This window comes from Coleofasciculus sp. C1-SOL-03, assembly GCF_040220555.1.
GTDB lineage: Bacteria > Cyanobacteriota > Cyanobacteriia > Cyanobacteriales > Coleofasciculaceae > Coleofasciculus.
This window is the reverse complement of record NZ_JAVJUO010000033.1, coordinates 1-56,367: the sequence shown is the minus strand read 5'-3', so window position 1 is coordinate 56,367 and position 56,367 is coordinate 1. Positions and strand designations below refer to the sequence as shown.

50 protein-coding genes and 5 pseudogenes are annotated in these 56,367 nt (G+C 45.4%); 33 read left to right on the top strand and 22 right to left on the bottom strand.

All coding sequences use genetic code 11. The features are described 5' to 3' along the window. Positions 1-181: 181 nt before the first annotated feature. The 5 genes from leuD to leuC form a co-directional block, all read right to left on the bottom strand. The gene (leuD, locus tag RIE73_RS05445) at positions 182-784 is read right to left on the bottom strand and encodes a 3-isopropylmalate dehydratase small subunit (RefSeq protein WP_446400222.1); all 603 of its coding nucleotides are present in this window, start codon (positions 782-784) and stop codon (positions 182-184) included. A 199-nt stretch (positions 785-983) separates the two neighbouring features. Then, positions 984-1,574: a hypothetical protein gene (locus RIE73_RS05440; RefSeq protein ID WP_446400221.1), complete on the bottom strand. Its 591-nt coding sequence runs from the start codon at positions 1,572-1,574 to the stop codon at positions 984-986. Beyond that, positions 1,564-2,697: an AAA family ATPase gene (locus RIE73_RS05435; protein ID WP_446400220.1), complete on the bottom strand. Its 1,134-nt coding sequence runs from the start codon at positions 2,695-2,697 to the stop codon at positions 1,564-1,566. Before RIE73_RS05435 ends, RIE73_RS05440 begins: the two co-directional genes overlap by 11 nt. A gap of 127 nt (positions 2,698-2,824) precedes the next feature. Next, positions 2,825-3,202 (bottom strand): hypothetical protein, encoded by a 378-nt coding sequence (locus RIE73_RS05430; RefSeq protein ID WP_446396296.1) that lies wholly within the window; start codon positions 3,200-3,202, stop codon positions 2,825-2,827. Between the two features lie 661 nt (positions 3,203-3,863). Continuing rightward, a complete protein-coding gene (leuC, locus tag RIE73_RS05425; protein WP_446400219.1) occupies positions 3,864-5,267 on the bottom strand; it encodes a 3-isopropylmalate dehydratase large subunit in 1,404 nt (467 codons plus the stop codon). Positions 5,268-5,356: 89 nt separating this feature from the next. Here leuC and RIE73_RS05420 point away from each other — a divergent pair, with 89 nt between their 5' ends. The 3 genes from RIE73_RS05420 (at position 5,357) to RIE73_RS05410 (ending at position 7,231) form a co-directional block, all read left to right on the top strand. Further along, complete coding sequence (locus tag RIE73_RS05420) at positions 5,357-5,518, top strand: hypothetical protein (protein WP_446400218.1); 162 nt, start codon at positions 5,357-5,359, stop codon at positions 5,516-5,518. A 226-nt stretch (positions 5,519-5,744) separates the two neighbouring features. Then, positions 5,745-6,779 (top strand): AAA family ATPase, encoded by a 1,035-nt coding sequence (locus RIE73_RS05415; RefSeq protein WP_446400217.1) that lies wholly within the window; start codon positions 5,745-5,747, stop codon positions 6,777-6,779. A 2-nt stretch (positions 6,780-6,781) separates the two neighbouring features. Beyond that, positions 6,782-7,231, top strand: a complete 450-nt coding sequence (locus tag RIE73_RS05410) for a hypothetical protein (RefSeq protein WP_446400216.1) — start codon at positions 6,782-6,784, stop codon at positions 7,229-7,231. 307 nt (positions 7,232-7,538) lie between these two features. Here the strand turns inward: RIE73_RS05410 and RIE73_RS05405 are convergent, their stop codons facing one another. From RIE73_RS05405 to ppsA, 5 genes are all read right to left on the bottom strand, one after another. Continuing rightward, the gene (locus RIE73_RS05405) at positions 7,539-7,802 is read right to left on the bottom strand and encodes a type II toxin-antitoxin system Phd/YefM family antitoxin (RefSeq protein ID WP_446400215.1); all 264 of its coding nucleotides are present in this window, start codon (positions 7,800-7,802) and stop codon (positions 7,539-7,541) included. A gap of 52 nt (positions 7,803-7,854) precedes the next feature. Continuing rightward, a complete protein-coding gene (locus RIE73_RS05400; RefSeq protein WP_446400225.1) occupies positions 7,855-8,868 on the bottom strand; it encodes a ComEC/Rec2 family competence protein in 1,014 nt (337 codons plus the stop codon). Beyond that, positions 8,855-9,553, bottom strand: a complete 699-nt coding sequence (locus RIE73_RS05395) for a hypothetical protein (protein WP_446400214.1) — start codon at positions 9,551-9,553, stop codon at positions 8,855-8,857. The genes RIE73_RS05400 and RIE73_RS05395 overlap by 14 nt, the downstream gene beginning before the upstream one ends. A 5-nt stretch (positions 9,554-9,558) precedes the next feature. After that, on the bottom strand, positions 9,559-11,697 hold the full coding sequence (locus RIE73_RS05390) for a sensor histidine kinase (protein WP_446400213.1): 2,139 nt from the start codon (positions 11,695-11,697) through the stop codon (positions 9,559-9,561). 167 nt (positions 11,698-11,864) lie between these two features. Continuing rightward, on the bottom strand, positions 11,865-14,366 hold the full coding sequence (gene ppsA / locus RIE73_RS05385) for a phosphoenolpyruvate synthase (protein ID WP_446400212.1): 2,502 nt from the start codon (positions 14,364-14,366) through the stop codon (positions 11,865-11,867). 843 nt (positions 14,367-15,209) lie between these two features. On the opposite strand from ppsA, the gene RIE73_RS05380 reads away from it, so the two are divergent. Both RIE73_RS05380 and RIE73_RS05375 read left to right on the top strand, forming a co-directional pair. Then, positions 15,210-15,764, top strand: coding sequence for a peroxiredoxin (locus RIE73_RS05380; RefSeq protein ID WP_446400211.1), 555 nt, complete (start codon positions 15,210-15,212; stop codon positions 15,762-15,764). A 130-nt stretch (positions 15,765-15,894) separates the two neighbouring features. After that, the gene (locus RIE73_RS05375; protein ID WP_446400210.1) at positions 15,895-16,824 is read left to right on the top strand and encodes a heme-dependent oxidative N-demethylase family protein; all 930 of its coding nucleotides are present in this window, start codon (positions 15,895-15,897) and stop codon (positions 16,822-16,824) included. Positions 16,825-16,991: 167 nt separating this feature from the next. On the opposite strand, the gene RIE73_RS05370 is transcribed toward RIE73_RS05375, so the two are convergent. Continuing rightward, the gene (locus RIE73_RS05370) at positions 16,992-17,417 is read right to left on the bottom strand and encodes a RidA family protein (protein ID WP_446400209.1); all 426 of its coding nucleotides are present in this window, start codon (positions 17,415-17,417) and stop codon (positions 16,992-16,994) included. Positions 17,418-18,034: 617 nt separating this feature from the next. Between RIE73_RS05370 and RIE73_RS05365 the strand changes: the two genes are divergently transcribed. Then, on the top strand, positions 18,035-18,472 hold the full coding sequence (locus RIE73_RS05365) for an FHA domain-containing protein (RefSeq protein ID WP_446400208.1): 438 nt from the start codon (positions 18,035-18,037) through the stop codon (positions 18,470-18,472). Between the two features lie 127 nt (positions 18,473-18,599). After that, positions 18,600-19,412 carry a CheR family methyltransferase gene (locus RIE73_RS05360; protein ID WP_446400207.1) on the top strand — a complete coding sequence of 271 codons (813 nt, stop codon included), beginning with the start codon at positions 18,600-18,602 and terminating at the stop codon, positions 19,410-19,412. Between the two features lie 65 nt (positions 19,413-19,477). On the opposite strand, the gene RIE73_RS05355 is transcribed toward RIE73_RS05360, so the two are convergent. Then, positions 19,478-19,708 (bottom strand): hypothetical protein, encoded by a 231-nt coding sequence (locus tag RIE73_RS05355; protein ID WP_446400206.1) that lies wholly within the window; start codon positions 19,706-19,708, stop codon positions 19,478-19,480. A gap of 359 nt (positions 19,709-20,067) precedes the next feature. Here RIE73_RS05355 and RIE73_RS05350 point away from each other — a divergent pair, with 359 nt between their 5' ends. The 3 genes from RIE73_RS05350 to RIE73_RS05340 all read left to right on the top strand — a co-directional run bounded on the left by RIE73_RS05350 (position 20,068) and on the right by RIE73_RS05340 (position 23,002). Beyond that, the gene (locus RIE73_RS05350) at positions 20,068-20,943 is read left to right on the top strand and encodes a class I SAM-dependent methyltransferase (RefSeq protein ID WP_446400205.1); all 876 of its coding nucleotides are present in this window, start codon (positions 20,068-20,070) and stop codon (positions 20,941-20,943) included. Positions 20,944-20,956: 13 nt separating this feature from the next. Further along, positions 20,957-21,664 carry an HAD family hydrolase gene (locus tag RIE73_RS05345; protein WP_446400204.1) on the top strand — a complete coding sequence of 236 codons (708 nt, stop codon included), beginning with the start codon at positions 20,957-20,959 and terminating at the stop codon, positions 21,662-21,664. Between the two features lie 276 nt (positions 21,665-21,940). After that, entirely contained in the window at positions 21,941-23,002 is a 1,062-nt protein-coding gene (locus tag RIE73_RS05340) for an adenosine deaminase (protein WP_446400224.1), read from the top strand. A 240-nt stretch (positions 23,003-23,242) separates the two neighbouring features. Here RIE73_RS05340 and RIE73_RS05335 read toward each other — a convergent pair whose 3' ends face one another. Continuing rightward, positions 23,243-23,662 (bottom strand): hypothetical protein, encoded by a 420-nt coding sequence (locus tag RIE73_RS05335; RefSeq protein WP_446400203.1) that lies wholly within the window; start codon positions 23,660-23,662, stop codon positions 23,243-23,245. Further along, the gene (locus tag RIE73_RS05330; RefSeq protein WP_446400202.1) at positions 23,628-25,256 is read right to left on the bottom strand and encodes a mechanosensitive ion channel family protein; all 1,629 of its coding nucleotides are present in this window, start codon (positions 25,254-25,256) and stop codon (positions 23,628-23,630) included. The genes RIE73_RS05335 and RIE73_RS05330 overlap by 35 nt, the downstream gene beginning before the upstream one ends. A gap of 231 nt (positions 25,257-25,487) precedes the next feature. Here RIE73_RS05330 and acpP point away from each other — a divergent pair, with 231 nt between their 5' ends. The 12 genes and pseudogenes from acpP (at position 25,488) to RIE73_RS05270 (ending at position 36,146) form a co-directional block, all read left to right on the top strand. Beyond that, positions 25,488-25,736: an acyl carrier protein gene (acpP, locus tag RIE73_RS05325; RefSeq protein ID WP_006101784.1), complete on the top strand. Its 249-nt coding sequence runs from the start codon at positions 25,488-25,490 to the stop codon at positions 25,734-25,736. A gap of 63 nt (positions 25,737-25,799) precedes the next feature. Further along, on the top strand, positions 25,800-27,056 hold the full coding sequence (gene fabF, locus RIE73_RS05320; protein WP_446400201.1) for a beta-ketoacyl-ACP synthase II: 1,257 nt from the start codon (positions 25,800-25,802) through the stop codon (positions 27,054-27,056). A gap of 61 nt (positions 27,057-27,117) precedes the next feature. After that, positions 27,118-27,557: pseudogene (locus RIE73_RS05315) on the top strand (AAA family ATPase); the annotation flags it as partial. A 226-nt stretch (positions 27,558-27,783) separates the two neighbouring features. Next, positions 27,784-28,950: pseudogene (locus tag RIE73_RS05310) on the top strand (RRXRR domain-containing protein). Beyond that, positions 28,947-29,253 (top strand): annotated as a pseudogene (locus tag RIE73_RS05305) (hypothetical protein); the annotation flags it as partial. The pseudogenes RIE73_RS05310 and RIE73_RS05305, both read left to right, overlap by 4 nt. A gap of 306 nt (positions 29,254-29,559) precedes the next feature. Next, the gene (gene tkt, locus RIE73_RS05300) at positions 29,560-31,578 is read left to right on the top strand and encodes a transketolase (protein WP_446400200.1); all 2,019 of its coding nucleotides are present in this window, start codon (positions 29,560-29,562) and stop codon (positions 31,576-31,578) included. A 179-nt stretch (positions 31,579-31,757) separates the two neighbouring features. After that, complete coding sequence (locus RIE73_RS05295) at positions 31,758-32,051, top strand: acyl carrier protein (RefSeq protein ID WP_446400199.1); 294 nt, start codon at positions 31,758-31,760, stop codon at positions 32,049-32,051. 2 nt (positions 32,052-32,053) lie between these two features. Next, positions 32,054-32,404, top strand: a complete 351-nt coding sequence (locus RIE73_RS05290) for a helix-turn-helix domain-containing protein (protein WP_446352138.1) — start codon at positions 32,054-32,056, stop codon at positions 32,402-32,404. Continuing rightward, the gene (locus tag RIE73_RS05285; protein WP_446400198.1) at positions 32,401-33,282 is read left to right on the top strand and encodes an ImmA/IrrE family metallo-endopeptidase; all 882 of its coding nucleotides are present in this window, start codon (positions 32,401-32,403) and stop codon (positions 33,280-33,282) included. Before RIE73_RS05290 ends, RIE73_RS05285 begins: the two co-directional genes overlap by 4 nt. After that, positions 33,275-34,066, top strand: a complete 792-nt coding sequence (locus RIE73_RS05280) for a thymidylate synthase (protein ID WP_446400197.1) — start codon at positions 33,275-33,277, stop codon at positions 34,064-34,066. The genes RIE73_RS05285 and RIE73_RS05280 overlap by 8 nt, the downstream gene beginning before the upstream one ends. 22 nt (positions 34,067-34,088) lie before the next feature. Next, the gene (locus RIE73_RS05275) at positions 34,089-35,252 is read left to right on the top strand and encodes a nucleotide kinase domain-containing protein (protein ID WP_446400196.1); all 1,164 of its coding nucleotides are present in this window, start codon (positions 34,089-34,091) and stop codon (positions 35,250-35,252) included. A 3-nt stretch (positions 35,253-35,255) separates the two neighbouring features. Beyond that, positions 35,256-36,146, top strand: a complete 891-nt coding sequence (locus RIE73_RS05270) for a MazG nucleotide pyrophosphohydrolase domain-containing protein (protein ID WP_446400195.1) — start codon at positions 35,256-35,258, stop codon at positions 36,144-36,146. A 173-nt stretch (positions 36,147-36,319) separates the two neighbouring features. On the opposite strand, the gene RIE73_RS05265 is transcribed toward RIE73_RS05270, so the two are convergent. Then, on the bottom strand, positions 36,320-36,793 hold the full coding sequence (locus tag RIE73_RS05265; RefSeq protein WP_446400194.1) for a hypothetical protein: 474 nt from the start codon (positions 36,791-36,793) through the stop codon (positions 36,320-36,322). A 380-nt stretch (positions 36,794-37,173) separates the two neighbouring features. Here RIE73_RS05265 and RIE73_RS05260 point away from each other — a divergent pair, with 380 nt between their 5' ends. Beyond that, a complete protein-coding gene (locus RIE73_RS05260) occupies positions 37,174-37,392 on the top strand; it encodes a hypothetical protein (RefSeq protein WP_446400193.1) in 219 nt (72 codons plus the stop codon). A 120-nt stretch (positions 37,393-37,512) separates the two neighbouring features. Here RIE73_RS05260 and RIE73_RS05255 read toward each other — a convergent pair whose 3' ends face one another. Both RIE73_RS05255 and RIE73_RS05250 read right to left on the bottom strand, forming a co-directional pair. Further along, positions 37,513-37,734, bottom strand: a complete 222-nt coding sequence (locus RIE73_RS05255) for a ferredoxin-thioredoxin reductase variable chain (protein WP_446400192.1) — start codon at positions 37,732-37,734, stop codon at positions 37,513-37,515. A 726-nt stretch (positions 37,735-38,460) separates the two neighbouring features. Continuing rightward, positions 38,461-39,540 carry a PIN domain-containing protein gene (locus tag RIE73_RS05250; RefSeq protein WP_446400191.1) on the bottom strand — a complete coding sequence of 360 codons (1,080 nt, stop codon included), beginning with the start codon at positions 39,538-39,540 and terminating at the stop codon, positions 38,461-38,463. A 453-nt stretch (positions 39,541-39,993) separates the two neighbouring features. Between RIE73_RS05250 and hemW the strand changes: the two genes are divergently transcribed. Beyond that, entirely contained in the window at positions 39,994-41,217 is a 1,224-nt protein-coding gene (gene hemW / locus RIE73_RS05245; RefSeq protein WP_446400190.1) for a radical SAM family heme chaperone HemW, read from the top strand. On the opposite strand, the gene RIE73_RS05240 is transcribed toward hemW, so the two are convergent. Next, complete coding sequence (locus RIE73_RS05240) at positions 41,201-41,365, bottom strand: hypothetical protein (protein WP_446400189.1); 165 nt, start codon at positions 41,363-41,365, stop codon at positions 41,201-41,203. The two genes, hemW and RIE73_RS05240, sit on opposite strands and share 17 nt — an antisense overlap. Positions 41,366-41,457: 92 nt before the next feature. On the opposite strand from RIE73_RS05240, the gene RIE73_RS05235 reads away from it, so the two are divergent. From RIE73_RS05235 to RIE73_RS05205, 7 genes and pseudogenes are all read left to right on the top strand, one after another. Beyond that, positions 41,458-42,675: a TIGR02921 family PEP-CTERM protein gene (locus tag RIE73_RS05235; protein WP_446400188.1), complete on the top strand. Its 1,218-nt coding sequence runs from the start codon at positions 41,458-41,460 to the stop codon at positions 42,673-42,675. Then, positions 42,588-43,118 (top strand): hypothetical protein, encoded by a 531-nt coding sequence (locus RIE73_RS05230; protein ID WP_446400187.1) that lies wholly within the window; start codon positions 42,588-42,590, stop codon positions 43,116-43,118. The genes RIE73_RS05235 and RIE73_RS05230 overlap by 88 nt, the downstream gene beginning before the upstream one ends. 218 nt (positions 43,119-43,336) lie before the next feature. Next, positions 43,337-44,425 (top strand): RNA-guided endonuclease InsQ/TnpB family protein, encoded by a 1,089-nt coding sequence (locus RIE73_RS05225; protein WP_446400186.1) that lies wholly within the window; start codon positions 43,337-43,339, stop codon positions 44,423-44,425. 129 nt (positions 44,426-44,554) lie between these two features. Next, positions 44,555-45,169: pseudogene (locus RIE73_RS05220) on the top strand (TIGR02921 family PEP-CTERM protein); the annotation flags it as partial. A gap of 158 nt (positions 45,170-45,327) precedes the next feature. Further along, entirely contained in the window at positions 45,328-45,723 is a 396-nt protein-coding gene (locus RIE73_RS05215) for a hypothetical protein (RefSeq protein WP_446400185.1), read from the top strand. Between the two features lie 118 nt (positions 45,724-45,841). After that, the gene (speE, locus tag RIE73_RS05210; RefSeq protein ID WP_446400184.1) at positions 45,842-46,789 is read left to right on the top strand and encodes a polyamine aminopropyltransferase; all 948 of its coding nucleotides are present in this window, start codon (positions 45,842-45,844) and stop codon (positions 46,787-46,789) included. Between the two features lie 472 nt (positions 46,790-47,261). Beyond that, on the top strand, positions 47,262-49,493 hold the full coding sequence (locus tag RIE73_RS05205) for a CBS domain-containing protein (RefSeq protein WP_446400183.1): 2,232 nt from the start codon (positions 47,262-47,264) through the stop codon (positions 49,491-49,493). A 260-nt stretch (positions 49,494-49,753) separates the two neighbouring features. On the opposite strand, the gene RIE73_RS05200 is transcribed toward RIE73_RS05205, so the two are convergent. Continuing rightward, positions 49,754-50,422, bottom strand: a complete 669-nt coding sequence (locus RIE73_RS05200) for a PEP-CTERM sorting domain-containing protein (RefSeq protein WP_446400182.1) — start codon at positions 50,420-50,422, stop codon at positions 49,754-49,756. Positions 50,423-51,069: 647 nt separating this feature from the next. On the opposite strand from RIE73_RS05200, the gene RIE73_RS05195 reads away from it, so the two are divergent. Continuing rightward, positions 51,070-52,272 (top strand): HhoA/HhoB/HtrA family serine endopeptidase, encoded by a 1,203-nt coding sequence (locus tag RIE73_RS05195; RefSeq protein ID WP_446400223.1) that lies wholly within the window; start codon positions 51,070-51,072, stop codon positions 52,270-52,272. A gap of 167 nt (positions 52,273-52,439) precedes the next feature. Here the strand turns inward: RIE73_RS05195 and RIE73_RS05190 are convergent, their stop codons facing one another. The 3 genes from RIE73_RS05190 to RIE73_RS05180 all read right to left on the bottom strand — a co-directional run bounded on the left by RIE73_RS05190 (position 52,440) and on the right by RIE73_RS05180 (position 55,819). Beyond that, positions 52,440-52,952 carry a hypothetical protein gene (locus RIE73_RS05190; RefSeq protein ID WP_446400181.1) on the bottom strand — a complete coding sequence of 171 codons (513 nt, stop codon included), beginning with the start codon at positions 52,950-52,952 and terminating at the stop codon, positions 52,440-52,442. A gap of 255 nt (positions 52,953-53,207) precedes the next feature. Continuing rightward, complete coding sequence (locus RIE73_RS05185; RefSeq protein WP_446400180.1) at positions 53,208-54,806, bottom strand: AAA family ATPase; 1,599 nt, start codon at positions 54,804-54,806, stop codon at positions 53,208-53,210. 107 nt (positions 54,807-54,913) lie between these two features. Next, positions 54,914-55,819 carry a pentapeptide repeat-containing protein gene (locus tag RIE73_RS05180; RefSeq protein ID WP_446400179.1) on the bottom strand — a complete coding sequence of 302 codons (906 nt, stop codon included), beginning with the start codon at positions 55,817-55,819 and terminating at the stop codon, positions 54,914-54,916. A gap of 68 nt (positions 55,820-55,887) precedes the next feature. Between RIE73_RS05180 and RIE73_RS05175 the strand changes: the two are divergent. Then, a pseudogene (locus tag RIE73_RS05175) lies at positions 55,888-56,367 on the top strand (RNA-guided endonuclease TnpB family protein); the annotation flags it as partial.

Genomic DNA, 56,367 nt, shown 5'->3' with positions numbered 1-56,367 from the left:
CACACCTTATTTGGTGGATTAGAATTGTAGGGGCGCATGGCGTGCGCCCGATTCAATGGTCAAATCTAATCCACAATTTTAGCCACGCCAGTAGGTTGGGTTGGCGCATGTTACTAGGGCAGCATGTAGGGCTAAAGTTCCCTACTACAAGCCTACTATTCCAGATGAGACGTTGCCTATCCTATACTGTCGCGGTTTCCCACTTAAGATAAGGCAACTTCGCTGCTGTCTCCCGAACCTGGTCAACTTGCTTCACCAATTGTCCGCAACTATCCCACGTTCCTGTAATCAGCGTTTGCCGAACCCCTTCAGGCATTGAAACAGAGGCTTGGAAGTCACCACAGCGAACCTCCATGGCTTCTAAATCTACCATTATCGGTGCTTGCGGATTCTCTTCTAAAATTCTTTGTAACTGCTTCACCGTTTCCGGTTCAGCCGTAACACAGGGAACCCCCATTGCCAAACAGTTACCAAAAAAGATTTCCGCAAAACTTTCGCCCACAATGGCTTGTATTCCCCATTTTGCCAAAGCTTGGGGCGCGTGTTCCCGCGAAGAACCACAGCCGAAGTTGCCGTTAACGACTAAAATATTTGCGCCTTGATACTGGGGACGGTCAAAGGGATGTTGCCCTTTTGCCTGGGTGCGGTCATCTGCAAAGGCTTTGTCTCCTAATCCTTCAAAGGTAACACAGCGCAAATAGCGAGCGGGGATAATTCTGTCGGTATCAATATCATTCCCCACAACAGGAACGCCTCGTCCTGAGACGGCTTTAACTTGACTCATGGATTCACTCCTTTTCTTCTATTCAAAAATATATCTCTATTTGGGCTAAGCAAGAGGAGGCGATTGAAATCGCTGCTAAACAAACAAAGTCCGCCTGCGCGGACTAGGTTATAAGGGGGAAGGAAAGGATAACTGTTTAGACAGACATCTATTAGTTTATCGTTGATTCCATAAGAATTACCCATAGACTTGTGTCAGATTACTCATCGAGGAGTCGTCGCAACTCATCACAGGCATGATGTAAAGAAGGTGGGGCATCGCTATCAAGTCCTTGAGGACAGATTTCCCTGGATAATTTTGTTGCCGAGGCTTTAGCTAAATCGATGGCATCCCATTTTCTAATTGCTGGAGAATTCTTGTAATCTGTTGTTTCATCGCAATTGTGTTCAATACTAATGTAGTAAAACCAGGTTTCAATATTTCTGGCTGGCACAAAAATGGCAATTTTATCGTTAGGCAACCTGGGATCTCGATTTAACTTGCCTTCCTGTTCATCTAATGCTGTGTGCAAAGAGCGCAATATGTCATTCATGCTATTAGTGTCGGCATCAATCATCACGACTATGGCACGATTTTGAAAATTTTTGCTTCTGTAACTTTTAACTAGAGGTGCATAATGCTTGATAACAAAGTCATTATTATTATTGACCTTTCTTCCTTTGAGATTAGGGAAATTTTTGATTTTGCGATTCTCAAATCCACAACAGATAAGATACTGTCTGATGAATCGCTCGTGAGCAATATCTTCACAGAAAATGACGACTTCTGGTTTATGGTCTTTACTCGTCATAAATCCATCCCAATTCGATTAGTTTAGCCAGTGATAATCCTGTGTCTTGTCGGTCAGTAATGGACTGTAGACGTATAATTCCTTCGTTGGCTCTCTCAAACCAATAACCCGAACTACTAGCCAAATAGTTAATGAGTGCAGGGTGATGGGAGATTAAAATGGCTTGTCCGTGACTATCTGCACCTGAACAGTGATCAAAAAGTGTACTCAGCCAAGGTTGTATTTCCGGTAAGGCGAGATAATTTTCCGGTTCATCAATACACAAAGTATAATCTTCATCAGGTGCACAATATATCAAAGTATAGAGGGCAATTAAAACTCGTTGACCATCTGATATTTCGTTAAGTTTGTAAGGCTTTTTACTGAGATTAGGGAAATATAATGATAAAACTTTCGCCTCTCCGATCAGCTCATTTTTAAACGAATCAAATCCATCTATTATCTGTCTTAATTTCATTGTGAGTTCAATGATTTTACCCTGATCCCCAGACAAATAACTATACCAAGCCGCATAGTTTGACATATCCCGTACTGGATACATCTCTTCTTGGCGACTCTCTGCCGTCATAAAAAAAGGATTAATCTGTACAAGTAAAAAACGATATATCCGCTTTTTAAACCAAGTCAGTTTTTGAGTATCCCATCTCTCAGGTACTAAACCTACAACAGAACGTGAGTAGTCCACAAATGGAATAAATTGTTCTCTTTTGTCAGGAGAATCATAATATATTTTTGCTTTCACAACAGGTTTACCTTGCTCTATTTCAATTCTGGAATCAGATAGTGGTTGTTCATCAAAACTCAAGCTCTCACGATGCATGATGGGAAGGGAATAATCGTGATGTGCAATTTCTAAAGAATATCTATAAATTCCTCCATTTCCTTCAATGTCTAATTCAAATTTTTGGATCGAGCGAGTTTCCCATCGAGTTAAATCTGTTCCTGGAAAAATTTGATTGACTTCAAACCTGTCTACAATGAAATATCGCAGTCTTTGTAACGCTGTGAAAACTGTGGTTTTCCCAGAACCATTAGCTCCTAGAAATAAACTAATATTATCTTCAAGCTTTATTTCAAAATTAACAAGACATTTAAAGTTATCTATATAGATTCTTTTTAACATAAATTTTCTCCTTAAAATTTGGATGCAAAAAGCTTGGGCATGAATATAAAATTAACAGTATTAAGTAGATTGAGTTAAGGTATTGTTACTCAATCTACCTAATCTTATCAGCTACTGCTGTTCATTCCTAATTTTCATAGAGAAGGCGATTAAGAATTTCTTGTCCGGCGGGATTGAATACCTGGAGACGAATAATTCTGGGATCATTCGGTCGCCATGCGACTTGATACTGATAATCCCCGTTGTTCCAGATATAAAGGCGGCGTTGAGGATTTCCCCGTACTTTCGCACCTCGGAGAACCAGGTTATCACCAGTTCGTTGATTAGTACCGTAGTACGTCAGGGCGTTGTTGCTATAGTTAATCGTGACCGACCATTCACCCCCTTGGAATGTCCCCAGAGGAACCCTAGCTTGGGCGACGACAGGTGTTTTAATGATAAACTCGGTAATTGTAGGCGCAGATAGACCGAGAATGGTAGCAAGTGCGATCGCTCTGATATTCATAGTATTTCCTCCGTTGCTGTAACATCAGCCTGGAAAGCAATTTCCGGCTAAAACGGTTTACTCTATAATTGAATTTCAACCCGTTTTAACTGAGATCTGGCAAAATTGGTAATACACCCCACATGACTCGCTCGGTGGGCAAGATTCACTACCTCTAATATAAGCGTTTCCCGCGTTATAATACTTGCCCGCGATCGCGGCGTGACCCAGCTAAAATTGTGGAATAGATTTTACCATTGAATCGGGCGCACGCCATGCGCCCCTACGGTTTCCGGGCTAATGGTTAATTCCTCCAATTAGGTGTGCCGAACCACTACTGGCGTGACTCAGCTAAAATTGTGGAATAGATTTTACCATTGAGTCGGGCGCACGCCATGCGCCCCTACGGTTTCCGGGCTAATGGTTAATTCCTCCAATAGGTGTGCTGAACCACTACTGGCGTGACCCAGCTAAAATTGTGGAATAGATTTTACCATTGAATCGGGCGCACGCCATGCGCCCCTACGGTTTCCGGGCTAATGGTTAATTCATCAATTAAGGTGTGTCACGCCACTACATAAAATTGGATCAAGCTTACTCCATTAAAGGCTTTCAACCCGTTTTAACGGGTTTTAGCTTTCAGCCAGAACTTGAGTTCTTGGCTGACTGGCTGGCTGGCTACTCACAATAACTGTCTAACATCAGAAACCTTCCCGTTAACCGCCGCCGCGACTACCATTGCTGGACTCATTAACAGCGTGCGTCCCGTAGCTGAACCCTGACGCCCTTTAAAATTACGGTTAGAGGAGGATGCACTAATCTGATCCCCTTGTAACTTATCCGGATTCATCGCCAAACACATGGAACATCCGGGCTCGCGCCACTCAAACCCCGCTTCGACAAAGATTTTATCCAATCCTTCGGCTTCGGCGTCTTTTTTGACTCGTTCTGAACCCGGAACAACAAACGCCTTCACCCCTTGGGCGACTCGCTTTCCTTGGGCAAATTGGGCGGCTTCTCGTAAATCTGTCAATCGTCCGTTGGTGCAACTTCCAATAAAACAGACATCGACTTTTGTTCCCTGAATCGGCGCACCAGGAATAAGCTGCATATACCGATAGGCTTCTTGGGCGATCGCACGTTCTGATTCGGGTAAACTATCAGGGATAGGAATCGCTTCATTGACGGCAATTCCCTGTCCCGGTGTAATTCCCCAGGTTACCGTTGGCGCAATCTCCGCCGCATCAAAGGTGACGATATCATCATAAACGGCATCCGCATCGGAACGCATACTGTTCCACCATTCCACGGCTTTATCCCAGTCTTCCCCTTTCGGCGCAAAATCTCGCCCTTTGAGATACTCATACGTCACCGGATCGGGATTAATATAACCACATCGGGCGCCGCCTTCAATGGACATATTGCACACCGTCATCCGTTCTTCCATCGTCATCTGCTCAAAGGTTGTGCCAGCATATTCATAAGCGTAGCCAACGCCACCTTTAACGCCTAGGGTGCGGATGATGTGCAGAATTACATCCTTGGCGTAAACACCGGGAGGAAGTTTCCCGTTAACTTCAATTTTGCGAACTTTAAGTTTAGACAGGGCGAGGGTTTGCGAGGCGAGGACATCCCGAACTTGAGACGTACCAATCCCAAACGCGATCGCACCAAACGCGCCATGAGTTGAAGTATGGGAATCCCCACAGGCGATCGTCATTCCGGGTTGGGTTAATCCCTGTTCTGGGGCAATCACATGGACAATCCCCTGATTCCCCGATCCTATATTATAGAAGCGAATCCCATAATCCTTACAGCTTTGTTCCAACACCTGCATCATCTCTTCGGCTAAGACATCCGCAAAAGGACGCGCCTGATTTTCGGTAGGAACGATATGATCCACAGTCGCCACCGTGCGATCGGGATACAGCACCTTTAATCCCCTTTCCCGCAACATGCCAAAGGCTTGGGGACTGGTGACTTCGTGGATTAAGTGTAAACCAATAAAGAGTTGAGTTTGACCCGAAGGCAAAGTACCGACGGTGTGGTAGTCCCAAACTTTATCGAATAGTGTTCTCTCGCTCATCTGCAAAAGGTCGTTATAGGATTTAAGGATAATCACCAGTCATCTATGAGGATAGATGCTGGAGCCTTCTATTTTATCGCGACTGTAGCATGGATCTGACCATTAAAAGAGCGATCGCATTTCCGATGGGGGGTGCGATCGCTCTTAGGTCAATAGCACTGACTTTAGAGTTTGTAGTAAGCGCTGTCTTCGCTTCTGGCACGCTTCGTGCCTACTACGAACCCAGCTTAAGTCAGTGGCATTCCTCTTAGGTCAGTCTACGCCCCATCAACGACAGCGTAACGCACCAGTGAGGGTTAAGATGGTGAATTGTGGCTTTGCCGAACAAATTCTACTGGACTGACACAGCGAAAATTGTGGGATAGGTTTGATCCTTTAATTGGGCGCAGGTCCTTGCGCCCCTACGGTTTCTGTGCGTAATTCTCATTCATCTTACTTAGGTTTACAACGCCACTACTAACAAATAGAATCAACTTAATGTTTAGCTATTTAAAACTAGAAGATTTTAGTTGTTTCACTAAATTTGAACTGCAAAGTATCACTAAGATTAATGTTTTCATAGGAGCAAACGATACGGGAAAAACCCATCTCATCAAACTGCTCTATACCATTGCTAAATCACTTGAAGAATTTACTAAACGGACTGAATCTGATCAACCTGATTGGCGAGAGGTTTTAGCAGAAAAACTTTTTTGGGTCTATCAACCAGAGAGTAATAAACTGGGTCAACTTGTTAAAAAAGGTGAAAGCCGTTTAAAAGTCGAAACGAGGCTATTAGACGAAAATTATTATTTCGCTTTCGGTAAAGATACAGCCCGACAAATTACAGATTGTACAGAGTTAGCACCAACACAACCTGGATTAAACGCCCTCTTTATTCCTCCCAAGGAAGTTCTGACTGCCTTGGATGCTATAGCTACCATTAACGAGCAACTGCAAATTTTTGGCTTTGATCATACCTATTATGATTTAATCAAAGCGCTGAGAGTTCCCACAACCAAGGGCAATATCCAGAAAAATCTCAAAGAAGTTCTCACATCTTTAGAGCATCTGCTTACCGGAGAAATTGTCAAAAAACAGGATCAGTTTATCTTCAAACGGGGGCGGGAAAAGTATGGGATGTCTCAACTAGCAGAAGGATTTAAGAAGCTGGGTATTTTAACGACCCTAATTCGTAATAGAAGTTTAAATCAGGGTACGATTTTATTTATCGATGAGCCAGAAGCAAATCTCCATCCCCAGGCAATTCATAGTCTGGTTGACATGCTATTTTTGTTAAGCAAAGCCGGAATTACAATTTATGCATCGACTCATAGTTATTCTGTGATCAAAAAATTGGAAATACTAGCTCGTAAACATCAAGAAAGTATACAACTATGCTCTCTCACAAAAAGCAACGGAGACATTACTGCTCAATTTAGTGATTTAAGCGAAGGAATGCCAGACAACCCAATTATTGACGCAGCCATAGAACTTTATGAAGAAGACGTAAGGCTGGAATTAGAACCATAGAAATGTCAATTTATCAAGAGAGTGGATTACAGATTACCCTACCTGATACAGAGAGGTTTCGCTTTCAAGATTGTTCTGGCTACAAAACTCTGAATGGTAAAAACCTATCAGAAATGGATTTTGGCTGGTGGGACTCGACAAAGAATAGTCTTTGGCTTTTAGATGTGAAAGATTACTCTCATTTAACTCCTACAGAAAGGTTGCCTGACTATCTTTTGGAAAATCTAGTCAATAAAGCAACAGATAGCTTATTGATTTTATCAGCCGTGTGGTTTGGCTCTGTAAAAGGTCAAGAGATTTGTTCAGAGTTACCTCTATCTTGCCGAACCTTCCCTAGCAAGCCTAAGAAGTTGAAGATAAGTAGTCGGACAAAAGAAAACGGTACTGTATTAAGTTTTGTTAATCACCCTCAAACCCTTACTGTTCCCTGTTCCCTGTTCCCTGTTCCCTAATCTCGACCGTTAACTTTAATTGTGTCCACCCACTTAGTATTTGTGTTAAAAATAACGAATTCTCTCCTTAAAGCTGAATTAAGTCCACTGAAAACTAGATTACTAGCGCGTTTGCAGGGGCGAATAGCACTTTTTGATATAAATAATGTAACATTAGCTGACCATGAAACAGGGATTAGAATGGGACTTCCAATCGCAACATTGCCAAGCTAAACAAACAGTGTTTGAGTGGGTTCCGACTGGGGAGGTTCAGACTCTGGATACTCCGGTTGAGACGTTTTACACTTCTTCTTCGCCAAGTCCAAACTTAGTCAAGTAAATCGTCTATACTGCGAGGCGGAAAAGTCCGCGCTTTGGCACGTTGTATCGCCGCAAGCAGACGCGCTGCATTCTCTGGTGACTGAAATAAATAAGCCGTTTCTATGATGCGGTTTAGTTCGTTGATCGGAATAATCGCCACACTCTCAGAACCATCACGAGTGACAATGACAGCTTCGCGGCTGGCAATAGCCTCTTCGTAAATTTTGTCAAAATTACTACACGCTTGGGTGTAGGTTATCTGGCTTGGCATTGTCTTATATTTGGTCTATTGGTTTAATAGTTTCTAATTGTTCCAGAAAGCCCTACCTAGAATCAGACAGATATATTGGTTTGAACTGCCGACATATTGGGGTAGGCACTTGATCATCAATAAACGCTTTGTGCAAATCAATTTTAGTATAAGTCGTTTCCCCGCCCTTTATATTGACTGAGACCGTTTCTCCACAACAACTGTTTTTTAACAATCCTTTAGCCGGAAGACGACTTAAATGGATAGGTTCAGAAATGGGCAGATTTTCAGCACATTGTTTGGATAGCTGAGTACACAAAATATGAGCCTCTGGAACCGATACACTTATTCCCTCTATAATTTCTTCACGAGGATTATTGAAACGATTGCGATCGATTGAAAAGATTATCAACTTAGGCTTTGTAAAATCACATAACTCTTGAGCAAATGCTTTGCCATCTGCACCACCCGGTTTTCCGCCATGATGAGGGAAGACAAGTATATCAGTGCTGATATCAGGTTCGTCCTGTAGCAGATTTTCCAATCCTATTTGGTCAATATCTGCCGCTAATATGGCAACTCGGTGAGAATCATGGACTATGCCAATCACAACAGATATGGAGTTGGAAGTCAATCGCCTCCCTTGTAAATCTCTTCCCCCAGCACCGCCGAGTATTAACTCAGGTGTTGGAGCCAGAACTTGTATATCTACTTGACCAATATTTAACCTTCCTGACTTGGTTGTAGTTAATTCCGTTGAAACTACTGTTCCAAAACGTTTCCTGGCATCTTTTAAAGCAATTCGTAGATCCTGCCAAATTTCACTCTTTTTAATGGCATCAGGATTTAAGTGAATATTATGTATCTTGAGATTCTCATCTAATAGCAGATTGACAATACCTGCAATATGGTCTGCATCTGCATGAGAAATTAAAATATGGGAAATGTCTTGAATCGCTCTATACTCAATAATTTCTCTTAATGTATTGCCATAGGGACAGTCAATAACAACCACACCCTCTGTATCTCGGAGAACAGCACAATTACCGTGACCAACATCTACAATAATCAGTTCAGGCAAGTCCATCATCGTCATCTGGCTCCGGTGCTAACTCAAATTTATCGAAGTATAAATCATCAGCATTATCCGCTCCAATATTAACGTGAGCAAATAGACGGACACCTTTTTTTAATGCATCAGCTCGAATAGTCTCAGGAATCAGTGAAGCTGGAAAACGGACAGCCTTAGAGGGATTCCAACCAGGGACAATTGCATCAACAACAGGCTCATTAGATGCTTGATCAAGGTCAACAATTCTTACTAATGTTCTAGAAGGTTTTCGGCTAATCGGCAGATGACCACCAAGTTCTTGTTGACAAGCTTCAATTCCTTTGGCAATGCTTGAAGCATTTGCTTTGTCTCGACTTAACAAGACAGGAATTTTTCGTCTCCATTTTCTAATGGAAGAAGAAGTGTCAATTTCTACAAACTGAGATATCAGTAACGAAGGAAACTTCCGATCATACAAGGTGGCAACTAATTCAGCACCCGAAAAATTAGCCAGTCCAGAATTAGTCAAGCGATTATCACAAATAGCACCTTGAGTATTTTCTAAAATAACTGATGCTAAATCATTGACATTTGTAAAATGTCCCTTGACGACTAAAAAAGGTTCATAGCCAGCGTCCTCTACTTCCCAACCAGTTGCTTGTGCTAATTCTGCTTCATCATCAACTATTGCTATTTTCTGATTAGATTGAATAACTGTCATAACAGCTAACCTCCAACAAGTGGTAGTTCTATGATAAATTCTGCCCCACCTAATTTTCCCTGAGCAATTGCCTGCACTTTTCCTCCCAAGTCAGTAACCGAATCTTTTACTATAGTTAGTCCCAATCCTGTACCCCCTAGTTTAGTTGTTTGACCCGGTAACCAAATGTCATTTAAGTTTATATCTCTAATTCCTAGACCATTATCTAAAATTTTGATCTGTACATAACTTTCGATAATCTCAGTAGAGATTAGTATCTGGCGTTCTTCTGTACGAGAGCCTTCTATAGTAAGAGCATTAATTGCATTAGTTAAAAGATTAGTAATAATTGCTTCTAAAAGAGCGGTACTTCCACGAATAAAAGCCTGAGCATCGCTATTGTTTTTTATGATTTTTATTTTGCTTTTTTCTAAAAATGGCTCAAATAATTTAATTATATCATCAATTGAATTAGAGACATCTACACGACCTGTACGACGTTTTTCACGCTTCAATAAGTGCAACGGAAAATTAGAAAAACTCAGCAACGACCTGCTGACTTGATAAAGCATTTCTACGGGCGGTGATAAAGATTCTTTATATATTATATTCCCTAGTAGTTCTTGACCTTTTTTTTCTATTCTTCTAGCTATGTTATTGATTAACGTAACTGGTTTACCAGACTCATGAGCAAAAACGGCTGCTGTTGTTCCGGCTGTCGCCAGACTTCGATAGAGTTGAAGATCTTCCCGTAGTGCTTTTGTTTCACGCTCTTTTGCTTCTTCGTACCTTTGAATCACCTTTCTGACTCGGGTACGATATTCCTTTGGCAGCGCTTCTTCGATAACATTTTCAATACTGGTTTTAGCATCAATAACATCACGGCTCGATTCTTGTTTGACTATTTGTCGTTTATTTTCAGTTTGTTTAAGCCTCTCTTTTGCCATCCAGTTCAATACATCAATGGCAAAGCGCTTTAGCTCAATAAAAGCTTCATTTTCTATAAAACCTAGTCTATCGGTCTTTTGGATCAACCGATCATCAGGATCATTGACAATTATCCGACCAATAACAGTACTGGTCGAGGGACGTACTTCTGGGTTTCTTGCTCGTGCATAATTTAATTTCAGCCAATCATCTCCTTGGTCGCCATAGGGTTTCACCCGCAAACCCCTGTGGTATAAATGAACATTACCCACTTCTGATAGCCATTCTCTAACCTGTCCGAAAGAAGCTGTTTTTGCAGAGAAATTTTGAGGATTGAGTAAAAATACCCATAACTCAAATTTTGCGGGTACTGTTTTGTAGTTTTCTTGAGAAATATCACTATCTTTTGCCTGAAATAGCAAGTTTTCTTTCCAGTCTAATACGGAGGCTTCTACAACTCCATCTCCATTAACTGACGACTTCAAATGATATTCAGCATCCTTCAAATAAGACTCATTGACTTGTTTTTCAAGATCAGCAAATTCTGGAGCAATCAGCCTAGGGCGGAAAGAGACACGACTATCAAATGGATCTGCCAAGAATAAAAGTTCTCTAGCTAATCTTTTAACCTCTCGCCGACCAAACTTTATACTTAAATCCTGAATAAAAATTTCAGTTCCTTGTGGTAAGTTAGTCCTATGTTCTTGGACATCGAAGGAAATGTCTTCCACAACAGAGGCTTGCTCAAAATCTTGCCAATTAATCGTCAGAGAATACTCAACTGCGGGTTCATTTTTAGGTCGGGTTTTTAAGTGTACTTTCGACCCTTGTCTCAACGCAGCTAACCGACCTAATCCCTTATCACCAACAGGTAGACGTCCCAGAGCAGTAGGTTCGCGGGCAGCTTTTTTTGACCGACCTAATACAAACCATCCCTCACTAATAGCCGCGATATCCATACCAATGCCGTTATCTGAAATCAGGATTGAACCACCTGTGGTGTCCGTATTGATCAGCTCTACTGTACATTGGGTCGCATCAGCATCATAAGAATTCTTTACCAATTCGATAATTCCTTGGTCTGGATTAGGAATCAGTTCTTCACCTAATCTATTCAGGATATTGGGTGAAAACTTAAAATGCATGATTTTATCGCTGTGACTTGAAAGCCAATCGCTCTGTTTAAGATCATACCTGATTTCCATCGATGGGGTCGAGCCACGAACAAGTACACCCATAGAAGAGACGAATGTAGGGGCGCAAGGCTTGCGCCCTCACCCCCTCTCATCTTATGAGAAACGCTATATACCTTCTATAAAAGAACGATCGCACCCCCATCGGAAATGCGATCGCTCTTTCTCAAGTCTATGCCCCATCAGGGACGCAGACGCTAAACACTCAAGACTTAGCCTTGTTGTTCTTCAACTTCAGCCACCATCAACAGTGTCTTCATCACCGAGTCAGGGTTCAAACTCATTGAGTCAATTCCCAACTCAACCAAGAACTTAGCAAACTCAGGATAGTCACTCGGCGCTTGACCGCAGATACCAATCTTACGACCATTCTTCTTCGCCTTCTCAATCACCATCCGCACCATTTCCTTAACCCCGTCGTTGCGCTCATCAAAGATGTGAGCCACCAAACCGGAGTCGCGGTCTAGACCCAAGGTTAACTGAGTCAGGTCATTGGAACCAATGGAGAACCCATCAAACACTTCACTGAACTGATCAGCCAAGATCACATTGCTGGGAATCTCACACATTACATAGACTTGGAGTCCATTTTCGCCACGCTTCAAGCCGTGTTTCTCCATTTCTGCCAGCACCTTGCGCCCTTCATCAGGGGTACGGCAGAAGGGAACCATGGGGATCACATTCGTTAAACCCATGTCATCCCGAACCCGCTTGATCGCTTGACACTCTAACCCATACGCTTCGGCATAGTTTTCATCGTAGTAACGAGACGCACCACGCCAGCCAATCATCGGGTTTTCTTCCTTCGGCTCAAACTGCTGACCGCCGAGGAGGTTGGCATATTCATTACTCTTGAAGTCGGACATCCGTAACACCACTGGGTTGGGATAGAATGCCGCTGCAATCATCGCCACACCCCGCGCCAACTTGTCTACGAAGAAGTCCGCCTTACGTTCGTAGAGGTAGGTCATCTTGTAGACTTCCCGCTTGACTGTAGCATCTTCGAGCTTGTCGAAGTTCAGCAGTGCCAAGGGGTGTGCCTTAATGTGATTAGCGATGATGAACTCTAAGCGAGCTAATCCTACACCATCGCAAGGAATCGCCGCCAAACCAAAGGCTTCTTCGGGGTTCCCCACATTCATCAAAATCTTGGTGCGGGTTGTGGGGAGGTTTTCCAGTTGGGTTTCTTGGATTTCAAAGGGTACGAGACCGTCGTAAACCCGTCCTTCTTCCCCTTCGGAACAGGAAACAGTGACCTCTTGTCCACTCTTAAGCACACCGGTGGCATCACCACAACCAACAATCGCGGGGATGCCCATTTCACGAGCAATAATTGCCGCGTGGCAAGTCCGTCCACCTTGGTTGGTGACAATGGCAGATGCCCGCTTCATGATTGGTTCCCAATCGGGGTCAGTCTTGTTGGTGACCAAGACTTCACCGGGTTCAAATTCATCAATCTTGTGGACATCCAGAATCACTTTGGCTTTGCCTTGACCAATCATTTCGCCAACGGCGCGACCCGTGACCGCCACCTCGGAGGTGCCTTTAAGCTGATAGCTCTTAAGGACACTCTTTGACTTCTGGGATTGGACGGTTTCTGGACGAGCTTGGACGATGTACAATTCCCCAGTTTCACCGTCTTTTGCCCACTCAATGTCCATGGGGGTATAGACACCCCGGACTTCGGAGTAGTGGTCTTCAATAATGCAACCCCAGCGAGCCAGTTGGAGAATTTCTTCGTCGTTGATGGCGTATTTGACTTGCTCAGGCTCTGACACGGGTACGTTCTTGGTCAGTTTCGTACCACCGATGTCATAAATCATCTTGATTTCTTTGCTGCCCAAGCGCTTTTCTAGAATCGGGCGATACCCGTCCTTGAGCGTTGGTTTGAATACAAAGTATTCGTCGGGGTTGACAGCACCTTGAACAACGTTTTCGCCCAAACCGTAGGCGGCGGTAACGAGGGCGGCATTCTTGAAGCCTGTTTCTGTGTCAATGGAGAACATGACCCCAGAGGAGGCTAAGTCAGAGCGCACCATTTTCTGCACACCAACGGACAGGGCGACATCAAAGTGATCAAACCCTTTGACTGTCCGATAGGAGATGGCGCGGTCAGTGAAGATGGAGGCAAAGCAACGATGGCAAGCGTCTAAAACGTCTAGGACACCGTAAACGTTCAGGTAGGTTTCTTGCTGACCCGCGAAACTGGCATCAGGCAAGTCTTCAGCCGTAGCGGATGAACGAACAGCTACGTCAACAGCTTGGCTTTTCTCCTTGCACTCTTCTTGATATTCCGGCTCGAAGCGATCGCAAAACTCAGCGGTGACCCCATACCGTTCACACAGCTTCAGGTAAGATTCTGCGATCGCGGTTCTCAGGTCTTCGGGGAACGGTGTATTCAGAATCAAAGACCGCGCTTGCTTACCCCGGACGCGCAGGTTATTCATATCCTCGACATCGAGGTCAGAAAACAGTTCGCGTAGCTTTTCTTCTAAACCTGCTTCCTTAATGAAGTAACGGTATGCATAAGCCGTCGTCGCGAATCCGGTGGGAACCCTGACGCCCTTAGCGGTCAGTTGCCGGATCATTTCACCCAGGGATGCATTTTTCCCACCCACCAAGGGAACATCGACAATTCCTACGTCCTCAAACCACAGCACTAGCGCTTGTTCTTTGGATGATTGAGATGATGTTGTTTCAGTAGCTGCAACCATTAAGTATTTCCTCCTACTCTTGGTTTCAGTGTTTTAGTTTACCGATACTCAGCCGAAAAAATTCCTTTAACTAATCTTTTCTTTAGGATTCGGCTGTTTTTTTATCGAACCATACATTATATTTAAATTCGTAGCGATTTACACATTTGTTTTTTGCCAACTCTTGCTACAGTCATAGTTATCATCAATCTTACACTCTATCTACCTCACTTTTAGTTGTTGAAGCCATTGGATCTAGCTATCATTTCCCCTCCTTATACTAGGCGGGATAACTGGGGGGTTTAACTTAGGGAATAGATCGCTCAATCCACACCTTGTCGCGCTTTGGCGGGTTTGTAGCCTGGAAAACTTAGGGCATTCTCCTGGAAGAATTACTTATGTTAAAGGAGAGCAGGGAATTCAGCAACAGTCCTTTATTTCAGAACAGTTCTACCATAGCAGACTATTCAGGAATAGACAAGCCGTAACAACTAATTTCAATCAGCGCAAACTATCCAACTCTATGAATATTAACAACCTAGATATTGTTTATCGAGGTTGGTAACGCAAATGATAGCACGGCTAGTTATACAGTCTTGGTTTAGATGCCTGCCATTTTTCCCTGATCCCCCCATATAATTGTCCAACATTGTCTATGCTATCCGCAAGATTTTTGTGTTGTTCTCAACCAAGTCGCCATAGTTAAGATAGGGAAATTTATATACTCAGTAGAGCAGATTGTCTTCTGGCAGATGTACCTCCGACCTACTATTACCTTGCTAGACATAATAGCGTAATCACAGATTCTGACAAGATCTAAATTAGGATTGTAAACTTATGTAAAACAAACACGCTGTATCGATCATGATTTCTCGTCGCACGCTGGTGAGCATTCTCTTGGCAAGCTGTCTGGCTTGCTTGACGTGGTTAAACGCCACTCCCGCCGCCTCTGCTCTCGGCGGTAAACAACCACCATTAAACGAGCCAGCACCAGAGTTCACGCTACCGACCAATAGTGGAGATGGGGAGGTATCGCTCTCCGATTACCGGGGGAAATGGGTGGTTCTGTACTTTTATCCCAAGGATTTCACCTCAGGTTGCACCTTAGAGGCTCGTCGCTTTCAGCAAGATTTGCCCAAATATATAGAGAGAAATGCCCAAATTGTGGGAGTGAGTGCGGATGATGTGGACTCCCATGCCGAGTTTTGTGACTCAGAAGGGTTAAAGTTTCCGCTTTTAGCCGATACAGATGGGTCAGTGAGTCAGGCGTATGGGTCTTGGATGGGATTTGTTTCCCTACGTCATACTTATCTCATTGATCCCGATGGCATCTTGCGGGAGATATTTCTTGGTGTTCGACCCGCGATTCACAGTACAGAGGTACTGGCACATTTGGATGAGTTGCAATCGATGACATAAACCTCATCCATTACCCGATCAGAAATTTGTAGGGGCGACCTGCTTGTATCAGTTAACAACTCCAGTCCATTCAATTGGCTCGGGTCGCCCTTTATACCCTTGGGCTTGATTTGACACGTATGGGAGACCGATGAACCGCCAACCCCTATATCTACCCTTTGCAGAAGGAAAATGGCAAATGAGAATGAGTCTCAAAGCCCTTGATCCCCAGGATTGGATTGAAATTGATGACCAGTTTGTCAAGTATTTGTTACAAAAAGATACGCTGCTCAAAACTCGACATTCAGAAGTATTTGCCAGTCTCCCCGGAACCGCAGCCAGTCAGCAAGAGGTGCTAGAGTTACTGCTGGATCATCTGCTGAAACGCTTTCCCCAACATTATCGACGCCACGGTCACGGTCAAAGGATTGAGGCGATCGCAACCCATCAAGTTTGGCATATCCCAGATTTCGAGTCAGCCCCTCTGGATTTAGCGGGGCGTCTGGTACAGGAAGATTTATTATTAATGGAGCGATCGCCTCAAGGATATCGTTTAGTCGCCGCTTCTCTCTGTTTTCCCTTGCGTTGGCGACTGCGAGAAAAGTTGGGATGTCCCCTGACTCAAATCCACTCCCCGGTTCCGGGATATTCTGAAAAGCTGGCGCATCCTGTGGATAGTGTGTTCAATCGCCTCAAATCTAGTCATCCGGTTTGGCGATTAAACTGGAGTATTGTCGAGTCCCCCGAACTATTTTTCCCTCCAGAGACAGCAAAACCCGGTTGGGAAACAACGATAAATTGCCAAAACGCTGGGGATAAGCTGTTTTTGAGAATTGAACGTCAGATATTAAGACGGTTAACTGGGAGTGGTGATATTCTGTTTACCGTGCGTACCTATGTGCATCCTTTGCGAGTGCTTGAAGATAAGCCCCAGATGGCGGAAAGTCTAGCGGAGATCATTCAACTCATGCCAGTTGAGATGCAGGAGTACAAAAACATTTTACCGATCCGCCCAGTGCTTCTGGGATATCTGGAGGAAATTGCCAACAGTTCAGTCTGTAGATCTCCGCAGGGTTATTAATAGAACAATTTTCGTCTTCCAGCTATTGCGATCGCTAATCAGCGGGGATTGGTACACGGTTGTTGTATGTAGTGCGAGCGTCTCGCTCGCTATTATCAGCGTCTCGCTGCCATCCTTGGATAGCTACGATTCTCCCCCCCGTGTAATTCAGACAGACAGCTTAGATTTTATCGCAGTGCTGTACACTTGATTTCCACGATGAGTCTAGGGTCAGACAATGCGATAACCCCGACCTTTGTCCAAGTCGGATATTGATGCATGAAATATCGATCTTTTATTTCCATAAACAGGGACAAATGGGGAATCATTAACGGTTGTGATCCTGAAGCCGAAGCGGGAGTTGTGACATGATACGTCACCATTTCCACAACATCATCAAAGGTTACGCCTGCGGTTAAGAGAACTTTCTTGACATTTTCAAACGCCTGGATAAACTGTGCTTCTATCCCCTCAACCACCTGTAAATTTTCGTCGCGACCCACTTGACCAGAGACATAAACGGTATTTCCGATTCTAATCCCTGGACAATAGTGATACTTTTCATAGAGGATTTCCATACCCGTGGGAATAATGACTTCACGAGTCGCGACCATAACTAATCTCCTTGCGTAGACAATCATGCCAATACTTTACCTCTGAATCCAGGGATAATCAGGGTAGGTTCGAGATTTTGGACTGTTAAGTTCAAAGACCGTCATTTGTCCTATGGTGAAATGTATGATCCTATTGGTTCATTAAATAAGGGGTCTGACCCCTCACTAACCTGAGCCGGGAATTTCTGGCTTCCTGTTCCCTGTCCCCCAATCTCAACGGGAAACTTGAATTGAATTCGACGACTTCCTGGTGTTATAACATCGGGAAATTCACTTAATATAGCGGTTTGGACGGACTCGGTAATAATACGGTGTGAAAAACTCGGTCAAATTCGGTAAAATGAAGTTATCAGTTATCAATTTAGTGATCCTGAGCATCTTAACTCAATTGTGAGTTAGGCATATTTAACCAACCGTGATCCGGCTACTGCGATCGCGGACTCTATAGGCAAAACTCCCGAATTAGCGGGAGATCAGGGAAAATCACGGGATATTCTGGATTTCTCGTCACCTTTCCCCGCCAGCCATGTCCTAGAATTGAATCGCACTGTGCGATCCGTCTTGGGCATGTCATGATTAAACGAACTATCAAGTTTTGATTTTTAGGGGTGCATCAATTGATTCATAAATCTTTGTCAGGAGTAAATCTCGCTCCAAATGTCGTCACGGTATCACTGCGCTCGCCGTCCCATAGTGTGCCACTTCAACAATGGCATTTTACCGATCAACCGATTATTAAAATTGGGCGCTGTGCGGATAACCATATTGTGCTACGAAGTTCGGTTGTCTCACGTTACCATCTGGAATTGCGGCGTATGGGAAACCGATGGAAATTGATTAACTTTGGTAACAATGGGACGTATAAGGATGGTCAACCGATTACGGAACTAGAAATTCAAAATGAAACTCTGGTTCGACTCGCCCTTTCAGGTCCCCAGTTGCAAATTAAGCTTAGCGCCACTGTGCCAGAACCGTTATTAAAGCTGCTTCGCCATCAAGATTCGGGTAATCATCCTCTTCCGGGACGATTACGCACCCTGTTTAGCGGAAGTTAAGTATCTGAACCGGATTGAGTATGACCCCTCCCTCACCCTCTCCTTGCCAAGGGGAGGGAACTCAAATGTACTTAATAATATACAAGCGCTCACGCCTAAAAGGTAGAAGGTGGATTGGGTTGAGACGATGAAAGATACTGAATGTGTTCGCTTCTTACAGTGGGCTTTACCTCAATTAAACCTACGTTGGGCGGGGTTCCGTAAGGTGCGAAAGCAAGCCTGTAAACGTATCCAACGGCGTCTCATTGAACTCGAACTATCTGATATTGACGCCTATCAATCTTATCTGAAAACTCATCCTGAAGAATGGACAATATTAGATCGCTACTGTCGAATTACAATTTCCCGATTTTATCGCGATCAACACATTTTCGCGCATTTGCAACAAGAACTATTACCCCAACTTATCCAGCTTTCCCAAGAACGAGGTGAAACAGAATTAGTCTGCTGGAGTGCTGGCTGTGCCTCTGGAGAAGAAGCGTATACCCTTTCTATTCTCTGGCATTTAGCTGAATTCTCTCAACGTTTTCACCGTTCACGGCGAATTATTGCAACTGACGCGAATGCCTATCTGTTGGAGAGAGCGAGAACAGGTTGTTATCAATGGGGAAGTTTAAAAGACATTCCGTCTGATTGGTTGGCAAAAAGCTTCACTAAATCTGATGAATTTTACTGTATTCGTCCTGAGTTTCGTGAAGGAATTGAGTTTAAACAACAGGATATTCGTACCAGTATGCCTTCTGAATCATTTCATTTGATACTGTGCCGGAATCTGGTTTTGACTTATTTCGATGCCAACTTACAACAAAAGGTGTTATCACCTATAGTCAAGCGATTGATTCCTGGAGGAGTATTGGCTGTTGGTAGCCATGAATCTTTACCATCCAATTTTCGGCAGATGCAAGCTATTCAGTTAGGACTTTATCGAAAAGAACAATGATTTTGGTTAGGATTGACGATTGATGGTTGACGGTTGACGGGTTACTGGGATGGACTCAAACGAGTTTAACAAACACAAGCGCTAGCTTGTACAGGCTCATGAGATGCTAATGAACGGGGAATTAAGCCAGCAAAGGATAACTCCCCTTGTTGTTTGAGTTGAGAATTTTGGGAATTATTCTTGGCAAGAATAAATTCAAGAATTGACTGTGCTTGTTGGGGGTCATGTAGGTAGTAGATCGCCTGAGATTTAGGCGAGAGCCAAATTTGCAGCTTCCAGGGCTTAGATGCAGACACAGAGTTAGGTTCGAGGGAAAAAGTAATCATTATCGGCTGGCGTCCTGATTTCAAGGGATTAATTAAATCGATGGAGAACCGGAAAGTTGAGAGAGAAATACTTTCTTGATTCCCACTTATAACTTTACCGAAGTTTCCTACTCTTTACAGAGAGTTAAATCATCCCTATTTTTGATTTTAATCCGCCCTGGGGGTGAGCCGCGTAATATAAATTTAATGAAATCGATCAACTGAATAACGTGATTGAAGTCACAAGCTTTGTCTTGACAATTCCCACACAGACCCGACTCAGGATAGGCTGCCGGAACAGGGCAAGACTATTACAATAAGTTAAGCAAGTAGTATTTGAGGTTAAACTTATGGTAAGCCACCAAGACACGCTTTGGCAGCGATTCTTACAACCCATTGTTGGCGTATTCATCGATCAAGAGAAACTGCGCCAGCTTTATGAAAGCATTGACTGGCAACGAGAAAGCGATCGCCTCTCGACACCTGAGTTGGTTTACCCCGATTACTACAAGCGTCAGAACTTCCATGGGATTGAAGGGGGTTACTTGAATGGTAGTGCGGCAACGACGTATGATCCGATCACTCAATACGCTTTACCTCCCAACGAAACCTGGGTACGCCAAGAGTTAATTGATCGCATCCAGGGAACACCGCGACGGATTCTGGATTTAGGCTGCGGTACGGGTTCAACTACTCTCCTGTTAAAGCAGGCGTTTCCTGAAGCTGAGGTAATCGGTTTGGATTTATCACCTTATATGTTAGTCATGGCAGAACGCAAAGCTAAAGCCGCCGGAGTCGAGATTCAATGGCGTCATGGCAAAGCGGAACAGACGGGCTTACCAGAGGCGTCTTTTGACCTGGTAACCGCCTGCTTATTATTCCACGAAACCCCCTCAACCGTAGCAAAAGCAATCTTGCGGGAAAGCTTCCGACTTCTCCAAGGAGGTGGACAAATTCTGATTCTGGATGGCAATCAGCGAACCTTGCGTCAAGTAAACTGGTTAACGGAGGTGTTTGAAGAACCCTATATTCAAGCTTACGCCACCGATAGCGTAGACGCTTGGATGGGTTCAGCCGGATTTGAAGCGGTGCAGACTCAAGACGTGTGGTGGCTGAATCAAGTGACCCAGGGAATGAAACCTCTCCCCGTAGAAGGACAAGTGTACCAACGGACTCAACGCCGTACCATCGACGACTTCTCCCAAGGTATTCCAGCTCCAGCATAATAACCAATTTAATATGAGTTTAAAGGCAGTTCTGTTTGATTTCAACGGTGTAATTATCAACGATGAGTCGATTCATCAGCAACTCATCGAAGACATTCTGCTGGGCGAAAATCTGCGTCCCTCGGCGGCGGATTACTGGGAGGATTGTTTGGGGCGTAGCGATCGCGCTTGCTTAAAAGTATTATTAGAAAAACGAGGTCGGGTGGTAAGTGATGACGACTTAAGCCGTTTGATCTCCCAAAAAGCCGACGCCTATCGCCGTCAACTGGAAACTCTGTCTAAATTACCCATCTATCCGGGAGTTGAAGATTTAATTTACAAAATCCGCGTGGCTAAATTACCTATGGGGGTGGTGAGTGGGGCATTGCGATCAGAAGTTGAGTTAGTCTTGGATCGGACTCAACTCTTGCCCTATTTTCCGGTTATTGTAGCAGGCGATGACATTAAGGTCAGTAAACCCGAACCGGATGGCTATCTGTTAGCCGTAGAACGCCTCAATCAGCAGTTTCCAGAACTTAATGCCAAATCCTCAGATTGTCTTGCCATAGAAGATACACCGACGGGAATTGAAGCCGCCAAACGAGCCGGGATGCAAGTCGTCGGCGTTGCTAATACCTATCCCTTCCACATGCTTCAGCGTCAAGCTGACTGGACAGTGGATTACTTGCATCAGCTGGAACTTGAGCGAGTACAGGAAGTCTACGCTCAAGTTGTGAGTTAGACCTTGAGCCGTGCGATCGCAGCCGATCTAAACTTAATAATTGAGGAATTTGGGGATGATGTCCCAGAGTTGTTCAGGGTTGGGCTTCTTGTGCCAATAATTCGGTGGCTTTTTCCTGAGTCGCAGTGTTTGAGTTTTGCAGGAAAAACGGTTTCATCGTACAGTCTGGATGACGGGGATTGACGAATGACCTAGCTTGCTTCTTTTTGGGAAGCGAGTATGACGATCCCCACCATTAACTTTAATTTTGTCCGACTACTTCTACCAGGAGATTATATGCCATTATACGCAGAGTTACACCGTCATCTGGGGGGTTCAGTTGTACCTCGAATTCTCTGGCGATATTTTCAACGCCAAACTGATCCGTTGACCCAGCGATTTTCTGACTATGACGACTTTGAGGAATTTTACACGCGATCGCGCAATACATTAGATGAGTATTTGGAACTGCACACCTTAGTCGAACATGTGCAAACGGCGCAAACTTTACCCTATTTTATTTATCGCTTAATTCGCGGCGCGTATATCTTTGAGAATTTAGCCTATTTAGAACTGCGGTATACGCCTTATTTACGCACGCCAGAACAATTAAGTCAATCGGAACGGATTGATCAGATGGCGCAGATTGTGGAGATTGTTGGACAAGCCAGTCAAGTCCAGGATTATCCCATGGTGACGAGTCAAATTCTCTGTATGCATGCGCGGCTTCCTTATGCGGTGAATAAGGCAATTGTTGACCTCGCCGCCCAAGCCAAAGACTATGTGTGTGGGGTGGATTTGGCAGGAGGAGATGCCCATTATGGTGAACGGTTAGCCGAATTTGTGGGACTCTATCAGTATGCGCGATCGCTCGGTCTGAATACAACGGGTCATCTCTACGAAACCAGCGACGGTTGTTATCCGGAACTATTACCCTATTTAATGCGGATTGGTCATGGGATTCATATTCCCTTGAAGTATCCAGCGTTGTTAAACGATGTCGCCCAGCGCCAGCAATGTTTAGAAATCTGTCCCACAACCTACTTAAAAACCGGAACCCTGGAGGATATTCATCAACTGAAAGTCGTCTTTGATTCCTGTTTCGAGGCGGGGGTTGACATTGCCATTTGTACCGACAACGCCGGATTAAATAATGTGCGCTTACCCTTTGAGTACGAAAACCTATTAACTCAAGATATTATTGATTTTGAGCAATTACAAGCTTGTCAAGATGCTGCCTTTCGCTACGCTTTTGCTTGGCCCCATAAACAGCATCCCGCCTCTCTATTAACGGGATTGTTGAAAAATCCCAGAGACGAGGTTGTCGCCGCCAATGGTACACCTATAGCCAAAGATTAAGTTGTAGAACCCGCTGACATAAACTAACACTTGTGAGGGGCGACGTGCTGACATAAATTAACACCCTGTAGGGGCGACCCGTTTTCATCAATTAACACCCTGTAGGGGCGACCCGCTTGCATCAATTAACAACGGTAGTCCACTCAATTTGATCGGGTCGCCCTCTCCTCGTGTTTAAGCGAAGATAATATCAAAGGCTATTCCCTAATCTCAACAGTTAACTTTATTATGTTCACCGACTTACTCAACATCATTAATAATTTTAAATTCATTCGATATACGTTCCGACAACGGTAATAATTTGGCTTCATTTATCGGATCAGATAATTCTTGATAAATGTCCCGAACTAATCGATACCGACCCGGGATGGGGGCGTCAAAGGTGGGTGCGGCATTATATCCAGGCAAATAACCATAAACCTGATAAGTATCTCGGTATGTTTCTCCCGGTGCAATTTCCCAAGGTGGACTTAAACACAGATTTTCTATAGGAGAGTATACTGTTACCCATTTCCCATCTCTATATTTTTGTAATTGAGGGGCAGATGGTTGATGACAACCGATGAAATAGACAGTATTATCTGTCGTATTTGTATATAAACCTTCTGCCTTGTTGCACTTTTGTTTAGGGTTTAACTGGGGGGTAACTCTCTTTAACATGTCGCATCACTTCTTGATAAATTTCACTACTGACGCGACTACCCCGTCTAAAGTCTTCTAGCTTGGCATTATCTAAATAGAATTCAATGGTGAATTTAATTAAGGTAAATCCCTCATATTGGGATGTTCCCTTCATCCTAATGTTTGGTTCCTGCCGTTGACTTCTGGCTTGTTTAAAGCGCTCCTGCAACCATTTCACTAAATCCAGGACATAATCATCGAGCCGTGTTTCTTCCCGATGGGGATTGCTAATTTTCTGAAAAACTCGTTGAAACCGTCGTTTTAACAGTTCAATTTTTCGTTCCCATTCATCAGGTAAAATATATTGGTCTTCATCGCGTAAATCTGGATCTCTTAACCACATGCGATACCATTCCCGCACCAAACCAATTAAGGTGTCTTGCGATTCATTTTCTTCCAACTCAAAAATTATCCGTTTATTCTGCCGTCTTTGCACAACTTCTAAACCCACTTGTTGAAGAACATCTTCATATTCTTGTTGGATCGTTTCAATTTCTTCAATATTTAGTCCACCTTTTTCGGCAAATTGAATCGTTACCATCAGGGCTTCTAACCCTTGCTCAATATCTTCGAGTTTGAGGTTTACATCATTTTCCAGAAGTAGACGCTGACGACCCACTTCTTTTTTATAAGCAAAATTAGTTCCTAAATTATCGACAACAAAGAAATTATCTATATGGGTTAACTTTTTGTCAATATCTCCTAAGGTATCCGGATGAGCAAAAACAATTTGCCACATGAGCTGCTGACTTTCCTCTAAATCACATTCAGGTGGTATTTCTATCGGCAATGCGTAGAAGTGATGGGGGATCGGGCGACTTAAATTGGTAATCAATTGACCTTGTAAAACGCTATTGGGAATATAGACTTCACTGCGGTCATCAAATATATAAAGTTGAGTCACGCGCACGCCAATCTTTCGCAGCATACCAATAGAGCCATTTTCTAACTCCAGAATGTCACCAAATTGAAATGGCGTATCAATCAAGAGAACAATTCCACTAAAGAAGTTCGCTAAAATATCTTTAACCGCAAACCCGATAATGAACGTCGCCCCACCCAATGTGACCCAAATCCCCGTTAAATCAACACCAAAGGATTGGAGAACAAACGCACTACCCAAAAGAAAAATCACAAAAGGGACAACCCCTTCAAGGAGAGGCAGTAGCACGTTGTCCCACATTGCTTCCGTTTGTCGGGCGTAATCTTTGAGGTAGTAGACAAAAACTTGAATAAATAACTGGATCAACCAATAACTGACTGCGACAATAATGCCAGCAGTCAACAGGCGATCAAACCAGCCGATGGTATCCCCAGAATCAAGATCCGCAAAGGAAACCTTTAAACTGACCAGAATGAAAATGCTCAGGATGGGATAGGCGGAGACATTCAGGGTAACCAGGGCAATATCGTGTTCAAACTTCCGAAAAATGGAGCGCAGCCCATAAAATAAGATGACATAGAGGAGACAAGCTCCTAGGGCAGCGATCGCCAGCTTCCCCAAAACGAACCCAATGGTCTGTAAGGGAATGACAGTAAATGCAGCAAATAGAATCAGAGTGTTGATGTTCATGGTTGATTGCCACGTAGCCTGCTTAAAGGCGAAGGAGTACCTACGTAGCTTGCTTCTCTCTTCGCAAGTACCATGAACATGATATGATGAATAGCCCAACTGGATGCCAGTTGGTGAAGCGACTACCGATGGGTTTGATGATCCCCCTTTCGGATAAGATGAGAAAATGCAAAGGAACCAAGTAACATAACTTGATAACGTTCTAGCAAGTCGGTTGAGGTATACAAGTAAATGAACCAAGAAATTTTCGATAGAGTCAAAAAAATCGTGGCGGAACAACTGGAAGTTGAACCCGGTGACGTAACCCCTCAAGCTAACTTTGCCAATGATCTCAATGCCGACTCCCTGGACGTGGTGGAATTGGTCATGGCTTTAGAGGAAGAGTTCGATATCGAGATTCCAGACGAAGCCGCCGAACAGATTGCCACAGTCCAAGCGGCTGTGGACTATATCAGCTCAAAAACAGAAGCGGCGGCGTAAGCAGCGGTTGTCTTCTCGACAAAGTTCTGCGTTCTCGGGCAGTTTTCCTGGTTTATTGGCATCATGACAAACATTGAACTCAAGCGCGTTGTTATTACAGGTTTAGGCGCGATCACTCCCATCGGCAATACTTTGGCGGAGTATTGGGACGGACTTTTACGTGGGCGTAATGGGATTAGTACGATTACCCGGTTTGACCCGTCCCGTCATGCTTGTCGGATAGCGGGCGAAGTCACGGGGTTTAATCCCCATGATTATATGGATCGCAAAGAAGCCAAACGGATGGATCGCTTTGCCCAATTTGGCGTCGCGGCGAGTAAACAAGCGATCGCGGATGCGAAGTTTGTCATTAATGAACTGAACGCAGAACAGGTGGGTGTCGTCATTGGCACCGGGGTTGGCGGGATTAAAGTCATGGAAGACCAACAAGAGGTCTACTTGAATCGAGGTCCCGATCGCTGTAGTCCGTTTATGATTCCGATGATGATTGCCAACATGGCAGCCGGACTGACGGCAATTCATACGGGGGCAAAGGGACCAAATACTTGTACCGTCAGCGCCTGTGCCTCTGGCGCCCATGGGGTAGGCGATGCCTTTCGCTTGATTCAACGGGGGTATGCCCAGGCGATGATTTGTGGGGGAACAGAAGCCGCCGTCACTCCGTTATCCGTAGCGGGATTTGCCTCGGCAAAAGCTTTATCCACCCGCAATGATGACCCCGAACATGCCTGTCGTCCCTTTGATCGCGATCGCGATGGCTTTGTTATGGGTGAAGGGGCAGGTATCCTCCTGTTAGAGGAATTGGAACACGCCCTGAGTCGGGATGCCCGTATTTATGCCGAAATGGTCGGGTATGGCATGACCTGTGATGCCTATCATATGACCTCACCTGTACCCGGTGGGGAAGGGGCAATCCGGGCAATGCAGTTGGCACTCAAGGATGGGGGATTGCAGCCTGAAGATGTCAGCTATATTAATGCCCACGGGACGAGTACACCCGTTAATGATCCCACAGAAACAACGGCGATTAAAAAGGTTTTGGGCGATCATGCTTATAAAATTGCTGTGAGTTCCACCAAATCGATGACGGGTCATCTGTTAGGCGGTTCTGGGGGAATCGAATCCGTCGCCTCTGTTTTAGCGGTAGCCCATGACCAAATTCCGCCGACGATTAATTTAGAAAATCCTGATCCAGACTGTGATCTTGATTATGTCCCCAATCAAAGCCGCCAGCAAACCGTCGATGTGGCGCTATCCAATTCCTTTGGCTTTGGCGGTCATAATGTCACCTTAGTCTTCAAGAAATACAAACCTTTGTAGAGACGTAGCATGCTACGTCTCTACATCCCCCATCCCGTGCCGTATTGCCCCCAGTCCGCCCATGCCCAAATGGTTTAACACGGCAGGTCCGTGCAAAGCGGACATTCACTACATGCTCTCCCCCTTAGATCGGCTACCCCAGCTAGACCGACTAATTGAGCAGCAGGGCTACTTTGTCATCCATGCGCCCCGGCAAACAGGTAAAACCACTGCCATGCTAACGCTGGCACAGCAGCTTACCGCCAGTGGACGCTATACGGCGGTCATGGTATCCGCCGAAGTGGGCGCGGCTTTTCCTCATGATCCGGGAACAGCAGAACGCGCCATCCTGGATGCCTGGAAAGAGGATGCCACCTTTTCTTTTGGCTACCCCCCGATCTCCATCCTCCAGACTGGACGCCCTCTGAGCCAGGGCGACAGATTGGGGCGGCGTTGAGTGCTTGGACACAACAATCCTCCCGTCCCCTGGTTGTGTTTATTGATGAAATTGATGCTCTGCAAGTTCAACAACCCTAACCTAGCTATCGCTTCTCTGTTAGGGATTGCTAGAGACAAATCTAGCAACGTAAGCGTTGAATATCCGCATTGAGTCTAAACCTGGTACAGACTTCCGGATACTTCCCTAGTCCGGATCACTCTAAGACTTTTTGTCAAGTCGCTATTTGGTTAGGACATCTTGGTTTAGATGTGGGAAGGGACTATACACTCACTCGTGAGGTTTATCACCATGCTACGAGTACCAGTTTGATCAAAGTCGGGTAAGCCTTTAATGCCCACCAAACCTAGTCGCGCTAGACGTTGGCTAAAGGAGGGTAAAGCCAAAGTGGTACACAACGACTTAGATGGCTTTGCCATCCAGCTAACCTTTGACACTCAAGAAAACACTCAACCTATAGCCGTAGGCATAGATCCTGGGAAACTTTATTCCGGGATCGGGGTTCAGTCGGGTTTATTCACCCTTTGGATGGGGCATCTAGTCTTACCGTTCAAAACAGTTAAGGAACGGATGGAATTACGACGGATAATGCGTCGAGCTAGACGCGGTAGACGGATTAACCGGAAACTACCCTATTCTGAACGCTGCCATCGTCAAAAGAGGTTTAATAATCACCGTAGACAAGGCAAATTACCCCCCTCTATTCGAGCCAACAAGCAGCTAGAGTTACGGGTAGTCAAAGAGTTGTTCAAGCTGTTCCCCATTAGCGCCATTCACTATGAGTTAGTCATGGCTGATGTGGACAGAACCAGCGGGCGCAAATCAGCTCGGTCTGGCGTTGGGTTTTCTCCAGTCATGGTGGGTCAGCGACAAATGCTTAATTGGCTATCTGAATTAGCCCCCGTCACAACTCACCAAGGATGGCAAAGGGATGGCAATGGAACTAGCCAACTTAGACAGTGGCTAGGGTTAGCTAAGGACAAGAAAAACAAGGATCAACAGACACCTGCAACCCATGCTGTTGATGGTGTAACCTTGGCGGCGCTTGAGTTCATCCGATGGCAAGAATGGCACTCAGACAATGCCAAACATGGCGGATGGTGTGGCGATGTTCAGATCACACCTGCACCCTTTGCAATAGTCCGCAGACCACCAATTAGCCGTAGACAGTTGCACTTGTGTGTTCCGTCCAAGGGAGGTAAACGGCGCAAGTATGGCGGCACAGTTACCCCCCATGGGTTCAGAAAAGGTGACAAGGTTATAGCCGAAAAAGCCGGAAAGACCTACATCGGTTGGTGTTCTGGAGACACCAAAAAACAGGTTTCAGTTAGCGATATTAACTGGAAACGACTAGGGCAATTTACTGCTAAAAAAGTCCAGTTGTTGCAGCGAAGCACGGGGTTAATCGTTCGCATTGAGCGACTTGTATCGAGCGAAGTCGAGATAAGTCGAAAGTGAATGGGGGTGGTATCCTAGAGCGGGAGTATGCGATTGGTACAGATCGGATGGATCTGTGTCTGCGTTATGGGGAGGTTACGGTGGCGATGGAGTTGAAGGTGTGGCGGGAGGGACGCCCAGACCCGATTAAAGCGGGATTGGAGCAGATTGATCGCTATTTGGCGGGGTTAGGACTTGATACGGGATGGCTGGTGATTTTCGACCAACGTCCAACGTCCGGGATTGCCGCCCATTGCCCAGCGTACCACCACAGCATCGGCAATTACTCCAGGCGATCGCGCTATTGTGGTGATTCGGGGATGAGCAACCCCCTTCTCCCCACGATTTATAGCAAAAGGCAGAGGGCAGAGGGCAGAAGGCAGAAGGCTCCAAGGGAAAAGATTGACTGGTCAAGGTTTGGCGCATTTTGCTGTGTCCTAATCGCCTTGGCGACTGCTATACCAGACTAACCCCCAATTGGCAAATTTTAGCCAAGCTTATACCAAGGAGTCTTGATCATCGATCCCCCTAATGGGATGATGAGTGTATCCTTGGGGAAAGAGAAACCCTTGCTTTACGGAAATAATTTTGCGTTAAACCCTAGTTTCCTGGAGTCATTAGATAACACCTATGGTCGTTGCAACCCAATCTCTCGAAGAACTTTGTATTAATTCCATCCGCTTTCTGGCGATAGACGCCGTAGAGAAAGCCAATTCCGGTCATCCCGGATTGCCAATGGGCGCAGCACCGATGGCGTTTGTGCTGTGGGATCGGCTGATGCGGTACAACCCGAAAAATCCTAACTGGTTCAACCGCGATCGCTTTGTTTTGTCAGCGGGTCATGGCTGTATGTTACAGTACGGCTTGCTCTATCTGACCGGCTATGATGGCATCACCCTTGATGATCTCAAGCAGTTCCGTCAGTGGGAATCCAAGACTCCCGGTCACCCAGAAAACTTCATGACTGAAGGGATAGAAGTCACCACCGGACCTTTAGGACAAGGGATCGCCAACGGTGTCGGGTTAGCGATCGCAGAAGCACATTTAGCCGCCCAATTCAATAAGCCCGATTGCCAAATTATCGACCACTACACCTATGTCATTTTAGGTGATGGTTGCAACATGGAAGGCGTATCTGGAGAAGCCTGTTCTGTCGCTGGACACCTGGGATTGGGTAAACTGATTGCCCTCTACGATGATAACCATATCTCCATTGATGGTTCCACCGACCTTGCCTTTACCGAAGATGTGGGCAAGCGCTTTGAGGCTTATGGGTGGCATGTCCAACATGTTCCCGATGGTAACACCAACTTAGACGCGATTCACAAAGCAATTGAAGCAGCGAAAGCGGTTACCGATAAGCCCTCCTTAATTAAAGTCACCACCACCATTGGTTTCGGTTCCCCCAATAAAGCCAATACCCACGGTGTCCATGGTGCGGCGTTAGGTGCAGACGAAGTGAAAGCCACTCGTGAACATCTGGGTTGGAAGTATTCTGAATTTGAGGTACCCGAAGACGCCCTGAAGCATTTCCGCAAGGCAGTTGATCGCGGTGCTGAGTACGAAGAAGAGTGGAATAAACTCTTCACCCGTTACAAAACTGAATACGCAGAAGAAGCTGCCGTATTAGAACGGATGATCAGCGGCAAGTTGCCAGAGAACTGGGACAAAGCCCTACCCAGCTACACTCCCCAGGATAAAAAAGATGCCACTCGAAATCAATCGGGTGCAATCCTCAACGCCATGGCTGGGGTACTACCAGAACTCATTGGCGGTTCAGCTGACTTAGCCCCGTCCAACAAAACCTTACTCAAATCCTCCAAGGATTTCCAAAAAGGTGCCTATGAAAATCGCAACCTCCGCTTTGGGGTTCGCGAACATGGTATGGGAGCAATTTGTAACGGAATTGCCCTGCATAAGTCTGGCTTGATTCCCTATGGTGCCACGTTCTTAGTCTTCACCGACTACATGCGGGCATCAATTCGCCTCTCTGCCCTATCCCACGCTGGGGTAATCTGGGTAATGACCCATGACTCCGTGGCATTAGGAGAAGATGGTCCGACGCACCAACCAATTGAGCATATTCCTACCCTACGAGCGATTCCCGACTTAATCGTGATTCGTCCTGCGGATGGCAATGAAACCTCTGGTGCCTACAAGGTAGCGGTTGAGAAGGCAAAACCTGCCCAGGGTTTAGCAACACCTAGTCTGTTAGCACTGTCTCGCCAAGGATTACCCAACCTAGAGGGAAGTTCGATTGATGCTGTCGCTCAAGGGGCTTACATCCTATCAGATAGCGATGGTACACCCGACATCATCTTAATTGGCACCGGTTCGGAAGTTCACATCTGCGTTGATGCAGCAGAACAACTCCGGGGTGATGGCAAGAAAGTTCGCGTGGTTTCTATGCCAAGTTGGGAACTGTTTGAGGAACAAGATGAAAGCTATCGCGAATCTGTATTACCGAAAGCCGTAACCAAGCGGCTAGCGGTAGAAGCGGGGTCTAGCTTTGGCTGGTGTCGCTATGTTGGCGCTGAAGGTGACACAATTAGTATTGATCGCTTTGGCGCATCGGCTCCCGGTGGCGTTGCTTTAGAGAAGTTTGGCTACACGGTGGATAATATCGTGGCTAAGGCTAAGGCGCTTTAGGGATAGCAATTTCGTAGGGACACGGCATTGCCGTGTCCTACAATCAGAAAGGCTCTCTGTTTCTAGGGAGCCTTTTTAGGTGTGCCACGCCACTACGATGTTTTTGCTTGCCTGAGGTAGGCAGTTCATGTTTAATTTGGTAAGATTATCTTACCAAGCGTAATAGACAAATCCTTATCATGAATCCAGAGGATGTAAAAGACCAATTTATAGAAGTACTCACAGAGATTCAGACAGATAGTGGCTATGGAGAAACACCAATCTCAGGAAAAACCTGTCCCATGACTGACCTGGAAGGGTTTGATAGTCTCCTTGGTGTTGAGGCGATTAATATGCTAGCTGACAAGCTCAAGGTAGAGATTCCCAGTAACCAGATTGACAAAATAGGTCTTTCACAGGACGGCAAGCAGTCGCTCACCATTGATCAGTCCGTTGATGTAGTCTGTAAGATTGTCAACACAGGAGAGACTTAGGTATGAGTCATCAAGAACAGAAGAGGTCAATTATTGCAGCCCGCTTGCGTGAAGCTCGCAAGATGGCGGGACTTTCTCAAGCTCAAGTGGCTAAGATGCTTGGTCTTCATCGCCCTTCAATTACGGAAGCGGAAGCTGGAAATAGAAAGGTTTCTGCTGATGAGATCACAAAACTGGCTGAAATTTATGACGTAAGTGTGTCATGGTTACTTGGAGAGGGTGCAGACAAGCTTGATATCCATGACGACAAGATTCAGCTTGCCGCTAGAGAACTCCGAAAGCTTAAGCCAGATGACCTTGATCGACTTTTAACAATACTTGCTTCGATGCGTAGAGGGGGAGAAGTACTGTGAGGAATCAGACTTTGAGAAATCAGAGAAAGGTGTTGGCACAACAAGCCCAACAGAAGGCAATCGATGTGCGGAGGAAAGCAGGTTTTGATAACAAAAGCCCACTCTGTATTTACGGCTTGTGCGATAAGCTGAATGTGAGGGTCAGATTTATTGACATCAGTATGGAGGGTGTCTATCTCCGAGAAGCAGAGCCGATAATCTTGCTTTCTGCATTACGCCCTCTCCCCAGACGCATCTTTACCTGCGCTCACGAACTCGGTCATCACGTCTTTGGACATGGTTCAACTATCGATGAACTGATAGAAGAATCAAAAAGCTCTACGGCTTTTCAACCAGAGGAGTTTTTAGCTAACTCATTTGCTGGATTTTTGCTCATGCCAGTTTTAGGCGTGCGGAAAGCATTTGTTTCGCGGGGATGGAATGCGGATTCAGCAACCCCAGAACAAGTTTTTACAGTTGCCTGTAGTTTTGGTGTTGGGTACGAAACCCTAATTACTCACATGGCTTACTCTCTCAAAATGCTCTCTTCTTCAAGGGCTAGTACGCTTCTCAAAACCAAGCCCAAGGCTATCCGTGAGAAGGTTCTTGGGCGTCTATCTACTGATCCGTTGATTATCGCTGACGAACACTGGTCAATGCCCACAATTGATGCCGAAGTTGGAAGTCTCCTTTTGCTTCCAACTGGTGCGGAAGCAGCAAATGATACTATAACCTTTGAAGAAAATCACCCGAAAGGACGCCTATTCAAGGCTAACCGTCCCGGCGTTGTGCGGGTTTATTGCCGTGACACCGGATGGGCTGTCTTTGTTCGTGTCTCGCGCTATCAGTTTATTGGTCTAAGTCAATATCGACATCTTGAGGAGGTGGAAGATGAGTAACAGTTCACCTCTTTTGATTGATGAACACAACCTTTCCCATGCTTGGGCAAAAGCATTTTTGCACATTATTAAGAATCCAGGTAAGGAAATTTCTCCTCTTGTGGTGAGCATCACAGATTTTAATGATGGCATTCCAAATGAGGATACAGATATTCGACGGTCTCTCGATAATTGTCTGACTGCTAAAGGTGAGCAAAAAATCGAGACTGTTGCAAATACCATCTTTCCTCATTCTCTCTGGAGACGTTCTAAATACGAACGAGAAGGATTATTTGAGAGATATCTCAACAGTCTTCCCAGGATAAAAGCCATAGAACCTCATAAAAACAGGCGTGGTCTTTACTTTGAAAGACTTATTGCTTTCGGCTCCGGTCCCCGTAATGGAAATCAACTTGAATACATTATTTCCGAGTACCAGGCACGTCCAGGAGTTAGGAGGACAATGTTTCAGGCGTCAATTTTTGACCCGGGAAGAGACCATGTTCGTAGCGCTCAGCTTCCTTTTCCCTGTCTGCAACACGTCAGCTTTGTTCCACAGGGAGAAACGCAAACGCTTACGATGAACGCTTTTTATGCTACCCAGCAGCTATTCAATAAAGCCTATGGTAACTACTTGGGATTATGTAGATTGGGAAATTTTATGGCTAAGGAAATGGGGCTAACGTTTAACCGAATGAATTGCTTTGTTGGTGTAGCCAAACTGGATAACATTACCAAGACTTCAGATACTCTCGCTCCAGTCAAGGAGGCTTGTCGAGAAGCACTGTCTTCAAAGACAGACTAACCAGCAACGGACGGAACATAGTATGGCAGCCAAACAACCAACGCGGGGAAAATTGAAAAGCGATCGCCAAAACAAACCTATTGATGAACAACTAAGTCTTGACTTAGGTAACTATGGTAAACCCAAAATAAATGACAGTATAGATATTGCTGAATACTCCCACATTCTGCCTGCAAAACCCACCGTAGTTTTTGATACCTACTGGCGTTTCGCCGCAGAAAGGCAGAATATTTTTTTCAAAAAGTTGGTAGGGAAACCAATGCCTTGGACTAACGATCCAATCCTTTCGACCTTCAAATTTACCAATGCCTACCGAGCATCAGATCGCACCAGCCAATACCTAATCCGTCATGTTATCTACCGCGACGATCTCCCTCCAACTCCAGAGGAAGTATTTTTCAGAATCATTCTGTTTAAGATTTTCAATAAGATTGAAACATGGCAACTTTTAGAAAATAAGCTTGGCAATATTATCTACGCAGACTATTCTTTTAAACGCTATGACAAAATTCTTACCGAAGCCATAGAAAACAGTCAAAGAATCTATTCAGCCGCCTACATCATGCCTTCAGGAGGAAAAATACTTGGTCATACAAGAAAACACCGTAACCATCTCAAGTTGATTGAGCGGATGATGGTTGATGAATTGCCAAAGAAACTTGCAGATGCAGCAAATATGCACAGAGGATTTGACCTCTTGCGTGAATATCCTACTATCGGTGACTTTCTAGCATATCAGTTTATAACAGATGTCAATTACAGCGAAATTACGAATTTCGATGAAATGAGTTTCGTAGTTCCTGGTCCGGGTGCGCTTGATGGTATTCGGAAATGTTTTGCAGATCTGGGTGGTCTAAATGAGCCAGAAATAATCAAGTTCATGGCGGACATTCAAGAATTTGAGTTCGAGCGATTAGGTCTTGATTTTAAGTACCTCTTTGGACGAAAATTACAGTTAATTGATTGCCAAAATCTATTTTGCGAGGTTGATAAATATTCACGGATTAGGCATCCGGAAATTTCCGGAATATCAGGTCGAACTCGTATAAAGCAAAAGTATTCAGCTCGTAGAGAACCAATTGATTACTGGTATCCGCCTAAGTGGGGAATTAATAAAGCGATTAAAGAATACAGAATAACCCAAGCGGCTACCCAAGCTAAATCAGAATCAAACTTCAAGGAGTGAATAATGGAGTTTCGCAGGTATCAAGAACAAGCATTGAAGAGCGATCGGATTCCTACCAATAGTGGAAATGGAATAATCGTACCCCTGTTGGGTTTGGTCGGTGAAGCAGGTTCACTGCTTACTGAATACAAGAAGTACCTCCGTGATGGAGACGCTCACAAACTCTTCAAAGAGGGTATTGCAGAAGAATTAGGAGATTTGCTTTGGTATGTTGCCAACGTAGCCAGCAAATTTGAGCTTGATTTAGGAGAAATTGCAGAAAGTAATCTTCAAAAGTGTCATGACCGTTGGGGATGGAGAGATTCAGAACATGCAGATATTAACGCTATAGGATATATATTCGACAGGGACTTTCCAAAACACGAATGTTTACCAAGGCAGTTTGCAGTAGAGATTACTGAGTTGAGCCATGATAACTCAGTGAAAATGCAAGCATTTGTCAACGAAAAACAGATTGGAAACAACCTCACCGACAACTCCTACGCGAATGATGGTTACCGCTTTCACGATGTTTTCCACCTCGCATACGTTGGGGTTTTAGGTTGGTCTCCGGTTACTCGTCAACTACTTGGATGTAAACGTAAAAGTAATCCTAAAGTTGATGAGGTTGAAGACGGTGGTCGCGCTAAGGCAATTGAAGAGGGTATATCAGCGCTTGTTTTCAGCTATGCCAAGGATCATAATTACTTGGAAGGAATTGCCGCACTTGATTACCAACTGCTCAAAACTATTAAAAATATGACTTCTCACCTAGAAGTTGATCGATGTTCGCTCGGTGATTGGGAAAAAGCCATTCTTATGGGCTACGATGTATGGCGTCAAGTAGAGAAAAATCGAGGGGGAGCAGTTATTGTCGATCTCGATATACGTTCCATAACTTATCAGCCACAGTGACAGCTTGACTCGTAAAAGAATGTTCAATTTTCAGGATTTATCACTCACTATTTGAAGCAACAGCGATCGCGCCTTGGACACTCAAGCGAATCTAGGATACCCTAAACTAAACGCCGTGGGCGATTCTCACCCAAGAGTTGGTGTCCGGCGACTTATTTGAATCGGCATCATCGCTACCACAACGCCATACATTCAGACAAATTCTCTTGAACTTCAATACTAGAAGGAATTTGGTCAAACGGAAGTTTTTGATAATTACTCAAATCCAAGGTAGTATTCTCCTGGAAAATCCAGTCCGAGGTAGGAGGATCAATCACATAAGTTGCCACGTTAGCGCCGCTGACAAAATTCCCGTTCGCTGTTCCAGTAAAACACTCAGATCGATCCGTTTGATATCGGTAGCGAAATCCTTCAATTTGATTGGGATTTTTTGCCAAAACAATGTAAAACTCTCCTCCTTGTTTGGGATTAGAAGTGGTTCCTAAAAAATAAGTACCATCAGGCAGTGCATTTAAATTAACCGTATTATCAGCATTGTTGCTGTTTTCTGGCGGTGAATTATCAGCCGCGTCAAGCGTTTGCCATTCTGGTTTCGTTGCCTCTAAAATTTGCGCCATTTCTTCTAGAGAAAGAGCGCCCGCATTCATAAAAATGGTGCGGAATTGAACATAATTTCCATCTGGCGAAATATATGGCTGTTCCCAAGCTCTTTCTTTTGCTGTCTTTAAGTCAGAAACACCTGGAGAGTCAAAGGCAATATGTACTGTTTGGTTCTCCGATTATCGGAACTGTCCGAACCCCCCTTGCTGGCGAGCATAAAAGCTACAGCGAAACTAATCAATGAGCCGACGCCGATGAATGTTGCTACCCTGTTAAATTTGTGCATCAGATTTCTCGTTGTCAGGTTCCTGTGTCAACATTAACCCCATGCGCGATCGCGGCTTGGACACTCAAGCGAATCTGAGATACCCTAAACTAAACGCCGTGGGCGATTTGACTTGTACCCAACCCAATACCCCTAATCCCCATGTCAGAGGAATTCCGCCAAATTTTTCCCACTCCTCCGCCTGCTGCGGATAGTTTTGCCACCTACCAACTCGCTCAAGAGTTCCACCGAGAAACGCAGTATCGGCAAGAATTTGAGTCCTACTGCCAATGGTACCGCCAAACTGCCCAACGCCACCAACAAGAACTCCAAAAAATGCAAGGCGACATCAACCTGTTTAGATGGTTCTGTCGCCGCTAATGATTCATAAAGTAGTAATACACAGTCAACCGTCAACGGTCAACCGCCAACAAAAAAGCTGATTTGGATAGGTATTCTCACCGCTCAACTAACTGATTCTGTGGCTCAATTGCTGAACACTCATAAGACTTCTAACTCATCTTCCCGGAAGTGACCGCGAAACTTTTTGTCAAATTTGACCTGAATCGGTAAGTTAGCGCTCACGGGTCGCCCTTGCCATTCTGTAACAATAGCAATAACTTCGCCTTCCATACCCTTGATATCAAACGGCTCATTACGGTGGGCTGGATTGTGGTAAACAATAACAGATGTCTTAACTCTAACGCGATCGCCAACTTTCATCGAAAATTAGGGTTAGTAAGGGGGCGGATGGAAACCCCTGTCATTTATGCTTATGGAAGAATTCGCCCTCTTACATAAACAGCAGCCCGACAGGGCTTCCGAGAGAAGCTGTATTGGTATCCATCCTTCCCGTGTACACGACTGCAATATTTAAAGTTGAAACCCCTACCGCCTTGGATTGACTAACGACGTTCGACGTTTTGCTTTCGCCTTTCGCCTGGGCAGTTACAGGCTCGTGCTTTTAACCTGTACGCATAGAGGTCTTTAATTGCCCGGTGAAGGGCGCTTCCGTTTCCGGAGTAAAGTTTGCCTCGCCAATGTTATACCTCGGTACTTTCTCCAACACACTGGCTTAACCCTTGTATACCTGTTTAATGCTGGAGTTCTAGCAGCTCAGGGCTGGCACGCACCCCAAGGTAGGTACAGACGTAGCATGCTACGTCTCTACAACACTTAGGCATAACGTAGACCACATAGGTCTTAGGCTGGTCAGGGAAAGGGCTTTTTTCAAGCCCCCGGCTTACAGCCGTGGGGTTCCTGACACAAAAAGCTCGTTTTCTCTCCAACAGCCTACATCTTGCCAGAAATTGCTCTGGCAATACTAAACTATTCTTACACAGCAGTGTTCCTTCCTAGAGATTAGTTTGGCAACGGAGCAAAAACGGTGCCGATTTTCCAGCACCGTTTCCAGACCTGTAGCTACTCAACCGCAGCCGATTCATAGCTTTACGCCGCCACAGACGCTTGAGGACGAGCAAAAATCATCCGTCCGGCAGACGTTTGTAAAGCAGAGGTGACCACAACCCGCATTTGGGCGCCGACATGGTCGCGTCCTTCTTCCACAACCACCATCGTGCCATCGTCTAGATACCCTACACCTTGAGAGGGTTCTTTCCCTTCCTTGAGGATTTTCAATTCCAGGCTATCACCGGGCAGATAAATCGGACGTACAGCGTGAGCCAAATCATTGACATTGAGAACGGGAACTTTTTGCAAATTCGCCACTTTACTCAGGTTGTAGTCATTGGTCAAAAGCGTGCCATTAATTTCCTGAGTCAACCGCACCAATTTGGCATCCACTGTCTGAATATCCTCATAATCAGCCGGATGAATAATCAGGCGTTCCGGATAAGCTGTTTGCATTGCCTTGAGAATATCTAACCCCCGTCGTCCCCGAATCCGCTTTTGATCATTGGCAGCATCAGCTAGCTGCTGCAACTCCTGCAACACAAACTGGGGAATGAGGATTTGCCCCTCAATAAACCCGGTATTCAACAGTTCCTCAATCCGACCATCAATAATACAGCTTGTGTCGAGTACCTTACTCGCCGCTGGTTTGAGCGTCCCTTCTGCCACCAACATCGTGTCCAAGCTGTTTGGATTAATCAGGCGCAAAAACGTTCGACCGTGGGTATCTGCCAAACTGATTCCCAGAAAGGCAAACATTACACTGCCCAAAATTGCCGCCAAGGGCTTGATAAAACCAAACTCCGAGGGAAAAGGCAGCAAGAAAATCGGGGCTAGCATTAAATTCGCTAACAGCAGTCCCAACACCAAACCGACTGCCCGGGTCAAAATGACCTCGATGGGCAGTTGGCGTACCTGCTTTTCCAAACGACGATAGGTCACTTGCACCGTTAACCCAACCGCAAAACCAATAATGGCGGTAAAACTGGCTAAAATCCAGCGCAGCGCCTCCAGATTAGTAATCTGTTCCTGCACGGAGGGCGGCAGCAGTTCAACGATGTCGAACCCTATACCTGCTCCTGCTAGGATGAATAAAAGAATAATGACAAAATCAAGCATGGTTCCAATCCAAGTGGTTTATCTGGCAAATCTTTCGATTCTATTCGAGATTTATAATGATAGAGGTTAATCACGTTTATTATATCTTTCACGTCATTTCGTTTCCCTATGCCTATCGGCTTAGCTTAAATCTCCGGGTTTTCGTATAAGTGAGTACAGTTCTCGCCCTTTTATGTTAATGTCTCAAGATTTTTTCTAAACATACCTTGAAATAATCAGTCTATCAGCATCATTGATCAGGAGCTTCATTGGTCAGGGAACAGGACATTCAGATTCATACTTCATAATTCAGATACCATTGATGGTTAGGCATTCAGAAAAATTTACAAAAGGTAATAGATTTAGGTTAATTGTCATCGATCTACTTATTTATTAATCAAATATTAAGAAATATTCGCCAAATTCCCGGATAATGTGTTAAATTTTCTAAACGAATCTGAAAAAATAATCGAGATGGGAACTGCCCATTCCGCCTATATCCATATCCCCTTCTGCCGACGCCGCTGCTACTACTGTGACTTTCCCGTATCTGTAGTCGGCGATAAAGCCACGGGTAGCACGTCCGGCACAATTGAGGATTATGTGGAGGTCTTGGTTGAGGAAATTCAAACCACACCAGCCTCAACTGATTCTCTTGTCACCATTTTTTTTGGCGGTGGCACCCCCTCTCTGTTATCCACTTCACAGTTAAGCCGCATTCTGGATACCTTAGCACAGCAGTTTGGCATAGCGACCGATGCGGAGATTTCCATGGAAATCGATCCAGGCACATTCAACCTGTCGCAGATCAAAGGATACCGGGATGCTGGCGTAAATCGAGTTAGCCTGGGAGTTCAAGCCTTTCAGGATGAACTATTGGGCATTTGTGGGCGATCGCACCAGCTTAATCATATCTTCACCGCCGTCGAGTTACTCCGCCAAGTAGAGGTTCCCGACTGGAGTTTAGATTTGATTTCGGGATTACCCACTCAAACCTTAGAACAGTGGCAGGAATCCTTGACAGCCGCCATTCAGCTTGCCCCTACCCATATCTCCTGCTATGACCTAACCATAGAACCCGTTACCGCCTTTGGACGGCAGTACAGCCCCGGCATTTCTCCCTTACCGACTGACGAGACAACTGCTCAAATGTATCGCCTTGCCCAGCAACTCCTCACTGATGCCGGGTATGACCATTATGAAATATCCAACTATGCTCTACCCACTCACCAATGCCGCCATAATCGAGTGTATTGGGAAAACCGTCCTTTCTATGGATTTGGTATGGGGGCGGCTAGTTATATCCAGGGGCGGCGGTTTACTCGCCCCCGCACCCGACGAGAGTATTATGCTTGGGTGCAACAGTTCATTGAAGCGGGTGGGATCTGGGAGAGTCCAGAACTCTCGGACATGGATGTTTTGTTAGAAACCCTGATGCTAGGACTACGTTTGGCAGAAGGTGTGAATCTATCGGCACTGGTGCAACAGTTTGGCGAGAAGACTCTCTCTCAGATTGGCACAACGTTGCACCCCTACTACGAGAAAGGTTGGGTAGACGTTGTGGAACCCGATGGGAAAGCCTGGGATTGGCATACTGCCCAGAAACTACCCATGACTGGGTGGCTGAGATTAAGTGATCCAGAGGGGTTTTTGTTCTCTAATCAGATTCTGGCTGATTTGTTTAGTCGCTGTACTTGAGAGAGGGACTAATTAATGGGCTGGCTGCAAATGCTGCCGTCCATTGGGGCAGAAACGCCCCGGGTGCTGCCACAATGATGCCATGTAAAAATAATCCTATAAATCCGGCAGTCGTTAGTCGCAGGGATTCTACTTTTTGAACGATCATGAATTTTTAGGCATAAAATGGCAGATATATTTGAAGGTTAGACAACAATCCCCGGTCTTCAGAAAATCGCCTAACTTATATCATTGGGTTTTATGAAAAAAAAGACAACCCTGAAAACATTACTCCAGACGACCAGCCATGCTATCTTTTGGCTTTGGAATCTTACCTTTTTGCTGGTCGTTTACTTTGGGATACTGCCCCTGATTGGGGGGGATTTGGTCGTCGCCATATTGTCTGGTGAGATTGAACCTGAATTCCTCCTCCCCTTAGGTGGTCTTATCGCCGTGCCAACCGTCTGTACTCTAATTGGAGGGTGGCGTTTGCGCCGACAACCGTTGGAACTAATGCGTCTATTCTATGGCGTAGAAGCTCCCCTATTTGCCCTGTGCCTGGTTCGCTTGTTCCTGCTGCGAGAACTCACTCCCGCTAGTACCTTGATCCTGGGAACAGGAGTGGCGTGCATGTTGGCATTTTGCCTGGAAGTGCTGCGTGGCTATGCTCAACGGAATCAAAAATTAGCATGGCTACAACTGTTTACTCACAGCTTGATGCTGTTGGTTGGTGTATTCACCGGATTATTACTGTTATTCTATGCCGTACCTACAGCGGCGGTTTTAGTACGCCAATTCTTTAGCTTTGACTGGGTATACGAACTGTGGTCAATTCTACAGTATGACCCGTCTTTCGCCGTCTGGGGAGTACTTGCGCTTCTACTCTATGGCTTTAGCTGTACCCTATTTTTAGGTATGCCCTCGGCACTGGCTGCCTTATATGTTCAATCCGGGTATCGTATCATAAACAAATTTGCCTCCCAGTATGGCAAAAAACGCACAGTTCAGGGTACTGTTGCTGTACTCAGTGTCTGGATGATTCTGTTTATCTCATTCACGACACAGCCCCAGACCAAGGCATTTAAGCTGTTGGCTCAACCCGCCCAAACTGATAGCGCTAGGACAGCCCTCTTAGCCCAATCGGAGGCGATTCGCAGCGGATTGCTGAACGCCTATTGCCAGTTTTTACAAGAAAGTTATAACCAACTGATGTCGCCGTTTTTGTACAACGGTTCGGGTTCAGATATCGAAAAAGCCGAAAAACTTTACGCCGAATTCTTTGACACTCCCATCCAAAAAGCTGAGCGAAAGGCAGTACAACGCGCCTTGCAATCCACGGCAATTGTAGACCAGGCAAAGGCAGGTGTCCTAAATATTAACCAGAAAAAGGTATGGCTGCGATCGCGACGGCTAAAGATGAGTGGCTTCCTGAATTTTTACCCGCCACCGAGCAGCCGCCGCCACAAGTCCATCAAGTGAATTTCCCAGAGGGTTACCAGATTACAGCAAAACCACTAGGTAGAGAGGATTACGCCTCACCCCAAGGTAAGCGGTTTGCCGTCGTGGTTGATAGTTCACGCAGCATGTCAGCCCAAGTGAAAGCACTGACAAAAACCTTCAATTGGTTAAATCAACAGGGCTTCGCGGATAACAGCTTTGCCAATAATGATGCCGATTTGTACATCACAGGGGCTACGGGCAAACCACCTCAACGTATCGACGATATCCGCACATTTAATCCGGCGAAGATCACGTTCTATGGCACACTCCACTATCAGCAGATGCTGCGACAGTTTCTCCAATTGCAAGGTAATACGCCTTATAATGGCATTTTACTGATCACGGATGAGGGGGTAGTAACTGTAAGCCAATCTCTGATCAGATCTACTCATTCCTGTTCATTATTGGGGAGGGATGAGTAAAGCTGATCAACAAACTCCCTGAACCGCTCTTGCCAATTGGGAACGGCTTTCAGTTTCTCCTTTTGCCCAACATATCCCCTAAAACAGATAGGAGTCTTGTCTAACGGTTTGTCTAGTATTTTTTTTGCCCCTAGTTTATGGTTTTTCCGGAATGGCATTGTTATTATGGGTATATATTTGTATACTGATATTATACACCAAGCAAACCTGATCGGCTCATGCTTCTAGGGTTTAAGACAGAGTTAAGAGTGAACAATAAGCAGCGAACGGCACTAGCCAAACACGCTGGTGTTGCCCGTCACGCTTGGAATTGGGGTCTAGGTTTGACTAAACAAATATTAGACCACAATAGGGATGATCCAGAGGACAAAATCAAATTTCCGACAGGGATTGACTTACACAAGTGCCTAGTAGCCCTAGTTAAACCGATTTATCCCTGGTACTATGAGGTGAGCAAATGCGCCCCTCAGTATGCGCTTAGGCAATTGGCGGAAGCTTGGAAAGATGCATTTAAGAAAAGCAAGAAACCACCTCGGTTTAAGAAAAAAGGAAGGGGCGATAGCTTTACCTTGGATGGATCAATCAAGCTTGACCATTTTAAAATTAGAGTTCCGGTTATTGGTTGGTTGAGGACCCATGAACGGCTACCCATTCAGTTTCAGCCTAAGTCCGTTACCATATCCAGAACGGCTGACAGATGGTTTATCAGTTTTAAGCTGGAATATAAACCAGTCAACCGACCCAAGCCCCACCCTGTAGTGGGAGTGGACTTGGGCATAAAAGCATTAGCCGTATTGTCCACTGGAGTTGTAGTAGAAGGCGCTAAAAGCTATCGAAAGTACTCCAAAAAACTGTCTCGTATGCAATGGCTAAATCGCCATAAACAGATTGGTTCCGCCAACTGGAAGAAAGCCCAAGTCAAAGTAGCCCGTTTGCACCGGAGAATAGCCAATATCAGAAAGGACACGTTGCACAAGCTTACCTCCTATTTAGCCCAAAACCACAGCCGGATAGGAGTGGAAAACTTAAATGTGTCCGGGATGATGGCTAATCATAAGCTAGCTAAAGCCATTCAATGTATGGGTTTTTGTGAGTTCAAACGTCAGTTAGAATACAAATGCAAATTGTATGGGTCAACATTGATTGAAGTAGACCGATGGTATCCCTCAACTAAGACTTGTTCGCGATGCCATACAGTGAAGGATGAAATGCCTTTATCTGAGCGGGTCTTTCGGTGCGATAATTGTGGGTTAGAAATTGACCGGGATTTTAATGCCTCCATTAATTTGGAGATAGCCGCCAGTTAGGTGGGGAAGTGCCTGTGGACTGGGAAGGTGCCGACACCGCCAGAGTGAAGCAGGAAGTAAGCATCAAGACTAGATCTGACTAAGGTTGATCAGTTTTGAGTAGGTCTTATGTAACGGAGTTATGAATTATCCGAGAATAGTAAAGATGGGCTAGACATGCCGGCACCGTTATGGATGGTGCATCTGGGCGCCTTGCCACCGGCTTATGATGATGGGACTCTAAAAGCGATTCAAGATAGTGGGGGTGGTGTATCTACAGAACTCCCAGAGGTCTTGCAGCGATTGGCAACAAAAGCAGCATTAGCCCCATCGGTGGTAACTGTAGTGGATGGCTATGCTTGGTCGATGGCAAAAACTCCCAGTGAAACTACGGTTAAAAACAGTTTTGAGCCATTAGCCGCAAGGCAACTCGTCAAAGGATTGAGTCAACAGATCCAGGGAGATAATCTGGCTCAACTGGATGCCATTCATGCGATCGCCAAAACCTATAAATTGGTGACGCCCTATTCATCAATGATTGTCCTGGTGAATGATCAGCAGCGAGAGGCACTCAAGCAAGCCGAAGCCGAAACTGATCGTTTTGATCGTAAGGTGGAAGATGGACAAGAACAGCTTAATCAGCCGAATAATCCTTTGTCAGTCGCTGTACCTGAACCCGTAAATGGAATGATTGTCGGTTCGCTGGCGATCGCGCTGATCCTATTCCTCAAACGTCAGCAAGGATTGAATCAGAGGGCATCGTAAAGGTTCAACATCCATATTGTAGGCGGCGGTAAATTTCCTCTCCCCACCTAGAAGTCCGGAGTCATTGGCGATATTGGCGTATCCAGTATATAGTTTTAGCGATCAGCTTACCTTCATGGGGACATACCAGGGAGCTGAGACTCAAACCCGTGACGCAGATGGATCAAGATGAAATTAAACGATTAGGAGCTTCCCTCCGACAGATCGATCCAGGGATCTTAAGCCCAGCGAAAGAGGGGATTACCAAAGTTTGGTATCAAGGAGGTGAGCCTTATTTTGATGTAGTGGTAGAACTTCGCCACGGCGAAATTGAGTGGTTTCAATTTACCTTGCGGGGTAAATCTATCTCCTGGAGACCGAGATTTTCGGGTTTGCAAACGGGAAAAACGAATGAATTAGACACCAATGACCTGACGTTTCATCCAGCTACTAAACTGGTTGAACAAAACAACCAACAAGATCATCAGTTTATTGAATTAGCTCACGCTATTCTAAAAACTCGCGCCAATGAACCTCTGTTCAAGCAAATTCTGACATTGTTCGATTCGGCTTAGAGCATCGGCTAAAGTGGAATCAGCTAAAGTTTAACACTGACATCCTCCCATTGCCTGTTGTCGATTGCCTATTTCTGTAATAATGACGATCTGTGTAATGTAATTAGGAAGGGGCTGTATGGCTGGCAGTAAAGTTGATGCCGATTTGTGGATAAGCGAATATATCACGCCTTGGGATATCTATGTTCACGGGATTACCAAGGTTTTAGCTTATAAAAAAACAGCCTATCAGGAAATGTATATTGTGGAAACAGGAGCCTATGGCAAAGGCTTAGTTTTAGACGGTAAATGGCAATCCTGTACAGGGGATGAGTTTATTTATCATGAAGCCTTGGTTCAGCCTGCTATGATTAGTCACCCTAATCCGCGTCGTGTTCTTGTATTGGGTGGGGGTGAAGGAGCAACGATACGCGAAATCCTGCGCTGGAAAACCGTTGAGCAGGTAATGATGGTGGATATTGATGGTGAGGTTGTGGAGGCTTGCCGACAACACCTGCCAGAAATGCATCAAAATGCCTTTGATGATCCCCGAACTCAACTGGTTATTGGTGACGCTCTAGAGATTTTAGACACCATGGAACAGCAGTGGGATATTGTCATCTCCGATCTGTCTGATCCGATTGAAGAAGGACCATCCTATAAGCTGTTTACCAAAGAGTTTTTTGAGAAAGTTCAGCGCGTTCTCACACCGGATGGATTTTTAGTCCTGCAAGCTGGACCCGTTGGAACATTCGCGGTCAACGCCCATGCTCGTCTAGTGAACACCTTAAATGCTGTTTTTCCACATATACACTCCTATTGTTGCTACACCCCCACCTACGGTGAACCCTGGGGATTTGCGATCGCCTCTGCCCAAGCCATTGACACTCAACCCAATCCGGCTACCGTTGATCAACACCTGCAAGACAAGACAACAGGTGGCTTGCGCCTAATCGACGGTGTGGCGTTATTAGGACTGTTACAAACCCCTGCCTATATCCGTCGGGCGATCGCCTCGGAAACTCAAGTCTATACCTTACACGAACCGCCAAAATTCTTTGGTAAGGGGGCATTGAATCAATCCTGATAACGAGTTGTGCTTAAACGTAGTGGATAGGAAGAGCTGGGGAAACTAGGGGAGTGGGTGAAGCGGGGGGAGAGAATGTTATATCTTTGGTCGCAATTTGGCATGACCCACAAGAGCATGATGTAACAATTTGTTACAATAAATGTAACGATTTATTGCAGTCTTAAAAAAAATAGACAGAAAAAAGGAAGACAACAGCGTAAAATTGCCAGTAAAACCAAGTAACTGAAGTTCTCAAGACTTCCAGGGTGCGACTCTCATAAAAATTCCTCCGTTGCGGGAAACCCCCTGTATGCGAGACCGGGGAGTGTCAAATTTACTAGCTGATGCTCCTCCTTGGTAGGTGGATAGCTGTCATAGCTATCGAATAGCTATTATCATAACTAAGCTAACCTGTCAAGTTTGATTGAATCAGTCACCATCCCCGTAATTCTGCCCAGCTACGCCGATCTTCACCCCAGAGACATTGCTCATGCAGCCTAGTGGTCTGCCATTTCATTCCTTAGCTCTAGAACCAGCAATTGATGCTCATTTTTTGACCGTTGCACCAGATACCCCGCTGGTGGATGTCTTGGCGCTGATGAGTCGATTTCGCAGTTGCCGATTACCCAGCCAAGCGTTAGGAACGGACATGAGTCACATCCCCGCGCATCTCCCGCAAATTTCCTGCCTGTCTCAGGAAGAAGATGCCGTGTTTGGTGTGGCGGATACGGCAGCAGGTTGTGTATTGGTGATGGAGGGAGAGCGACTGGTTGGCGTATTCACCGAGCGCGATATCGTTAGGTTAGCGGCGGCGGGTCTTCCCTTAAGCCGAGTCAATATTTCCGAAATCATGACCCGACCCGCGATTACACTGCAACCGTCACCGTCTCACGATATCTTTACCGCATTGGGACTCTTACGCCAGCATCGGATACGTCACCTACCGATTGTCAATAAGCAAGGGCAACCTATGGGAATTGTCACCCATGAGAGTATTCGCCAAGCCCTGCAACCCGTTAACCTGCTAACGCGATTGCGCTGTGTGCAAGATGTAATGACCACAGCGGTGATTCATGCACCCGTAACCACAGCGGTGCTACAGTTAGCCCAGATCATGACAGAGCATCAAGTCAGTTGCGTGGTGATTACTCAAGTCAGAGAGTCGGAAATTCAGCCTGGGGAACCCGCTGCCCTCACGCCAGCCGGATGTTCAGCTCCTTTGACTAAAGCCTCTTGTCCCTGTCCAATGCTGTATTCTCAGTCCCTGATTCCCGTAGGTATTGTCACGGAACGCGATATTGTGCAGTTTCAGGCACTAGAACTAGATTTATCGCGCCTACAGGCTCAAGAGGTGATGAGTACACCCCTATTTTGTCTGGGTCCGTCGGATTCCTTATGGCTAGCCCACGAGCAAATGCAGCAGCATCGGGTGCGACGGTTGGTTGTTCGCGGCAATCAGGGAGAATTAGTGGGGATTGTGTCCCAAACCAGCCTGCTGCAAGTGCTGAACCCCGTGGAAATGTATGGGGTCATCGAACTCCTACAACAGGCGGTGGAAGAACGAACCTCGGAATTAGCCCAGACCAATGAACGGCTACGCCATGAAATTGGAGAGCGCCAGCGAGCGGAGTTAGCCCTACAAAAATCCCATGACCAATTGAAAATTCAAGTTGAACAGCGCACAGCCCAGCTTACTCAAGCCAATATCCGGCTTCAACAGGATATTCTAGAACGCCAGCGGGTAGAAACAGCCCTGCGGCAAAGTGAAGCCCAGTTGAAAAAACAAACCCGCGAACTCACACGCATGATCCAGCAACTGCATTCTTATCAAAGTCAGTTGATTCAGAGCGAAAAAATGTCGTCCTTGGGACAACTGGTTGCTGGTGTGGCTCACGAAATTAATAATCCGATTAATTTTATTTACGGGAATATTGCTTATGCTTCTCAGTACGTTCAGGACGTTATGGGTCTGCTGGAACTCTATGAGCAGTATTATCCCCAACCTGTAGCCGAAATTCAAGAAACGACTGAGGAAATTGACTTAGAATTTGTCAAAACGGACTTGCCTAAACTGATTAACTCCATGAAAATCGGTGCTGATCGCATTCGCAACTTGGTGCTGTCGTTGCGGAATTTCTCCCGCTTGGATCAAGCGGAGATGAAATCGGTGGATCTCCATGAGGGGTTAGATAATACACTATTGATCCTGCAAAATCAGATCAAAGCCACGTCACATTTGGTTGAAGTAGAGTTGGTGAAGGAGTATGGGGATTTACCCTTGGTGGAATGTTATCCGGGGCAACTCAACCAAGTGTTTATGAATCTACTGAGTAATGCTATTGATGCCCTCGAAGAGTTGCGACAGTTCAATGCTCAAACTCAGTTGTCTGATGGGCAATCCTCGAATCCTTATCCCACGGTTGTGATTCAGACAGCGATTAAAGAGGTCAAGCGTCCTACATCCCAGGTGAAATCATCCTTGGTGAATCAATGGGTGGTAGTTCGCATTGCTGACAATGGATCGGGGATGACTGAAGTTGTGCGTCAACGTCTATTTGATCCATTTTTTACCACTAAACCAGTGGGGAAAGGCACGGGTTTAGGGTTATCGATTAGTTACCAGATCGTGGTGGAAAAACATGGGGGATATCTTCAGTGTAATTCTGAATCTGGGCAAGGGAGTGAGTTTGTGATTGAAATTCCGCTGCGACAGATACATTAGGGCTTGCTGCACAAGTGTGGAAGGTACACCAGATAAGGACTTCAAGCCATTTTTTGACCCAACAAGTGCAAGGTTTTTACACTATAACCGTCCAAAATCTGGAATTGCAAGCCGACCTCAGCACCAAATTTCCCCTCGAAAGAGGGGTGAAACCATTGCCCATTGCCCATTCCCTATGAAACACCGAGCGAAGTCGAGGTGTTCCCTCTCCCCACCACAAGACTTATTCAGCAGACCCCAAATAGGATGCTTCCGATCCGCTAGCTTTTCTTTTGCTTTCTGGAATAGTCTTGCTTCAGTAAAACTCCACAACCTAGTACACTCACTAAGCCTAGTAAAGTAGCTGGTTCCGGAACAGCTTGGGAAACCGATTCGTACCTAAGATTATCAAAAGAAAATCGAGAACCATTGAAAGTTACTTCAGCCCGTAAAAAAGGTGTTGTGCTTTCGACACCTAAGAATCCACCTAGTATTCCATACAACCCAATTGTCGATGCATCTTCAGAAATAGTTCCCAGGGAAAAATTATTTACATCGAATAGTTCTATAGTAGTAGTATCGCTAGTTGCAAACCCATATCCTAGTCGATTCTGCGGATTTTGAAATGTCAATGAGAGCACACCAGAAGCCGGTCCACTAATCATAGGCGTACCCAGACCATCGACTAGATGACCAGTACCACTAGAGAGATCAGCGTCTGGGGAGGGCTGACCATTTACAGTAAATTGATGAAGGACATCCTTAAATGTCTGACCATGAACAGGTTCAGTAAGAGGAACTTCAAATACATGCTCTTCATAACGTACTAATGTTGCATTTTCCGAAAAGTCATTGATGCCTATGGGGAAAATAGCAGCAAAAGCTGGTTGTGATTTTATTCCCCAAAAACCTAAACAAATGCCTAGAGTAGCTACAGCAAACTTATTCATGTTTGATCCAGTCCTGTTTCTTGATGACCGACTACCTAGTAGATTACTGCCAATTGGTTTTTGTGGAGTTAGTTAAATACAATCTTTATTAAAATTTTATTCAGGGAAATATTTAACAAGCTTATTAACGTAAATACTTGTTAAGTGTAAATTTACTGTAACTAAGCGCTAAAGTTGCCTTGGTTAAAGCAAAAATGCAAAAGCGATAAGATCGCTTCAATTTAAAATTTACATTTTTTCAAGACAGAGAATCACTGAAACAACGCAAATACGTCCGACTCATAATTTAAAGTTATAGTGAAGGATTAGACTGACCTAACTCTTAATCTTTACACAATCTTTAAGAAAAAGCTCTTGACAATAAAGCCAGATTAGCATTTATGCCCAAAACTTTTTACAGTTAGCTTGACCGAACCCAATGCTATACGGTTTTTTCTCCTTGTCTACTTTCCTTTCTTATCCTCCAAGTCTAGTCCCAACCATAAAATAAAAAACCTACACCTGTAAGGGCCCACCCTCACACCCCGTCCTACCATCAAGGACACTCTTGAGAAGAAGGTTGTACAATTGGAGGCAGCAACTTGGCACAAATGGCGAGTTGCGATCGCGCTTGTCACCCCCTGCAAAAACTACCCGTTTCCAAGACCATGAGTTTATCTTTAAAGCAGCTAACCGTTTATCTGACCTTGCTAGGCTTAGGCGGTGGAGCAGGGGTTTTAGGTAGTCGCTACCTTATGGCTGAACCCCAAGGGGTTAATCCGCCAGAAGCGATGCCGGCAGTATTGGAACCCTTATCCCCAACTCGGCGCTCCAATCGCCCAGCTCCCGCCAATCTTAATTTTATTGCCCAAGCTGTGGAGCAAGTTGGACCGGCGGTGGTGAGAATCGATGCGGCGCGTCAGGTTAGCCAAGAGGTTCCCGAACCGTTTAGAAATCCCTTCTTTCGCCGCTTTTTCGGTAATGAGATGCCTGTTCCGGAACCTCGTGTGGAACGGGGAACGGGATCGGGTTTTATTCTGGAGTCAGATGGGCAGATTATTACCAATGCTCATGTGATCGACGGGGCGGATATCGTCAAGGTTACACTGAAAGATGGGCGGACGTTAGAGGGTCGGGTGTTAGGAGCAGACCCAGTAACTGATGTGGCGATTATTAAAATTGAGGCGGAAGATTTGCCCACCGTCCGTTTGGGTAACGCCGATGAGTTGATTCCTGGGGAATGGGCGATCGCGATCGGCAATCCTCTGGGTTTGGATAATACGGTAACGGTTGGCATCATTAGCGCTTTGGGGCGATCGAGTTCTCAGGTTGGTGTTCCAGAAAAACGAGTCAGTTTTATCCAAACCGATGCAGCAATTAATCCTGGAAATTCCGGCGGACCGTTATTAAACGCCAGTGGTGAAGTTATTGGAATTAATACGGCGATTCGTGCCAATGCTCAAGGATTAGGCTTTGCTATCCCCATTGAAACCGCTCAACGCATTGCTGAACAGCTTTTTGAAAAAGGTCGGGTTGACCATCCGTATCTGGGAATTCAGATGGTAACATTAACCCCAGAGTTACGCAAAGAAATTAATCAGGATCAAGATGCGGGTTTAAAAGTGACTCAAGACCAAGGTGTCTTAATCGTCCGCGTTGTTCCTAATTCTCCAGCTCAACAAGCAGGTCTTGAACCGGGTGATATTATTCAAAAAGTTGGTGGAAAACTGATTAAAACGGCTTCGGATGTACAAGAAGAAGTAGAAGCGAGTGAAGTGGGCGCGAATCTCGATATTGAAGTGAATCGCCAGGGGAAAACAAAAACAATTCTCGTGAAACCGGGAGCGTTTCCAGTAAATCAGTTAGATTGACATTCTTCCCAACTAACCCTAATTGGCGTATGGTTGGGGTTTTCTTGCCAAAATAAAATACAGAATCTTATCTCAACAGGGGGTTGAAACTGTTGCCTGTTGCCTGTTGCCTATTGCCTCTCCCCACCACAAGACTTATTCAGCAGTCCCTACTTAGGCAAAAACGGTTAATCCTGCAAGAGTTGCACCACAAACTCAGCCGCCGTCAGATAACGTCGCCATTCTCTCCCATTCTCAAGGGGTTGTATTCCCCACCCTGGAGAGCTATCCGGCTTTTCCCATAACGTTAGATGCTCCACTGGGGGGTCAGCATAAAAACGACTCCCGCCACTTGCCAATAAGGCGGAACTCCAATGGGTAAAATAATCGTGACTCAGCCGATGAATGGGAAACGTTCCATATAAGGGTACACCCCACCCATCCAACGCCACCAGCGCTTTCACCGTTCCCCCAAGCATCTGCCATCCCCATGCTGCACCAATCGCACCAACTACTCCTGCACTAAAACTGATAAAAGTAACAGAGGTGTTCATTAGAGTGAGATGACGCTGTAAATAGTTCAAAATATGAATAGCTGAATATGCCGGATACTCGTGGCTAGGAAAAAGTAATAGTTGCTGAATATGCCATACATTTTCAGCGTTACAGCGTTGTAACCCAGCTAAAAACTCGTGTGTCAACTGTGAATTGTGAATACCAGGGCAAATGATAACTACTTTCTGCATGAGACTAAATCTGGGTTGACTCAGTACCTGGACATAAATTCTGTAGGCTGTACTAAGAAATGTTAAGAACCAATCTTGCCAAATGAGGATCTTCCGGACTTAGTGTGCTAAACTGACAAGACTCGGTCTGAGTATTTAATTGCTCCCTTGTTGAGTGAACTGGTCACGCTTCATCCCACTATGTTTGTTAAACGCTTTGGTTACCGATCATTAATCCACTTCCAACGGACCAATCCCCTTTTGCTGGGTAAAATGCTTTAACTCTTCCACCAACTGACTATCATTCGACGCGGTTCTCGCCCCCGCCTGGGCTGCCCAGTGTTTTAGGGCTTCAATTTGCTCCCGGGCGATCGCGGCAAGTGGTACCGTTTCTTCTATCGCCCGCCCAATATCCTCTGTGGTAAAATCTCGCCGTTGTCCATTCACCAAAGTACCAAACGCCCGATGCATGGCATCAATAATCACCTGTTCAATCTCCGCCCCACTAAAATCCTGCGCTTGTCGTGCTAATCTGGCTAAATCAAAATCCCGTAAGCGAGAAGGGCGTAAGGGTTGCAAATGTACCTTAAAAATATCCTGGCGTTCGGCTTCCGTGGGCAAATTCAAGAAGAAGATTTCATCAAATCTGCCTTTGCGCAATAACTCGGCGGGCAAAATCTGCACATTATTCGCTGTCGCCACAATAAACACGGGACTTGTCTTTTCCTGCATCCAGGTAATCAGCGTACCAAATACCCGCCTCGAGGTTCCCGAATCCCCATCAACGCCAGCACCAATATTACCAAACGCCTTATCAATCTCATCAATCCATAATACACAAGGCGCGATCGCTTCACTAATTTGAATCATCTGGCGCACCCGACTTTCACTTTCCCCGACAATCCCGCCAAATAATCGCCCGGTGTCTAATCGCAATAAGGGCAAACGCCATTCATGGGCAATGGTTTTCGCGGATAGGGATTTCCCGGTTCCCTGAATTCCCACCAGTAAAATCCCCTTGGGATTGGGAATGCCATAGCGTCGCGCTGCTTCGGTAAATGCATCTTGGCGCATCCGTACCCATTGCTTGAGATTCTCCAATCCACCGACATTTTTCAGCGATTCCTGAACCGTAAAAAAGTCTAAAATTCCCGTTTGGCGAATCGCTTGTTTTTTCTCTGCTAATACGCCATCAATATCCGTTTCATTCACCTGTTGTTTGGCGGCTAATGCCTTTGCCAATACCCGGGCAATTCTGGCACGACTTAATCCTTGACAGGCTTTAACTAATTGTTCCCGCGCTAATCCAGATACGTTTAAGTTTTCCGGTTTAACCAGAATATTAATCAGATAATCAATTTCCTGGGAATTAGGCAAGGGGAAATCAATAACCGTAACTTCCTCACTCAATTCGGCGGGTACTTCTAAGGTATGACTGGTGAGGATTAAGGTTTTACGAGAACGCTTAAGTTCCTTGGTTAGATTCTTCAATTCTCGGATCACGGGCGCATTGCGATCGCTCTGCGGATTTTTTAAGATAAAATGTAGATCCCGCAGGACAAACAGGGTATTTTCCTGAGGATCAGTCTTGCGAATCCGATGCAGCGCCCCCATAACTGAACCCTTATCGGCTCCATTATCCTCCCATCCCCGGACAATATCCCAGAGTAACACTTGGCGTTCGGGTTGGGATTGCACAGCGACGGAGAGTAATACTTCTTCCACGGGTTCTTCTTCAACCGCTACGATATATAGCAACGGATAACGCGCCCGAATCATTAAATCTAATTGTTCGATTAAGGTTTGATGGGGATTGAAGGTATTAGTCATTAGTCATTTGTCATTCGTCATTCGTCATTCGTCATTTGCAACACTTTATCGGGGCGGGTTTAGTCGCATCTGGGTGAGGGAAGAAACGATAGTAACGAAACCCGCCCCTACCCAATTTTTCTTAATTTATGGTAATCCCTAAATCCAACGGGAAAATCGGTATGCTCATCATAATCGGCATTGTCTAGATTAGCATCGGTCAGCTTAACTCCTTTTAGTTTAGCGCCTCTCAAGTTAGCGTCACTTAAGTCGGCTCCTGTCAGATTAGCGCCAACCAGATTAGCTTCGGTAAAATCAGCTTGGCTTAAATTGGCGTTACTCAGGTTTGCCCAACTGATAATCCCTTGAGTCAGATTTGCCTCTTGCAGGTTAGCATGACTTAAATCTGCCCCTCTGAGATTCGCCTCTGTGAGTTCAGCTTGACTGAGGTTTGTCTCCTTTAGGGAAACACCAGTTAGGTTCGCATGGCTGAGATTTGCCTGACTGAGTTCTACACCGTTTAGAATAGTTTGGTTGAAGTTCGCGCCTTTAAGGATTGCTCCTGTCAAATCTACTCGATTGAGATAGGCGCCACTGAGATTAGCATCACTTAAATCAATCTCGCTTAAGATTTCCCACTGTAAACAAATTCCACTTAAATTCGCTCCGGGGAATGCCCGATTTCCGTTTTCGTAACGGTTTAGAAGTTCCTTGGCTAATCGAATGCTGTATTGGGTTAATGCTGACTCGGCTTGAGTGGCGGCGTGTTTTTCCAAAAGAGAATAGGCGGTTTGGTGAATTTCCCACACTTCATCCTCTAGGGCTTGCATGAGTAGGATTATGCCCTTTTGCCGATAATTCAGGGCGTTATGGAGGGCGGCTATTTTGGCATTCAGGGATAGGGGAGAGGATGGGGGGTTCTGACTCAACTGCTGTTTTACGGCTTCAATTCCGCCTAATACGGCGTTTCCTCTGGAGATTGAACCGCCCAAAACTACATCAGTGGCTTGAGGATGATCTGGATAAGCTGGCATAGTTGACAAAATAAGGGTACGAGACTACCGTACCCTTTTTATGCTGTTCAGGGTTCATCTATCTTCGTGACACAGGTGTTACTTCTTTGGTGGCGACCAGCGATGGGGAAAAGATTGCTAATCCAAAGCACTTTAAGCGGCTAAAACGCAAGTTGAGACAAGCTCAAAAAGCATTGTCTCGCAGGGTTAAAGGTTCAAATAATAGGGAAAAGGCTCGGCAGCAGGTTGCTCGCAATCCATGCTCAAATCGCCGACGCCCGTAAAGATTTCCTTCACAAGCTAACGACTCGACTGGTACGTGAAAATCAATCGATTGTTGTCGAAGACTTAGCCGTGAAGAATATGATGAAAAACCATAAGTTGTGACGTAGCATGCTACGGCTCTACAAGCAATTGCTGACGCAAGCTGGAGCGAACTGGTTAGACGGTTGGAATACAAGTGCCAGTGTTGCGGTCGATTACTGGTTAAGATTGACCGATGGTTTCCCAGTTCTAAGCGCTGTGGACATTGTGGTCACGTTGTTGATAAATTGCCGCTTGATGTTAGG

Bases quoted from the DNA above. Each gene is read 5' to 3' on its own strand.
- leuD (WP_446400222.1), bottom strand. From the start codon at position 784: ATGAGTCAAGTTAAAGCCGTCTCAGGACGAGGCGTTCCTGTTGTGGGG.
- RIE73_RS05440 (WP_446400221.1), bottom strand. From the start codon at position 1,574: ATGACGAGTAAAGACCATAAACCAGAAGTCGTCATTTTCTGTGAAGAT.
- RIE73_RS05435 (WP_446400220.1), bottom strand. From the start codon at position 2,697: ATGTTAAAAAGAATCTATATAGATAACTTTAAATGTCTTGTTAATTTT.
- RIE73_RS05430 (WP_446396296.1), bottom strand. From the start codon at position 3,202: ATGAATATCAGAGCGATCGCACTTGCTACCATTCTCGGTCTATCTGCG.
- leuC (WP_446400219.1), bottom strand. From the start codon at position 5,267: ATGAGCGAGAGAACACTATTCGATAAAGTTTGGGACTACCACACCGTC.
- RIE73_RS05420 (WP_446400218.1), top strand. From the start codon at position 5,357: ATGGATCTGACCATTAAAAGAGCGATCGCATTTCCGATGGGGGGTGCG.
- RIE73_RS05415 (WP_446400217.1), top strand. From the start codon at position 5,745: ATGTTTAGCTATTTAAAACTAGAAGATTTTAGTTGTTTCACTAAATTT.
- RIE73_RS05410 (WP_446400216.1), top strand. From the start codon at position 6,782: ATGTCAATTTATCAAGAGAGTGGATTACAGATTACCCTACCTGATACA.
- RIE73_RS05405 (WP_446400215.1), bottom strand. From the start codon at position 7,802: ATGCCAAGCCAGATAACCTACACCCAAGCGTGTAGTAATTTTGACAAA.
- RIE73_RS05400 (WP_446400225.1), bottom strand. From the start codon at position 8,868: ATGGACTTGCCTGAACTGATTATTGTAGATGTTGGTCACGGTAATTGT.
- RIE73_RS05395 (WP_446400214.1), bottom strand. From the start codon at position 9,553: ATGACAGTTATTCAATCTAATCAGAAAATAGCAATAGTTGATGATGAA.
- RIE73_RS05390 (WP_446400213.1), bottom strand. From the start codon at position 11,697: ATGGGTGTACTTGTTCGTGGCTCGACCCCATCGATGGAAATCAGGTAT.
- ppsA (WP_446400212.1), bottom strand. From the start codon at position 14,366: ATGGTTGCAGCTACTGAAACAACATCATCTCAATCATCCAAAGAACAA.
- RIE73_RS05380 (WP_446400211.1), top strand. From the start codon at position 15,210: ATGATTTCTCGTCGCACGCTGGTGAGCATTCTCTTGGCAAGCTGTCTG.
- RIE73_RS05375 (WP_446400210.1), top strand. From the start codon at position 15,895: ATGAACCGCCAACCCCTATATCTACCCTTTGCAGAAGGAAAATGGCAA.
- RIE73_RS05370 (WP_446400209.1), bottom strand. From the start codon at position 17,417: ATGGTCGCGACTCGTGAAGTCATTATTCCCACGGGTATGGAAATCCTC.
- RIE73_RS05360 (WP_446400207.1), top strand. From the start codon at position 18,600: ATGAAAGATACTGAATGTGTTCGCTTCTTACAGTGGGCTTTACCTCAA.
- RIE73_RS05350 (WP_446400205.1), top strand. From the start codon at position 20,068: ATGGTAAGCCACCAAGACACGCTTTGGCAGCGATTCTTACAACCCATT.
- RIE73_RS05345 (WP_446400204.1), top strand. From the start codon at position 20,957: ATGAGTTTAAAGGCAGTTCTGTTTGATTTCAACGGTGTAATTATCAAC.
- RIE73_RS05340 (WP_446400224.1), top strand. From the start codon at position 21,941: ATGCCATTATACGCAGAGTTACACCGTCATCTGGGGGGTTCAGTTGTA.
- RIE73_RS05335 (WP_446400203.1), bottom strand. From the start codon at position 23,662: ATGTTAAAGAGAGTTACCCCCCAGTTAAACCCTAAACAAAAGTGCAAC.
- RIE73_RS05330 (WP_446400202.1), bottom strand. From the start codon at position 25,256: ATGAACATCAACACTCTGATTCTATTTGCTGCATTTACTGTCATTCCC.
- acpP (WP_006101784.1), top strand. From the start codon at position 25,488: ATGAACCAAGAAATTTTCGATAGAGTCAAAAAAATCGTGGCGGAACAA.
- fabF (WP_446400201.1), top strand. From the start codon at position 25,800: ATGACAAACATTGAACTCAAGCGCGTTGTTATTACAGGTTTAGGCGCG.
- tkt (WP_446400200.1), top strand. From the start codon at position 29,560: ATGGTCGTTGCAACCCAATCTCTCGAAGAACTTTGTATTAATTCCATC.
- RIE73_RS05295 (WP_446400199.1), top strand. From the start codon at position 31,758: ATGAATCCAGAGGATGTAAAAGACCAATTTATAGAAGTACTCACAGAG.
- RIE73_RS05290 (WP_446352138.1), top strand. From the start codon at position 32,054: ATGAGTCATCAAGAACAGAAGAGGTCAATTATTGCAGCCCGCTTGCGT.
- RIE73_RS05280 (WP_446400197.1), top strand. From the start codon at position 33,275: ATGAGTAACAGTTCACCTCTTTTGATTGATGAACACAACCTTTCCCAT.
- RIE73_RS05275 (WP_446400196.1), top strand. From the start codon at position 34,089: ATGGCAGCCAAACAACCAACGCGGGGAAAATTGAAAAGCGATCGCCAA.
- RIE73_RS05270 (WP_446400195.1), top strand. From the start codon at position 35,256: ATGGAGTTTCGCAGGTATCAAGAACAAGCATTGAAGAGCGATCGGATT.
- RIE73_RS05265 (WP_446400194.1), bottom strand. From the start codon at position 36,793: ATGAATGCGGGCGCTCTTTCTCTAGAAGAAATGGCGCAAATTTTAGAG.
- RIE73_RS05260 (WP_446400193.1), top strand. From the start codon at position 37,174: ATGTCAGAGGAATTCCGCCAAATTTTTCCCACTCCTCCGCCTGCTGCG.
- RIE73_RS05255 (WP_446400192.1), bottom strand. From the start codon at position 37,734: ATGAAAGTTGGCGATCGCGTTAGAGTTAAGACATCTGTTATTGTTTAC.
- RIE73_RS05250 (WP_446400191.1), bottom strand. From the start codon at position 39,540: ATGCTTGATTTTGTCATTATTCTTTTATTCATCCTAGCAGGAGCAGGT.
- hemW (WP_446400190.1), top strand. From the start codon at position 39,994: ATGGGAACTGCCCATTCCGCCTATATCCATATCCCCTTCTGCCGACGC.
- RIE73_RS05240 (WP_446400189.1), bottom strand. From the start codon at position 41,365: ATGATCGTTCAAAAAGTAGAATCCCTGCGACTAACGACTGCCGGATTT.
- RIE73_RS05235 (WP_446400188.1), top strand. From the start codon at position 41,458: ATGAAAAAAAAGACAACCCTGAAAACATTACTCCAGACGACCAGCCAT.
- RIE73_RS05230 (WP_446400187.1), top strand. From the start codon at position 42,588: ATGGCTGCGATCGCGACGGCTAAAGATGAGTGGCTTCCTGAATTTTTA.
- RIE73_RS05225 (WP_446400186.1), top strand. From the start codon at position 43,337: ATGCTTCTAGGGTTTAAGACAGAGTTAAGAGTGAACAATAAGCAGCGA.
- RIE73_RS05215 (WP_446400185.1), top strand. From the start codon at position 45,328: ATGGATCAAGATGAAATTAAACGATTAGGAGCTTCCCTCCGACAGATC.
- speE (WP_446400184.1), top strand. From the start codon at position 45,842: ATGGCTGGCAGTAAAGTTGATGCCGATTTGTGGATAAGCGAATATATC.
- RIE73_RS05205 (WP_446400183.1), top strand. From the start codon at position 47,262: ATGCAGCCTAGTGGTCTGCCATTTCATTCCTTAGCTCTAGAACCAGCA.
- RIE73_RS05200 (WP_446400182.1), bottom strand. From the start codon at position 50,422: ATGAATAAGTTTGCTGTAGCTACTCTAGGCATTTGTTTAGGTTTTTGG.
- RIE73_RS05195 (WP_446400223.1), top strand. From the start codon at position 51,070: ATGAGTTTATCTTTAAAGCAGCTAACCGTTTATCTGACCTTGCTAGGC.
- RIE73_RS05185 (WP_446400180.1), bottom strand. From the start codon at position 54,806: ATGACTAATACCTTCAATCCCCATCAAACCTTAATCGAACAATTAGAT.
- RIE73_RS05180 (WP_446400179.1), bottom strand. From the start codon at position 55,819: ATGCCAGCTTATCCAGATCATCCTCAAGCCACTGATGTAGTTTTGGGC.